We start from the raw sequence: 42,037 nt of genomic DNA, 5'->3' as shown, positions 1-42,037 counted from the left end.
GAGAGGATCAGTTTTGATTGGCGAACAGGGGTCAACGAGGAGAGGATTTTCCACCAAAGAAGATATTGATGAAACATGGGTTGATGGTTATGAAGTTTGTACTTTCCTTAGAATAAGTGAACGCACACTCCAGCGGCTACGTTCCAACGGACAAGTATCCTATTCTATAATATCAGGGAAAAGTTACTATCAGATCAAAGAAATCAAGCGTTTGTTAGAAAACCGTTTGATTAAATCGGGAAGTGATTGTCTTGATGATTTAATAAAGCAACACAAGCAGTATAACGAGGTTCGGCGGAAGAATAAACCTTGAGCTACATTTCCGTCATTTCAATTGCCCTCTTTGTTTTTGCATCTGTTACAGATTAATCTAACCTATTCTCGCAAAGAGTTAAAAATATGTTTTCACCGCAAATTCAAATTGTTCAATGAATACTTTTTTGAAGGCAGAGATATTATTCTGTTCATAGAAAAGCAACATCGCCTTTTTGTAGTCTACCGAATCTACCGAACGAAAAGATATAGGGCAGTAGTTGTTTGCTACAAGAATAGCATTACTGGTGATACGAGCAGTCCGTTTATTTCCATCAGCAAATGCTTGTATATATGAAAGCAAAACCAGTGTCAATAGAGCTTTCTCAAAAATATTCTCTTTACTATTGATTAGATCACAAGTATCAGCGAGTGCTTCTCGTATTTGAAACTCATTATCTAAAGGACGATAGTTGGTTCCAGTTATGCCTACACGACGATGGCGAATGTTTCGTTCAACTCCCAACTCCTTGATAAGAAGACTGTGTATGTCTTCTATTTTTTTTACGGATAAAAGCATTAAATAATCCGGATTGTCCAAGATGAAGTCAAAAGCATCTTTATGATTAAGCAACATTATTGCTTCCTCTTTCGTTTTTCCGCTGGCTGTTTGCTTCTCGTTAAGTAAGCGTTCGGTTTCCAGCAGAGAGTACGTGTTTCCTTCTATTTGAGAAGACTTCCAACTTAAATCAACTCCCAATCGTTCCATTTCCTTGCGATATTCGGTAGAAGTCATATCAGAAATATTTTGCCTAAATGTCTCCTGCAGAGAAAGTAAGAAGTCGTTCTCTTCAGGAGTAAATAGATTGACTTTGGGAAGAATGTCACGGATTAAATCAAAATTATATCCTGTTTGGATTTGACGTTCATCAATCTCTTTTAGGAAGTAAGTATCTAAATCCAGAGGCATTGTTACGTGAGCCTGTGATGATAGCTTATACCGGGTTGATGGACCTCGACCGGAAACTTCGATATCCTTCTTTTCAACTGAATTTGCTAATATGCGCTTTATGGTTGCGGCACTTGCTGTTGTCTGAATTCCAGTCATCAATTCCGTTCTGGATGATAACGGGTTAAAATGCAGATACTGTAATATTTCTACTTCAAGAGTCATGATTTGATATTTTTATCGGCTCAAAGATATACATTTATAATCAAATATCAGCTCGCTCTGAGCCGATATTTATGTGAAATAAATAAAATATGAGCCGATTTTCGCATAAATGCTTTGTAAAAACAAAAAGAATATCTACATTTGTAAATGTAAATTATGTGCGGTCAAGAGAGGCCAAAGCGGTGACAAACAGGACTATATTTGTATTCCTAAAGTGTTCACCTTGCAGCAAAAATAAAGATAAAACGTTGATATTGAGGTATGGATTGTAGTACTTAATGAGTCCCGTCCGTTCCGCAAAAAATAGAAGCCTTGATAACAAATAAGTTATCAAGGCTTTTTATTTTCTAAGCTGCTCTCAGATCGGGTCACAGATCACGAAACAACATAAATGCCGAAAGAGTTAAAAATATTTTTCTTGCAATTGAAGTAAAAGGTAATAGTCTATTCAGATGTTGCTGTTTAGTAACAAACAGCAACAACCGTTTTTTTGAATCTTTTATTTATTGGGTGTTTCCCACTTTTTTGTAGTTCTACAGGCCGCATTTATAATTTGGTTGCCTATTTGAAAGCGGAAATCACCTTCTTCTAAAATCCATTTACCATCGTAACCGACAAAAGCGAGATCGGAGCCTTTCACTTTTAGTGTAATGGTTTTTGTTTCGTTTGGTTTCAATTCCACCTTTTCAAAAGCACGGAGACGACGAACATCGGGGGTTAGAGAAGCAACAAGGTCACTACAGAATAATAAAACACTCTCCTTGCCGATGCGGTTACCGGTGTTTTTTACATCAACCGTAAAGGTCAATTCTTCGTCAGCGGTAAAACTTGTTTTATCTACCTTTAAGTTGCTGTAAGCAAAAGTAGTATAGCTCAAGCCATAACCGAATGCCCATTGCACGTTTACAACCGCGTCATAATTGTAAGCACCTTCCATCTGCCTGCCAATATGCTCACTTGGTTTGTGGTCGTAAGTTACAAGCGAATTGATTTCCTTCGGATAGGTAAAAGGCATTTTACCGCTGAAGTTAGTATCTCCGGCAAGTAGGTTGGCTAAGGCATCCCCGCCATAGTTTCCCGGAAGCATGATGTTGACTACTGCTTTCGCTAAGGGTTCGATCTCATTGATGATACGTGGACGGCCCTGATTGAGAATCAGCACAATAGGCTTTCCGGTAGTGGCCAAGGCTTTGACCAGGTTCAGTTGGTTAGCCGAAAGGATCAGATTATTCAGATTTCCCACCGTTTCGCAATAGGAATTTTCTCCGATACAGGCGATAATATAATCAACTCCTTTTGCCGCCGCGACAGCCTTTTCGATTTGAGGATCGTTTTCTTCCCACCAGCTACCCCCTTGTTTATAGGTAACCCCTGCTTCGTGAACAATGTTGTTTGCTCCAAATTTATTCCGGAAAGCTTCAAGGATCGTATTCTGGTCTGCCGCACATTCGTCTGCTTTGTCGCCCTGCCAGGAGTACGACCATCCTCCGTTGAGCGTACGCATGGAGTTGGCATTTGGTCCCGTAAGCAAGAATTTCTTTCCTTGTGGCAATGGCAGGATATTGTTTGTGTTTTTCAACAATACAATTCCTTCTTCAGCAGCACTCAGAGCAACCTTCGCGTGTTCATCGCTTCCGAATAAAGGGAAGTCGGCATGATTATATGCCGGCGTATCAAATAGTCCTAAGCGGTATTTCAAACGTAATACACGGCGTACGGCATCGTCGATACGGCTCATCTTTACTTCCCCTTCTTCAACTAACTCTTTCAATAACGTGCAGAAAGTCCATTCGTAGGGAACCATTGACATATCAATCCCCGCGTTGATGGCCATCTTGATCGCTTCTTTTTTGCTTGAAGCTACTTTATCACGCGTGTAAAGATTATTGATATCCGCCCAGTCGGTGACAATCAGTCCATCCCAGTTCAGATCTTGTTTTAACCATTCGGTAAGCAATTCGTAGTTCGCATGGAAAGGAAGCCCATTGTTCGTTGCCGAATTAACCATTACGGTAAGTGCCCCTGCCCGGATGGCTTCAAGATGCGGAGCAAAATGTTTCTCCCGCATATCCTGAACGGAAATAGAAGAAGGCGTACGGTCTTTGCCAGATACAGGAACGCCATACCCCATGTAATGCTTCATGCTGACGGCCACGCTATGCGGACCGATATGATTCGGATCTTCTCCCTGAAAGCCTAACACAGCTTCACGTCCCATAACCGTATTCACATAGGTATCTTCGCCATACCCTTCCCACTGACGAGGCCAGCGCGGATCACGGCCAAGGTCGACCACAGGTGCGTATGTCCAGGGGAGACTTCCCGCCTTTGTTTCATAAGCCGAGATACGGGCTCCTTCGCGTACCAGGGAACGGTTGAACGAAGCCGCCATATTGACTCCTTGCGGGAAAAGGGTTCCTCCCATCGTATAGGTGGTCCCATGGATTTGGTCTACCCCATAAATACAAGGTATTCCAATCTCTTTCATCGATTTATCCTGGATGATCTTAATGATACGTTCCCACTCCTGGGGAGTCTGTGCGATACCGGCAGGCACATTGAGAATAGAGCCTACCTTGTATTTGCCAATGACCGAGTCGAGCAATGCCTCATCAATCTGAAAGCCTTTTTTACTTTCTATGCCCTGAATAGCCATATAGATGCCCATAAATGTGTCTTGTCCGGGCATTTCATCCGTAAGTTCAAACTGATCTTCCAAGCCGTATTTGGCAAGGAGAGCTTTCAGGTCGTCCACCTTGAAGTTCTGCATATCGATTCCTGCGAAAGGATTGGTACGCAGAGTGATGGCATCGATAGCCAATTCGGTCATCTGCCCGATCTTCTCATCAAGTGTCATTTTCCTGAGCAGCGATTCGATTTTCTGTTCCATCATTTTATCCTGCGGAATGGCAGGAGGAACATTCGTTTGTTGTGCGCAAATGTTTGTCATCAAGGCGACACTAACAAGGGATAATAGATACTTTTTCATTCTATTCATTTTAGTTTCAATACATCATTTGTTTTCACATCCTTCGCTTCAGCTATTACGGCATCCAGTGTCGCTTTTATGTTTCTGGAAGAAGCGGCAACCAGCAATTTATACGTACCTCTGTCTGTTACCCATGCACTTTTACTTTCATCATAGGAAGCCAGATCGGCAGCGGAAACAGTCAGGGTTATAGTCTGGCTTGAGCCGGGTTCCAATTCCTTTGTTTTGGCAAAAGCCTTCAACTCCTGCATAGGTTTACCTAAAATACTAGTCGGAGCCGAGACATAAAGCTGAACAACTTCTTTTCCGCTGATTTCGCCTGTGTTCTTCACATCTACGGTAACGGTAAATACTCCGTCAGCGTTTTTCACTTGCGCATTGTTGTATTCAAATGTGGTATAAGACAGCCCATAACCGAATGGGTAAGACACCTCTTTCTTATAGGTATCGAAGTAACGATAACCCACATAAATATCTTCTTCGTAGATGGTATAATCAATGTTGCGTACCGGTTCCGCTTTCTTTTCAGTATCACCACCCATGATATGAGCCATCCCTGCATTTGATTTAGGAGGATCAATAGGGAAGTTTGTCGAAGATGCGGCATCCATAAGCTTCACAGGAAAAGTCATTGTTAATTTGCCGGAAGGATTAACCTTTCCATTCAAAATATCGGCTACTGTGTTACCACCTTCCTGACCGCCCTGCCATGCGAGCAAGATGGCATCAGGTCTGTTTTTCCATGAAGCGGTTTCGATTACGCCACCGATGTTAAGAATTACGATCGCTTTCTTTCCTAATGATTGGAACGCTTTCGATACGTTTGCAATCAATTCTTGTTCTTCGTTCGTTAGCTCAAAATCGCCAGCCGGTTTACGATCAATAAACTCGCCCGATGTTCTTCCGATGGTAATCAAAGCTACATCTGCGCTCTTCGCCTGTTTATTTAGTTCGCTGGCTGCCGGAACAAACTCACCGGGGCGGACTTTAGGCATAAATGCTGCGTATTTATTATTCGGATCAGGGGCATTTTTCGCATTCTCTTTTTCTATATACTCTTCATATTGGGTTTTGAGGGCTACATCGAGTGTGTATCCGGCATTTTCGAGTCCTTGGACCAGCGAAACAGTATAAGCCTCGTTGACATCGCCACTGCCTGTACCGCCTGCAATAAAATCATAGGAGGTGATGCCATAAGCCGCCACATTCTTCACGGAAGTCGGAAGCGGAAGTGCTTCTTTTTCGTTTTTCAACAACACCATGCCTTCGCCGGCCGATTGCCGTGTGACTCCTGCATGTGCATTGAGGTCAGGTGTATTGGAATATTTGTACCCTTTGAAACGGGGCGACTTTAAGATGAGTTCAAGAATACGCTTTACGTTTGTGTTGATATCAGCCTCGGCTAGTGTGCCGTTTTGTACGGCTTCAACAATGCTTGAGAATTGTTTGGGGGATCCGGGCATCAATAGGTCATTGCCCGCATGCATCTGTGCCGGAGCGTTTTTCCCACCGAACCAATCGGTCATTACGGTGCCTTTGAACCCCCATTCATTACGTAGTATGGTGGTTTGCAAATCGCGGCTTTCGGAAGCATATACTCCATTGATGAGATTGTAGGAGGACATAATAGTCCATGGATCGGACTCCTTAACGGCAATTTCAAAGCCTTTGAGGTAAATCTCGCGTAAAGCACGTGGAGTGACACGGCTATCGTTATTCATGCGGTTGGTTTCCTGGTTATTCGCAGCGAAATGCTTTAGCGAAACACCCACTCCGTTGCTTTGTACGCCACAAGTCATAGCGGCTGCAACTTTACCGGAAAGGATAGGATCCTCAGAATAATATTCGAAGTTGCGTCCGCAAAGCGGGTGACGATGTATATTCAGAGCAGGGGCTAGTAATACATCGACACCATACTCCAGTACTTCGTTTCCCATGGCCTGACCTACCTGTTCCACCAGTTCGGTGTTCCAGGTCGAGGCAAGCAAGGTGCCTATGGGAAAGGCAGTACAGTAGTAAGTATCCGGGTCATTCTCGCGGATGGGCGAGATTCTTAATCCGGCAGGGCCGTCGGCCAATACGATTGCCGGAATACCCAAGCGGGGTATGGGGTAGGTGGTTCCGGCGGCTCCGGGCACCAGCAATTTAGTTTCGCCTACTACCGCGCTATCGCCCGTTAGTCCGCCCATGCCTGTGCCAATTAATAATTTTACTTTTTCGTCGAGCGTCATGGCTGCAATAACTTTATCGACGGGGGCTTTCCCGAGTTGGGGAACTCTCTTTGCGCATGATGCAAGAAGCATGGCAGCGGTTAGGCTTGTGAGAATGATTATATTCTTCATAAAGTTTCCAAAGTGTTTATATATGAAACGCAGATTTTTATGTAAAATAATAATCTGCGTTTCGGAATAATAATAACTGATTATTTAAACAACATCGGCGCAAACTCTGTCAGATAAATACGCCAGTTATCCCATGTGTGCCCGCCGCCGCTTTCGCGCCAGGTATATTTGAAACCTATTTCATCCATCTTCTTCATACTTTCTGTCACGCCTTTGTACAGGAAGTCTGTGTTGCCACAAGCGATCCAGTATAGTTTGAAGCCGTTCTTCTTCTGAGCTTCCAGCTGTTTGATGAACTCATCTTGTACTTTCTGCATCTCGGTGGCGTTAGCGTTGGGGTTACCCATACCCATCATAGTCGCAATGGGAGGAGCAGAGAAGACACCAACGTAATCGAACGTATTAGGATACTGAGCCGAGATGGTAGCAGAGTGCATACCACCCATAGACAGACCGGCTACAGCACGATTCGCTTTGCCTTTCTTCACACGGTAGTTGTTTTCAATGAACTTCATCACATCGCCGAAGCTATCTTCCATACTGGCAACGGCTTCTCTTGGTCCACCACCCATAGCGGGAGTGTATGCGCGGTTTGTTTCTTCGGGTGAAGCGTTATTCTGTGTATGGCCGTTGGTCATCACTACGATCATCGGTTTGGCTTTTCCCTGAGCAATCAGGTTATCCATGATCTGAGCCGTACGTCCCAAAGCAATCCAAGCTTCTTCGTCGCCCCCTGAACCGTGAAGCAGATAGAACACCGGGTAGCTCTGCTTGTCGTTTTCGTACCCGGGCGGGGTATAGATGGTTATGCGGCGTTCTTCTTTCAATGTAGGGCTGTTGTACCAGCGGCGAGCAACCGTTCCGTGGGGAACTTCGTTGACACTGTACAGGTCGCCCAAACCACCTTTAATAATGAAAAGGTTGGTTATCGAGGCCACGTCGCGTTTCATCATGATGTTGCTGGGGTCGTTCATCTGCAAGCCATCGACTCTGAAGGTGTAACTGTACAGTTCGGATGCCAGTGGTTCGGGAGTAGTGAATTCCCATATACCCTCTTTGTTTTCTTTTAACTCCGCTACTCCGGGAACGTCGAACTTACCATAGGGTGTGTCCATCTTTTGAGTGGGGAGGAAGTCTCCGGTTACTTCAACCTTGACGGCCTTAGGAGCGCGCAGGCGGAAGGTTACCGTGTTGTTCTCGTGGATTTCGGGAGAGATAATTTGTGAACCTCCCCAAAGAGCTTGTTGCGCGAAGGATGCAAAGCACACCATAAGTAGCGCGGATAAGATAAATAACTTTTTCATTGTTTCTTTTTTAATTATAATAGTGATTACCAATTATCATTCTGTTTCATATTCGGATTCAGGTCCAACTCCTTGCGCGGAATAGGCAACAGCTTGTGTTTTGCCTTAAAGCCGTAAGTAGAGTTGTTAAACAGGAATTCGGCTCCATTGAGTGAGAAGGCGGGTATTTGTTTACCCTGCTCTGCCATTGCTATTTCCGCGTCGCCCCAGCGAACGAGGTCCTGATAGCGAACACTTTCCAGGCAAAGTTCGAGGCGCTTTTCGATTTTTACATCGTCTAACGTCACGGATGTCAGAGGAGTGAGACGAGCGCGAGTGCGTGTCTGGTTGATGTAGTTGAGCGCTTTATCTTTGTTTCCCCCCATGACATGAGCTTCAGCGGCCAACAGTAATACTTCGGCGTAGCGCATGACGCGCAGATTGATATACTGGAGCGCCTGGAAATATGAAGCATCGTAAATGCAGTCTTCCCGTAATGCCCGGTTCTTCCACATAAAATACCCTTCGTGACCTATTATGCTGGCGCCCGGCTGTACGGTGATTCCGATGGCCTCCATCTGCGAATAGCTGCGCAGGGTATTGTTGAGGCGGTAACCGTCGGCTCCTTCTGCAGCGACAAAGGCGTCATACAGGCTTTTGCGTGGGTTCATGAACCCATAAGTGCCGGTGGCAATGTACGACATGGCATCCCCGTTAACGTTCAGTTTGTCGGAACGCCAACCCGTCATGATGAAGGTCATTGTCATTTGAGTCCATGCCTGTTCCGAGTCGTTGCGCTTCTGCACTTCGAGCATCGATTCGCTGCTGCCGTTGGCGGTTACGTGAAGCAACATATCGTAATCGCCTTCATATAGTCTGTATTTGCCCGATTCGATAACCTTGTCGAGTATTGAGGCCGCATCAGCATACTTGTTCTGAAACAGGTAGGCCTTTCCGAGCATGGCCTGAGCTACTTCACGGGTGACGCGGATTGTTGTTTCGCTGTCGTTCGCATCAGCTTTAGATGGCAACGCACCCGAATCGATGGCATCGTTTAGGTCGCTTTCGATGATGCTCCATAAGGCTTCGGGTGTACTGTTACCTTGGCGGTACTCGCCAGGTTGCAACAGGTGATCGACTACCGGCGCGGTCCCGAAGAGCGTCACCAGTTCGAAGTTTGCCCAGGCGCGGAAGAACTTAGCCTCAGCTACGGCACGTTTCTTTATATCACTGTCGGGTGTCAACAAGTCGATAATCAGGTTTGCATTATAAATGATACTGTACATGCCCGAGTACATATCTTGAACCATGCTGTGATCGGTGTCATAAGTGTACTCGTTGAGTTGTTCCATACTGGCATTATCGCCACGTGAACCGCCACCGCACCATATATCGTCGGCCAATAGATTCTTTGTCATGTACCAGTTGTAGTAGTTGCCGCCCCAACTCGAGTATAATGAAGCCAGTGCCTGTATGGCATCCGCGTCTGTTTTGTAAAAATCTTCCTGGCCACCCAGGTTACCGTGTTTATCAATGTTGAGACGGTCTTCGCAACCGGTATTCAGTATCGGCAGCAAGCCCAGTAATAGGATATAGATATATTTTGTTTTCATCGTTCGTATCTATTTCGTAGTTAATTAAAATACAATATTAAGTCCAAATACCACTTTCTTGGACGAAGGATAAGATCCTTTGTCTATCCCCATCCCTGAGGTTGAGTTAGCCGCCGCTTCCGGATCGAAGCCGGGGTACTTGGTGAAGGTGAAGAAATCGTCGAGCGAACCATAGAGGCGCAGGTTGTTCACGAAAAATTTTCTCGTCCAGCTTTTGGGTAGGGTGTAGCCAAGCTGTATCTGCTTGATTTTGAAGAATGAGCCATCATACACTAAGGCGTCAGACGTTTGGTACTTGTCCATGTTGGCTGCTCCGGCGCGTGGTACTGTTCCCGATTTATTATCTGTCGTCCAGCGGTTGTCGTAGAATATCTCTTTCAGTTTATTGGATGCTGCAAAGTCCGGGCGGTTGATGCAATTGAAAATGTCGTTTCCCTGTGAACCCGTACCGAATACTGTGAGGTCTAACCCCTTCCAGGCAGCCGACAATGTGATACCGTAAGTGAAATCGGGGATAGCATCACCGATATAATCCAGATCGCCATCGTTCAGCGTGCCACTTTCGTCCAGGTCGTGGAAAGTAGGATCGCCGGTTTCAGGATCTACCCCTTTAAATTTATAGCCGCGGAAGTAGTACACCGGTTGACCTTTTTCGAAATAAGTAATGGTGCTTGTGTGGAAGTTTACTCCCGACAAGCGGGTGATAGACGGGTCTATATAGGTAACCTTGTTCTTGAGTGTGGCCAGATTGGCACGGATACCGTAACTGAAATCACCGATCTGGTCGCGCCAGCCCAGTTCAATCTCAAAACCTTTATTGCTAACGTCACCGGCATTCATGGGCGAGGTAGTTCCACCGATAATCAATGAGGGAGTAGTTCCCGACACCAACAAATCCTTAGTCTTTTTGTCGAAGTAATCCAAACTCAATGTGAAGCGGTCTCTGAGCATACGCAGGTCGATACCCACGTTAATCTGCTCGGATGTTTCCCATTTCAGTTTGTCATTACCCATCGTCGACGGAGCGGCGCTGGTTATATATGTATTGCCCAAAACAAAGGGATAGATACCGCTTAACGCCATATCGGTGCTGTACGGATATCCGCTTAATGCGGCCAGAGAACCGTTTTGACCCCAGCTTGCGCGCAGTTTCATACTGCTTATCTGATTCTTCAACGGAGCGAAGAACTGTTCTTCAGACACTGTCCACCCTGCCGAAACAGCCGGGAAGTATCCCCAACGGTTGGTTGGAGGAAGCAGGGATAGGTCGGCAGCATCGGCACGCAGCGAAGCCTGCAACAGGTAGCGCCCTGCAAATTCGTAACCTATACGCCCGAAGTACGACAGTTTGGCCGAGCGTGTCTTTTCACCGTTCACAGCCTTGGTCGCCGAGGCCGAACCAAAGTTGAGGTAATAGAATAATGGATCGTTCTTCTTTAACGCATCCTCGCCATTGGCCGACAGGCTACCGTATGTATAGTCGTAGGTCGATTCCTGAAACGACATACCTGCCATTCCTGTTACGGTATGTTGTCCGAAGGTTTTCACGTAGTTGGCAAAGTTCTCCCATTGGTAATAGATGGTGGTCGATGAGGTGGCATTATAACCTACATAATCACGGCTCTGTACCGAGTTGCCGTAGAAAGGCAAATCTGTAGATGATTGGCGGGTACCGGAGAGACGATAGCCCAGGCGCGAAGTAAACGTAAAATCTTTGATCGGGTTGAAATCGGCATAGATAGAACCATTCACGTTGAAACCGCTGTTCTTGCCGATGTTGTTGTCGCGCATAATCATCGGGTGATACTGCTCGCCCGAGTAATAATTGGAAACTGCATAATAATTACCGTTTTCATCCGTCAATAGATGCTTGCCATTGTTCAGGGCATTCAGCATATGTGTCGGTAGATTTTCACGGGTGTATGTGTCGGGTGTCAGCGGATCGAGCTGAAGGATCGATGTCAATAAACTACCATATTCGCTGTTTGTGGAAACGCTACGTGTATTGTACTTCTCTACTTGATTGGTAGTACCCACTTTGAGCCAGGGCTTAATCTTGTATTCAGAGTTGATGGTAGCCGTCAGGCGTTTGTACACATCGGCATCACCCTTTACAATACCGTTGTTATCGAGGTAGCTGAGCGACAGATAGTAATTCCCTTGCTCGCCTCCGTTGCTAAAGGATACGTTGTGCTTCTGCATCCGGCTATTTTCGAAAGCTACATCCGTCCACGTGGTATTGGTTACACCGTTCCAGTTGCTCCGCAGGAAATCTTCGGTAAAGGTATTTGACTCTACCATATAATTAATGTACTCTTCAGCGCCCAACATTTTGGGGATACGCGCCAGCGATTGCGACGACCACTGGAAGTCGTATGTGATCTTTCCCTGTCCGGCTTTCCCCTTCCGGGTGGTGATAAGTACAACACCGTTACCGGCTTCTGCTCCATAGATAGCTGCCGAAGCGGCATCTTTTAATACTTCCATCGAAGCGATATCATTCGGATCAATTCCGCTAATGTCCGATAGGCGAATACCGTCTACTACATAAAGAGGATTGGATGATACGTTAGAAGAGTATCCACGTACCCGTACCGTAGGCGAAGCACCAGGAGCAGCCGATGTCTGTATAACCTGTACCCCCGCGGTTTTACCCTGCAACGCCTGCTGCGCATTACTGATGGTACGGTTTTCCATATCTTCCGGTTTTACCTGCGAGATGGCACCCGTGACCGAACTCTTTTTCTGTACGCCGTAACCTACAACCACTACTTCGTCCAATGCTTGGGCATCTTCTTTCAGTATAATGTTGACCACTCCGGCAACCGCGTTTTTTTCCTGTGTTGCATAACCAATGTAGGAATAAACAACTACTGATCCTTGCTTTACGGTCAGCGCATAATTACCATCTATATTGGTAATTGTACCGTTAGAGGTTCCTTTTTCGAGTACGCTTACTCCAATCAGCGGTTCTTTATTCTCATCGAGAACCGTACCCGAAATCTTAATAACTTCCTGAGCAAACAGGAGTGGCATCGTTGTAACAAAGAAAAGAGTTAAAATAAAAAACCTTTTCATTGTTACGTGTTTCAAACTTTTTTTCATTTGCTAAATATTAGATTGTTAAACTTGTGTTTACCACATCAATAATTGATATCGCAATATTAGAGCAAAAGGAAGGAAGCCATTTTTCGGTGCGTACAAATGGTTTATAGGATTGTTCAAAATCGTTTTTCTATTTGTTCAAATGTTTATGGATTTATTCAAAAGATGCTCTGAAACAGTTGTTCAGGGCTATTATGCAGGGGAAAGCTGATTTTAATGTGTACATTTGTGTTATACTTAAACAATACTAATGGGACACTACAAACACCTTCCGTTTATTCTTTTTCTACTTATTTTCGTATCGTGCGAACAGGTAGAAGATAGAGATTATAACATCGAAACCAACTCTACAATAACAAGCGACATTTCCAATCAACAGATTACCGGATTTGCAGAGGATAGCTTCGGTCATATTTGGGTCAGCACGTTTCGTGGGCTTAATAAATATAATGCACAGGAGTATCACCAGTATTTTAATAGCAGCGATTCATTGACTATTCCCGATAATCAGGTGCGATCCATGTTGTGCGATTCCCAAAATAGACTATGGATAGGTACGGTCAATGGCATCTGCCGGTATACCGATCAGGATTATTTTAAAAGAATTCCCAATGAAGGTAACGGGCGGTATATATATCAGATATTGGAAAATCAGGAAGGACGTTTGTTCCTGAATTTAGCCGTAGAAGTGGCAATATATATTCCTGAAGAGGATAAATTCTGCACAGGTATCACGGAACAGGCCGACAGCAATACCTTTATTGTAAAGTGTTTTATAGATGGAGAGAACAATCTTTGGGTGGTTAATCCTTACCTGATACGTTGTTACGATTCAACGACCCTGGAACTGAAAGGTAGTTATGACACAAACGAGCAATATGTTCAATACGCATTCTTGCGGGATAATGGAGAATTGTGGCTTGTATCTTCGAATAAGTTTTTCCTTTTCGACACCCGTTCAGGCGCGTTTATGGAAAAACCGGAAGCTATACGCCGGCATCCTAAATTGTCATCGGATGTAGTTATTGAATACATTCACCCTTACAATTCCTCTTCGCTGCTTATCTATACACAAGATGGATTCTTCCTATACAATTATGCTGAAGACATAGTGATCTATCAAGACGAAGCGGGCTTTCCTTTTGATCCACCCAAATTCAAAGTGACCTCCATATTTACCGATTCGCAGAAGAACCTGTGGATTGGCTCGTTCGATCAGGGCTTTGTGATTTACTATGATTATAAGGAACGTTTCAATAACAATAACTATCTGCGCACTTTTACGGAGAACTTATCCGTTGTTTCATTGAAAATGGATCAGGATAACCAACTATGGATAAACACCTCTGTCGATGGTGTATTTGTGTATGATATGGATCAGAATATTATTCGCCCGGTAGATACCGGGCATTTCTTCCCGGAAAAGAAATACCTGCTCACGCAGGTGAGATCCCTTTTTGTAGATGATGAAAATAAGATCTGGCTTAGTGCAAATACAAAGGTCATCCGTTGTCGGTACGACGATAAGAAACACAAGCTGGTAGAAGAAAAAACATATTGGCTACCCATGGTTAATTCGCAGATGGTACAAGATCGTAATGGGACAATCTGGGTGGCAACTTACAGCAATGGTATTTATGCATTGCGTCGGGGGGCTGAACAGTTTGAAGAGATCAAACTATATCCACCATCGTTTACTTTCATCAATGCATTAATGCCACTTTCTACCGGAGAAATACTGGTCGGTTCTTATCCGTATAATCCGCGGTTGATCAACCCGGATACATGGGAGGTTTCAGAGATTGACGTCTATCCGAACCTCAAACCTTCCACCATGTTTATTCCGGCTTGTTTCCATGAAGATTCGCAAAAGGATATATGGATGGGTACTATTACGAACGGCATTTTGCGCTATTGTCCGGAGACAAAAGAAATTGAAAATATAGAAGGTGCCGCATGCACTGATATTTCGGCCATAATGGAAGATATGCAGGGTAATATATGGATAAGTACCTTATATGGTTTAAGCAAATATGACCGTACGATAAACAAGTTTACCAACTATTTTAAAGCCGACGGCATTGGAGGCAATCAGTTTAATGAACGGACTACATGCCGGCTGGAGGATGGAACGATTATTTTCGGTGGTACACACGGGCTTACCTTCTTCAACCCGATTGATGTTACATTCAAACGGGATATTCCGTTATTATTCGAAGACCTGAAAATACACAATCAACTCATCCGTCCGTTTCAGAGTAATTGTATCGATAAAAGCCTCACTTATAATCCGCTTATCCGGCTGCAACACGATCAGAATAGCTTTACCATCTCGTTTACAGCCCTCGATTATTCGGAATTTGAGCGGGTGCATTATCATTATATGATGGAAGGTTTTGATAAGCTCTGGATAGATGCGCGCAACAACCGGGAGGCCTATTATTCAAACCTTCCGGCAGGGAAATATACGTTCAAGGTACGCATTACAAATAACGATAAATCGATAGTGGAAGCAGAGAATGCCATTCCCATCCAGATAAAACCTGCACCGTGGGCTACCTGGTGGGCTTATACCTTGTATTGCCTGGTGGTGTTGATGATTGCTTTGGTTATTCTCCGGTTGTACAACCGGAACCGATTGCATAAACTTCGTGTCGTGCAAGCCGAACTGGAAAAAGAGCAGGAGAAGCGCCTTAATGCAATGAATATGAATTTCTTTGCCAATGTCTCGCACGAGTTTCGTACCCCACTTACAATGATCAATGGGCCGGTAACCCAATTGTGTAACAACAAGGCCATTACCGGAGAATCCAAACAGTTGTTATATATCGTTCAGCGAAGTGTCAACCGAATGCTGAAACTGGTGAACCAGTTGATGGACTTTAACAAACTGGAAAATGATACATTGAAGCTGAAAGTTAAGCGGACAGACATTATATCCAAATTGAAACGGCTGGTCGAAGTGTTTGTTATTAATGCCAATGATAAAGGGATAAGCTTAAAAACGTACGGGCTGGAAGATTCATTTCTGACTTGGTTAGACACCGACAAGATGGAGAAAATAACAAGTAATCTTATCTCTAACGCACTTAAGTTTACTCCCGCTGACGGGAAAATAGAAATGGCATTTGATGTCATCTCACGTGATGAGGCAGCGGCCTTATTCCCCTTAACAGCCGAAGATGTGAATATGGAGTATGTCAAGGTTAGCGTTTCCGATTCCGGTCCGGGAATCCCGGAGGAGAAACTGGAAAAAATCTTCGAGCGTTATTATCAGCTTAACGATCAATCGCAGGGAACCTATAATTGGGGAACCGGTATCGGATTGTACTATGCGCGTCAGTTAGCCGGGCTTCATCATGGTTACATCAAAGCGACCCATAATCCACGCGAAAAAGGAGCCCGATTCGTTTATATACTACCTATTGGCGATAACGCCTATACTTCTGAAGAGAAAGAGCACGAATTGAAAAACCAGGAAGAAATGTTCCCTCTTCAAACAGAGGAACACTATCATCTGCCCGATAAAATGAACGACGAGAGTCGCCCTTCTCTTTTAGTGGTTGATGATGATACGGAAGTGGTACATTATCTGAAATCATTGCTTTCCCAGCAATATAATGTAACCTGTCGCTTTGATGTTGAAAACGCTTATAAAGCATTAAAAGAGGAAGCTCACGATTTGGTGTTAAGTGATGTTGTGATGCCCGGCGCGAGCGGATTCAACCTCTGCCGGATGATAAAAGAGGATATTCAATTGTGCCATATTCCGGTTATATTGATTACTGCAAAAGTAACCGTGGAAGACCAGGTAGAAGGACTCGACACCGGTGCCGATGCGTATGTTACCAAACCTTTCGACCCTAATTATCTGTTGGCTCTGATCAAGTCGCAGTTATCCAATCGTGAGAAAGCCCGGAAATTGCTTGGTCAGGCAACCAAGACAGAGAAAATTGCGGATAATGTACTATCGGCACAGGATAATAGGTTCATGACGGAGTTGTACGAACTGATGGAAAATGAACTGTCAAATCCCGAACTGAACATTACCCGGATGACAGAGGTATTGAAGATATCGCGCACCAAATTCTATTATAAAGTAAAAGGGCTGACAGGAGAAAATCCGAATATATTCTTTAAAACCTATAAACTGAACCGCGCTGCAGAGTTGCTGACCGAAGGAAAGTATAATATCTCGGAGGTGGCGGATATGACAGGATTCAGTACGTTGTCGCACTTCTCAGTAAGTTTCAAAAAACAGTTTGGGGAAACTCCGAGTGAGTATCATGGATACAAATAACACAACTGTAAGACAGGTGGTCATCCAGCTTCAACATTGTCCTTTTACTGATTTACCGCAACCAACCATTCTTCCGATAGCGTTGTGGCCTGTATGGATATCCATTTGAAACAAGTCAAGAAGGAAGTAATACAAAAAATAGAGATAGTTGAAAATATGAAATAAAATTCACATCTTTGCAGTGCAAATTATGTGCGGCCAAGAGAGGTCAAAGCGGTGACAAACAGGGATATATTTATTCTCCTAAAGTGTTCACCTTTGCAGCAAAAATAAAGATAAAACGTTGATATTGAGGTATGGGTTGCAGTACTTAACGGCTTCCGTCCATACCGCTGGGAGCCTAAGAAAAGAGGCGCCAACAGTAAGACAAGTCCTTCATATTTAGTGAATATGAAGGACTTTTTATTTTTGTACAGTCTTGGTCGAAAGACAAAAAATTTGCCATTGCCCCATGTAAAACTTGACCAGTCCTTAGTCTGATATATATATACAGTTTACAGTTTTATTCTACGCAATTATTGCGACGAATACACTCCTTTTTCTCCGCATTATAAATTTTCTTCGCATACTTTGCAAAGAAAATCAATAGGGGGCTTAACTCTTTATATGTAATTTAATCTTCTTCATCGCCCAGTCATAATGGCTCGAAGTGGCCGAGACACAATAACTTCCCAGATGGGTAGTGCCAGTCCAGGAGAAATATTTCTTGGTGAAGAGCTCTTCGTCTGTAAAAGAATCAATCAGTTCCATCACATCGGCATGACTTTCTTTCAAAAACACAACAGCCTCATCCAAAGGAGTTATTTGATGCTTCTTCCAGAACTCCACATTCATCTGCGGGTAGGTCTTCCAGTTATACGGATCGGGTAGGAAGCTCACCGCATTCCCGCTCCGGTTTGCCCGCGCCCAATGCAATAATAACCGATGCCACTCATAGAGATGCACCAATACATCCCGCAGGTTCCTGTCCCTATCTTCAAAAGAAAATGTATCCAGCCGTTTCTCTTCCGGCATGGAATCAATCAGTTTCCACAGTTTCTCAAACTGGCTATTAGCCGCGAGTATCAAATCTTGCTTATTGGTTGGTCTTGCCATCATTTATTTCTATTGGTATGAATCACAAAAATAACACATTTAATACAGACGTAGAGTATATGTGTTGTAAATACGGAAGAATATGAAAACAGAAAAAATATTAGCGAAGGAGAATATAGAAAATGATAAAGCAAAGGTAAAAACGAAACCGTTGAGTAGAGTCACTCAACGGCTGGTATTATTTTTTCAAAAGGGCAACATACCTTCACCCAAAATACGAGGGCAGTCCTTTTTTATTTCCAAAGAGGAGTCGCTTCAAGCAATACCCCATCTTCCATGGAATACTGTTCCAGAGATCCTTCTTTGGACTGAACAACAATATAGACCATTTGTTCGTCCGAAGTATTCGTCATGCCACGCACTCCAGAGGGAGAGACGCGTACTACGCTTCCTTCTGCAATATCCCAATACTGGTCATCCACTTGAAACTTACCCGATCCACTCAAAATAATATACGTTTCTTCATTTTGTTTATGCGTATGAAAAAAGGGAAGTTCCGTCTTTGCCGGTAGCACACTCAATGAAATCTCCGTACCCGTTGCCTGGGTCATTTCTTTCAGAAAAGCCTTTCCGTTTGCGGTTTCAGACAAAAGAGAAAGTTTGCCCAAATCAACTGCCGTAAAATTCTTGTCTTCGCTTAGTTTTTTAATTTGATCCATACTTGTAAGTTTTTAATAATTAATAATTGTTCCTATTCGTAACAATGTTACTTTTGTATACAAAAATAGATTGATTAGATAAACAAAACAAGAAGGCACATCGCAGTAAGCCACTTACATAGGTGTAACGATTGTTGGTTAATAAGGCATTATGGAAGAAAAAAAAATAATAAAATTTGAGTCTTTGGGATATTGCCCAGTACGAAACGTCATTGGCCGGTTAGGCGATAAGTGGTCTATCCTCATTTTAACCAGTTTACATGTAAATGGCAAATTACGCTTTAGCGAAATACAACGTTCCATAGGCGACATTTCGCAACGCATGTTGACCGTTACTTTACGTTCGATGGAAGCGGATGGAATCATTCGACGCGAGGTCCATGCCGAAGTTCCACCCAGAGTAGAATATGAGCTTACCCTATTAGGCAAAAGCCTTTTCCCTCATATAAAAGCTTTAGTAGATTGGGCACAGGATAATATGGAAGAAATAAAGACAAACAGAGAAAAGCAGTAAAAACGAGGATAAAAAAGAGAAGAAAAAGACTCACCCGCAAGGATTGAGATAATCTGTAGAAGCGTTTTTTGCCTCTAAATAAAAGTGTCGATAATTGTCGACACTTGTGCTGATATATGTCGACACTTGTGCTGATATATATCGACACTTGTGCCGACAATTGTCAGCAATTTTATTTTGTCGCCTGTTTTTTGTGGTTTGAAAAAGGGTAGTCTCTGATTGTGACTATCTGCTTTCATTTCTGCAACAACTCCAAACCCATACATAATCCGATGTTACCTGATAGGCTAATTGAAACCGGGCTGCCTGTGGGGTACGTGTTTCATACACATCTATCGTGCCGGAGCAAGCGTATGCAAATGGAACGACATGTAGGTGTTTCTTAAAATCGACTTCCTCCTGCCCAATCATCTTAAACAATACTTCTTTGGCGCACCAATGGATAAGCAAATGTTCCACCTCATAAGCCGGATCGATACCCGCTTCCTCTTCGGGATGCATGAAACGTTCTCTTATTTTCAGGATACGCTCTCCACGATATTCAATGTCTATACCGGCAAAAGGTTGTTCCTGCAGCAACAGAGCTACATAGCCTTTAGTATGTGAGATACTGATATATAAAGGATGAGAAGGAAGATAAGGAGCTTCATTCGGATGATAGGCGATTGCTGTTTCTTCTCCGAGCAGTTCCTTCAACAGCAGACGCGTTGCCAGCCATTCCTGTTGACGTTTTTCCGTTCGGATATTCTCCGGCAAAGGGATATAGAGAGAATCTGCACCCAATAAATCCAGCATCTCTTCTGCTGTTTCCCGGATTTGCCAGAGGCCTCTTAAGGGAGAATTATGTTTAAGGAATAGAGGCATAGGAGTCGGACCAATGAAAGGATTGGATTAATTCGATTATATCTTCTTGAATATAATGTATGGCAGGAGCCAAAGAATCAGCATTCGGTTTGGCATCGAAGAACAATGAACCACGAAAAAAACGGGAGACACTGTCTGTCAACATAAACTGAATCGGAGAAGGAGAATCTCCCCCCAAAAGAAAAAGAGAGCCATATACCTTGTACTCTGCATTTGTATATTCTTTTTCTCTTATCGGTTCCAAACGGGCATGACGCGCCACCAAGGAGCGGTTTTCCTGTTCTATTTCTTCAAATGATTCCGGAGTTATCGACAAATAGGTACAGTAGACCTTCGCCCCCAAAGACGGATAAGCCAGATGAATCCAGTCGCCCTCTTGCACTCCCGGAGACTCGATTGTCACCCATTGAGAAATATGAAACTGAAAAGGTAAATTTTTATCGGACAGGAGTTGATAATCCGGTGCCTCTGGCTCGATACGCACATATCCTCTTGGTTTGGGTACGTATTCCGTACAAGAGGAGAGTATCGCCAGGAAAAGAATGCCAAGAAGTATACGACTATGATTCTTCATTTGCGCGCTCTGCATCCGGTATATAATTGAACTTTACTTTCTGGATACGCCGGTTATCCATTTCCAATATCTGGAAACGATATCGACCTTGTTCTATGATCTCCCGTCGACAAGGGAAGTCCCCTTTTATCTCCAACAGAAGACCGGCCAGGGTTTCCACTCCTTCCGTCAACTTGCCGAAATCACTTTCTTCGGCAGCAATCACCCGGAAGAAATCCGTCAACAGTATCTTTGCTTCAAAGATATAACTTCCATCAGCCAGGCTGATATATTGTTTCTGATCTTCATCATATTCATCGGATATCTCTCCGACTATTTCTTCGAGAATATCTTCCATTGTCACAATACCGGAGGTGCCGCCAAACTCATCGACAACAATAGCCATATGGATTTTATTCGTACGGAACTCTTCCAACAGATCGTCGATCTTTTTCGTTTCCGGAACAAAATAAGCCGGACGAATCAGGCTTTGCCAACGAAAGGTATCCGGTTTATCGATATAAGGAAGTAGGTCTTTAATATATAATATTCCTTTGATATTATCCTCTGTATCTGCATAAACAGGGATACGAGAATAACCAGATTGCACAATAAAGTCGATCACTCCCCGGAAATTTATTTTGATATCGATATCGTCCATATCCAAGCGGGAAGTCATTATCTCATCAGCTGTCTTATTATAGAATTTAATAATCTCGGCCAGCATCTCCTTTTCTTCCGGTATCTCTGCCGATGTCAGTTCCAGGGCTTTGGATAACTGATCTACGGAAAAATCATATTTCTTTTTCCCTTTCGTTTTGTTGATAAAAAAAGTAGATCCCACTAACAGCTTCGATAAGGGGCGGCAGAAACGTTCAATACCACTTAATACGGATGCGGAAAGATAGACAAAATGTAAGGGATCACGCTGGGCATAGATCTTTGGCATAATCTCGCCGAAAAGCAATAGCAGAAAGGTTAAAATGATAGTCTCCAATACAAAACCCAAAGCGGGTACTGCTGAGAAATCAATCCATGCATTAATCGCATAGGTACATAACATAACAACAGATACATTCACGAAATTATTAGCAATAAGAATAGAAGCCAATAGATATTCCGACCGGCCTAACAAATGTTCTATCGTCTTATCCGAAGATGTTTTACCCTCACGGATGGTGTTTAAATCACCGGGAGAGAGAGAGAAGAAGGCTACTTCAGAGGCAGATACAAAGGCGGATACACATAATAATAATGCTGCCACACCAAAAGCGATAATAGAACCTGCTGACAGTCCAGAGAAAGTTATCTGATCAAATAAATTCGAAAAATAGTCTGAGTCCAAGGAATCTTGTATTAGTTAAACAATATCAGAAGGGGAGGTCATCTGCCTCGTTCGATTCTGTAAATGTATTGGGTTGTTGTATTGATGTTGACGGAGGCTGTTGATTCGCAGCCTGAGGTGCCATCGGTTGCTGTGCGGTCTGTTGCGTTCCCGCTGTTCCTTCTGCCGGACGAGAACCTGTATTATAAAACTCAATACGATCGGCATAAATTTCCGTAATATAACGTTTGGCACCCGTTGCGTCATCATAACTACGTGTACGGATTTTACCTTCTACATAGACGCTGGAACCTTTTTTCACCCATTTTTCCACAAAAGGAACCAGGTCGCGGCGTGTAACAATGTTATGCCACTCGGTCCGTTCCGGAACTACTGTTCCATTTGCCAAGGTATACCCTCTTTCTGATGTTGCCAGAGGGAAATTAGCCACAGCAGCATTGTTGTCAAAATAGCGAATATCCGGATCTTTCCCTACATTACCTATTAAAATGACTTTATTCAACGACATAATCTATTGTTTTTAGTTAAGTATACAAAGAAAAACAAATTCAATCACTCTGCCAAGTTTATCCCCGATTTCTCCAAATAAATATGGATGAGCCGTGGTACGGCATATTTTTCAATTTCCTCAGAAGGTATTTCAAGGTATGTTTGCAGAGCTTCACTCATTTGTTCTATCTCTATCCGGTAAAAAACAGCGTATATAATCTGATGGGATAAGACATGTTTCTCTTTGGGCCGTTCTATAGAAACAACCAACCGCCCCGCAGTAGCAAACAGCTTCTGAAATTCCTCCGTTTGTTGTAAATCGGAAAAATCCATTCTATGCGCAGTCTCTATAAGTGGGAATTCATACAAACCGGTCCATATATCCTTGCCTTTCCGGCGATACAACCAGGTTCGATCTTTATATAGTATATGAAAATAATGGAAATAGCGATTCCTTGTTTTTGTCTTATGCTGTTTCACCGGATAAGACTGCACCTCTGCATTCTGGAAAGCCATACATTGAGTCATAAGCGGACAAATGGAACAATCCGGATTTTGGGGTATACATTGTAACGCGCCAAACTCCATAACAGCTTGATTATGGGACCTTGCTTCAGATGGGTTCATTAACAAACCGGCCAAATGGGTAAACTGTTTTTTCCCTTTCGTCGTATCAATAGGTATATCCAGGGCAAAAAGACGGGACAAAACCCGGAACACATTGCCGTCGACTACCGGATACGGTTGATTCCAGGCAAAAGAGAGAATAGCTGCCACTGTATACTCCCCTACTCCTTTCAAGGATAATACATCTGTATATGTACAGGGGAAAACACCATTGAATCGATTCATTATCTCTTTTGCCGCTGCATGCAGGTTACGCGCCCGACTATAATACCCCAATCCCTGCCAATATTTCAACACTTCATCCTCACTGGCTTGTGCCAGATCAGAGACCTGAGGAAAACGTGTCACAAAACGCAGAAAATAATCCATGCCTTGTGTCACACGGGTTTGTTGTAATATAATTTCAGAAATCCAGATAATATAAGGGTCCTCTGTTTCTCGCCAAGGCAATTCCCTCTTATGTATATGATACCAATCGACAAGTATCCGGCTAATTGCTAAATTATCCTCTCCCAGGGACATAACGTCCAAATCCACCTCCATAAAGTTCCTAACTGTTTGATTAATGCAAACATACGGAGATATATTCAAACGCAAAGAATCTTTTTTCTTAAAAAATGCATGACAAACTTTTTTCCCTTAAAGAAAAAGCTATATATTTGCATTCCAAAAAATTAAAGATATAATTCAATTAATATTTTATAAACATGACTAAAGCAGACATTGTTAGTGAAATCGCGAAGAGCACCGGAATTGACAAATCGACGGTATTGGCGAGCATAGAATCCTTCATGGATATAGTGAAAGACTCTTTAGCACAAGGAGAAAATGTATACCTAAGAGGTTTCGGTAGTTTCATCGTGAAGAAAAGAGCACAAAAAACAGCTCGTAACATATCTAAAAATACAACGATCATCATTCCGGAACACAATATTCCATCATTCAAGCCTGCTAAGACTTTCATCAACGATGTAAAATAAATAAGAACCAAGTTTAATTAAATAAAATAATAAAGCGATGCCAAGCGGAAAAAAAAGAAAGAGACATAAGATGTCCACGCACAAACGCAAGAAGAGACTAAAGAAGAATAGACATAAGAAGAAATAAGTCTATTTTTTCGGAATAAACTCTAAAGAACAAACTTAACAAGCTTACCGTTTAAGTTTGTTCTTTGCGTATTATAAACTATAGTAGTTAAAGTAGTTTAACTATCAAATATATTCAGCAGCATACGGATACAAAAGCATCTTATACACTGCCCAATTAAAGTGATTGAACACTGCTCTTACTACTAAAAAATCCAAATTATAAGTGATTAGTGAATTAGTAGTTGATGTACAGCCCAAAGAGGTATCCATTGCCGTATTGGAAGACAAAAACCTTGTGGAACTTCAAAAAGAAGCCCGCAATGTTTCTTTTGCCGTCGGTGATATATTTCTCGGTAAAGTAAAAAAACTGATGCCCGGGCTTAACGCTGCTTTCATTGATGTAGGTTATAAAAAGGATGCATTTCTTCACTACCAGGATTTAGGTCCTAATTTCAATACCCAACAAAAATTCATCAAACAAGCTTTAAGTGATACGAAGAAGTTTCCTTCTCTTGCCAAAACACAAATTTTGCCGGAGATCGAAAAGAACGGAAGTATCAGTGATATACTTAAAGTGGGACAGGAAGTGTTGGTACAAATTGCAAAAGAACCTATTTCAACCAAAGGACCCAGGTTAACTTCCGAATTATCTTTTGCCGGAAGATACATTGTACTGATACCTTTTGCCGATAAGGTATCCGTATCAACCAAAATCAAATCAAGCGAAGAACGGGCCCGGTTACGTCAATTGATCCAAAGTATAAAGCCAAAGAATGTCAGCGTCATCGTACGCACCTCTTCGGAAGGGAAACGAGTAGCCGAACTCGATCATGAGCTCAAAACATTAGTCAAACGCTGGGAAGAAAATATCGTAAAGATACCCAAGGCTAAAATCCCATCCGTTGTTTACGAAGAGACTGCACGTACAGTAGCCTTATTACGTGATATCTTCAACCCTTCTTTTCAGCATATTCACGTAAACGATCCGGATGTCTACCGGGATGTACGTGATTATGTCAGTCTGATCGCCCCAGGCCGGGAGGATATCGTCCAATTATACAAAGGAGAGCTTCCTATTTTCGACAATTTTGCGATTACCAAACAAATCAAATCGCTGTTTGGACGTACGGTTACTTACAAAAGTGGTGCTTACCTGATTATTGAACATACCGAGGCCATGCATGTGATAGATGTCAACAGTGGCAATCGTTCCAAAGGAAGTGATGCACAAGAAAAGACAGCCATCGATGTAAATACGTCTGCAGCTGATGAAATAGCCCGCCAATTACGCCTGCGTGATTTAGGAGGCATCATTGTTGTCGACTTCATTGACATGGCAGAAGCAGCCAACCGGCAAAAATTAGTGGAGCATATGTCAAAAGCGATGGCTAACGACCGTGCCAAACATAATATTTTGCCTTTAAGCAAATTTGGTCTGATGCAAATCACCCGTCAGCGGGTACGTCCGGCCATGGACGTAGACACGACAGAATCCTGTCCTACCTGTTTTGGAAGCGGCACTTCCAAACCATCTATTCTATTTACCGATAACCTGGAAGGTAAAATAGATTGTTTAGTAAATAAACATCATGTGAAGAAATTCACCTTACACTTGCATCCATATGTTGCAGCGTATGTGAATAAGGGATTCGTCCCTTTAAGTTTGAAGTGGAAATTTAGATATTCCCACAGTATGAAAGTGATCCCTGATCAAAGTCTCGCCTTTCTGGAATACAGGTTTTATGATCCTGAAAAGAATGAGTTAGATATGAAAGAGGAAAAAGAAATTAAATAAAAAAAGCCCCGGGAAAGAAATTCTTTCCCGGGGCTTTTTATTGGTTTGAATCTATAGATTCGACCTTACTTCATTTGCGTTTTGGCTTTTGCCATCTCTAAAGCATTGGTGGTAATCGCATATTTCGTCAACATATTAGGCACCTCCCATTCCGGTAAGCCCTTCTGCAAATAGTGCAAAAAGTTTTCTGTCACCTGCCCAAAATGCGCTTCATGCCCCACTCGATAACTTTGAGGTATAATTACATGCCAGTTCCCTTCACTGGTCTTTTCCAAAGAGACCCCCGGATACTTATCGCTTACTGCCTCAAAAGAGAGTAAAAGCTCATTTTCCAACGCTTTCACATCGACACCGGCAACTGCTTCCACATAGAGTTCGGGCCTATACCCCTGCTCTTCTCCCTGGCGAATCACCAAATTGGTCTTACTCCCTTTCATCACCGAATAATGCGTATCTCCTCCACCTTCAGGGAAGGTGTAATTCCAGATAACAGATACTTTGGCACATACCCCTTTTATCTTATAAACGATATCTCCATTTGCATATACCTGTAAAACATCATCCTTTATATCTTTTTTCAAATAATCCGGATAGGCATTCAAACCTGTTACCTCTTTAAATTGTGCAAGATCAACAGGAGTAGTCCAGTGATTGGCATCCAGTAATTCTATATCCTTCTGATAATCGATGATCTGCTCCGGGAAAGCCTCCCATTGTATCAAATCAACCAGATGAGTAGTCACATCCACCACTCCTTCTCCCTGTTGTTCCACATCAAAGAACCATGCCGGACGAATCAACGGATTCCCGGATACTGTTTTAAAGAAATGATGCACACTTTCTTTTACAATAGCAGGATCTTCCGGCGTCCCTTGTGTCTGTTCGCCATAGATAGCCGGGATCAAAGAAAGTTCCCGTTGCAGAATCGTAGAGATCTCATACCGTTCGGTCATGATATCATATAACAAAACACCTTTTTCGGCAGCCACCTCAAAACACTGCTGCAGGATTTCAAAGTTCGCCTTATTTATAGCCATCGGTTTATCTGCCAACACATGTATGCCGGCCGCAAGCGTTTTCTGAATATAGGTTGTCTTTTTTCCATTATTACCGGCTGTCACCATTACATTGCCTTTTTTTTCTGCAAGCATCTTCTCCAGAAAATCCGGTCCTGTATAAACAATCTCCTGCCAGGAGGTAGGAGAATCCTCCCGTTTGTTATAGGCCTCTACTTTCTTTAGATGTTCTTTCAGATCATCTCCTTCGGGGGCATACACATATACATCTTTAGCGACTTGCGGATAGGAACTTTTCTGCACCAATGCGGCGTGGAAATGCCCGGGATCAAGCGTTATCAGCCTCACCTCTCCCGCTTTTCCTGTAAAGGGCTCTTCTTTCGTCTTTTTCTCTGCACAGGAAGCCAATAGTCCAACAACTACCATAGTAATAATGAGATTTCCTTTCATTTCAATTCTTTCGTTATCTATTTATATTAAACTCCACTAAACGAGCTAAAACCTCCATCTACTGGAATAATCGTTCCGGTTATAAAGCTGGCATGATCCGAGCACAAAAAATGAACCAAACCATTTAACTCTGAAATGTCACCGAAACGTTTCATGGGGGTGCGGGCTAAAACCTTACGGCTGCGCTCCGTGTAAGAGCCATCCGGGTTTATTAATACAGCACGGTTCTGATCGCCAATAAAGAACCCCGGAGCCAGGGCATTCACCCGTATTTTTTCATTAAACTTCAATGCCATCTCCATAGCCAGCCATTGCGTAAAAATACTCACTCCACTTTTAGCCACCGAATAACCCGGCACACGGGTAATCGCCGAATAAGTAGCCATGGAAGAAATATTAATGATACTACCACTTCCTTTTTCTGCCATAGCCTTTCCAAAGACCAGACAAGGATAAACTGTACCATTCATATTCAGATCGGTCACCCGATTGAAATCCTCTACTTTCATATCAAAAACAGTCTGTTCTTCCGTCAGGGTTGCTCCGGGAAGATTCCCTCCAGCCGCATTCACCAGGATATCCACAGTTCCCCACCGGTTCTGAAGCGTTTCACATGCCGCCTCCAGGCTTTGCATATCCAATACATTGCATTGGATACCGATCACCTCCCCTAGAGGCTCCAATTCCTTCACCCGCTTGTCTAATTGCTCCTGGCGAATATCCATAACAGCGACTTTCACACCATTCTCTACCAAGCTCTTCGCTATACTACCTCCCAATACGCCACCGCCTCCTGTAATAACGGCGACTTTACCTGTTAAATCTATATTCATTTGTTTTTTTCTTTAGAACGTATTATTCTCCTTTATATTTTTCAAAAAGGCCGGAAATATTGGCCTGTTCACTATCGCCCCCGTGTATTAACACCCGATAGCGAAGAGAAACGATTTCCCCTTTCTTCAATACTGTCATCTTATCATCTGCCGGCCAATACATCGGGGTAGGAGAAATAAAACCATAATCACGCGTAAACCAGGGTGACGGATACCATTTATTGGATGAATGCTGCAGAATGGCAAGTCCTTCTATTCCCGTTTTCCGTTCCCCATAACAGTCGATCCAGGGAGACGGCACGCCAAAAGTTCCTTTTTCGGTTTGTTTGTCTTCCGAGTTGATCATTACACCGCCTTGTTTGGTGGAAAGATCCGGATCAATACGGGCACTAAACAAAGAGTGATTGCTTTTCAAGATCGTTACATCCGTCAACATCTCCATCTCTATATCAAAATCCATTTGATACAATTCTTTGGACGGAGCAGTAATTGTTATCCTGCGCCGATCCTTTATCGGTGCTTCGGCATCCGGACGTTTCCATATACATTCATCTTCAATCACCACACGTTCACCTTTGGCCTCCAAAATACGGGCTCCTATAGAAAGGATCCGTCCCCTGTTCAGACCTTCCTGCCAATAATTGCCTCCATTCACCCGGTCGCAAGCAAAAAACAAAGAGCTATGGTGCGGATACTCCCCATTACGCATAGAAGTAACACTGCCACCCGACAAAGGCCCGTTAACAGGATAAAAGAAGGGATACTTTTCATCCGGTTGAAAACGATAACTGGTAAAAAACTGATTGCCTATGGTCACATCGATCCGGTTACCTACCTGCGTAGCAGAAACCATCTGTCCCTGCGCATACAGTAAAGGTACTGCCAAAAAGGATAAAAGAAAGATCACTGTTTTTTTCATACGTCATTATTTTATTTCTACTTCGGGAGGATAAGCAAAGCTATTCCAAAGCCGGTCTGCCCGTTCAGGTGTCATTTCCCCATCATAGGTCAACACACGATAACGAAGGGCATACGTTTTATCCGGTTTCAATTCCCAATCCTTATTTTTTGTCGGAGAGAAATTCATAAAAGCATCTCCTCGCCCGCCGTTGGCATTTTCATCCCAGATACGTAAAGGTTCGGGACTATTATAATTATCAGGATGTGCCAGAAACATAATGCCAGCACGATCCGTCCCACATTGTCCGGTAGTATATATCCAGCGGGCAATCGATCCATCTATCTGTTGACGGCTTTTTCCTTCGGAAGTCATCATTTCACAGTTTTCTTTTGTCCACTCTTCAGTTCCTCTCCAGCTAAAGCCTGCATACCGATAAGCCTTTATGACAACAGGCAACGCTGTTGATGGAGACAAAAACGAATCAAAGTCCCACATAAAAGCTTCCGGGGTATTCCAAGCTCTAACAACCATTTCTTCACCCATAATCACCTTCTCGCCGGAAGCAGAAAAAATAACATGATCCAGTCCGGCCGAATATCCGGAAAACACATTTCCTTCAACAGTAGCATGAATGCCCGTAGCCCGAACCGTCCCTTGTTTATCCCCCAGGTTCCAAAGATCATAAACCTTCTTATCATACTCTACTCGCGTCCAGGGGTTCCATATACCATAATGATGATAATGATCCCGGGGTTGTATATTCGTCAACACATGCCCTGCCGGGGAATATGCAGGATGAATAAAACCACTTCTGCCAAAGACCTTATCTACCCCTTTCGGAGGTGAAGTGAATGTATAATTATATTGCAGAATACCCTTTCCTTCCCTCTTCAGGATCAAAGCGCTCTGTGTATCCTCCACTTCCATAAATTCTTTTTGCCGCGCCTTCTTCTTTACCACCTCCGCTATAAAAGTACGGCTACTTCCCGCAGGCATATCTCCGGAAAGAATAAAATAAAGCACAACAGAACCATCCGTTTTTTTCTGTAATTGACAGGGTAAAAATTGTTTCTTTTTCCCTATCACCTCATACAATCGCAGCGAAGAAGAAACCTCTTTTAGCCTGCCAGACAAATCAGCAGCAACAACACAGTCCGTACGATCATAACGACCGGCGCGCACAACAAGGGTCACTTTCTCTCCGGCAACGACATCCCATGTAAACAAACTGAGAAAAAAGAATACAAAAACAATATGTCTCATTCGAATAAATTATTAAAAATTATAAGGAGGTCTGTGTGGACGGGCAATCATCGCATTTGCTTCATCATCATTTTTAAACCGTTCCAATACGGGATCCCAATACAATTTACGATTTAACTTCATCGCTATATGCTGTAACAAACAAGCCGAACAAGAACGATGAGCCACCTCAGCCGGCGTTATATTCTGTTTGCGTGTACGTATGCTCTCCAACCAGTTTCCATGATGGTCTGAACTCCGGTACAAATGTACCTCACCCTCCCCTATCACTGACTTCAGTATCTTAGGATCGGAAGCCTGCAAAGCCTGCGATGTAGCATTGGATGCCGGATCATTGGCCGAAGCGCTATAAGCTCCTCTACTGACGAATATCCAACCTTCCGTTCCGGTGAATAAAACGCCATTGGGCTTCTCCTTGCTATCGGTAGTACCTGTAACAATCACTCCGTTATCATACAACATCTCCGTTTCATAATACCCATGCACATTCCATAAACCGGAAGTCGGAAATTCGGCTTTCCCCGAGATCTCTACCGGTCCGGAATATTCCTTATCCATCGCCCAATGCGCAATATCAAAATGATGGGCTCCCCAACCGGTAATCATCCCGGCACCAAACTGTTCACAACGCAACCAGCCTGGACGTCCGTATCCCTTCTGCGGATGTACCCTGTCCACAGTATAAGGGACATAAGGTGTTTGTCCCAACCAGGCATCATAATTAAATCCTTGAGGTATAGGCATCTCTTGTGGGTTTCCTCCCGACGGGTCTCCCGGCAGACGGATTTCAATCCGCTGCAGTTGCCCGATGCGACCGTTTCTAACCAGTTCGCAGGCCACACGAAATTGCTCCATTGAACGCTGTTGACTTCCGATCTGCAAGATACGCCCGCTCGCATTCACGGCGTCGCTCATCTTGCGCCCCTCTTCAATGGTCAGGGAGGTAGGTTTTTGCAAATAGACATCTTTTCCTGCACGAACGGCATCGATAGCCATCTTAGCATGCCAGTGGTCAGGCGTACTGATTAATACCCCGTCAATCTCTTTATTGGCCAATAAATCCTGGTAATTTTCATACGTAGTTACTCCGGTATACGGTTTACCCATTTTTTTAGAGTAATAGCCTTCAACCAATGTTTTTGATTCGGCAAGCCGATTACGATCCAGATCGGATGTGGCAACAATCCGCACATCATCATATTTCCATACACCCGGCATGTCATGATCGCGAGATATGCGCCCGGTTCCTATTGCTCCTATAAGAATGCGGTTAGAAGGTGCATGCGGTCCAAAGACGGAAGCCGGTACAATTGTTGGAGCAACAATTAACCCCAAACCTGTTGATAATGATCTTTTAATAAAATCTCTTCGTGTTGTAGTCATATTTGTAGCGATTATAAGTACTTTCAAATGATCTCATTCTTTCTTACAAAATTAATCGTAGACATCTCCCTTTAAACATATTTTTTTTGCAAAAAACTATATTATTTTTGCATCCGGCCAAAGCTATTAGTGTTTTACAACAGTTTCTTTAAATCAGTATTGAATGTGGATTCAACACTACCTGTCACCTCAACAAACTATTCAAACGAAAGACTGACATAACTCCCTCTGATTACCGAAAACAATTTTAAAAAGAAAACTAAAAAAAGAAGATGGACATAGATCCATCTTCTTTTAATTAATTTGATTTATTGAGGTCCTAAAACAGTTCCTTCTTTCGGTACGATCAGAGGCGTTATATTCTTTTCAGCTCCCGGATAACCGATATTCTGATTAATTACCCCTTTCATGTTTGTATTGATTGCATTTGCCGGAACCGGCCACAAAACATGATGCACACTGATTTTATATTCGGCATAAGCAGTAACAATTCCTTTGTTATAGAAATTATTGTTTTTAACCACCCAGTCATAATAGAAGTTGATACCTTCTTGCTTTACGTTCGATCCTGTACCACCCGGACCAGAGAAATTGTCTAATTTATACGTACGACCGCCAAATACTTCACAAGCTTTACCCGTTTTAGCAAATGTATAAGCCATACGTGTAATCTCTACGTGACGGTTTTCTTCGTAATACAACTCACGGGCACGTTCATCCAGGATAGCACCGATTGTAATATCTGCAGCCGTCAGAGGATCTGCTCCGGCACGCGTACGAACCACATTGATTGCCGTAGCTGCTTCTGTCGTTTGGCCTTTCCAATAGTAACATTCTGCCAGCATCAAATACACTTCTGCCGAACGATAAATATACCAGGGAGTCTCTCCTCCTTTTTTCTCTGCATTTAATGGATCCGGCACAAACAATTTGTAATGAGGCCAGGAGAACCAGGCACGAACAGAGTCCGAAACAGACATATTCGCTGGTTTCACCAAATTCTTTCCATACCACTCGTTGCCGGATTTCTTCAAGCTTGGCTCGTTATAATACAAGTCTTCCATACGTCTCCAGCTATCTTTATTATAACATCCACGCAGGTCATTCTTTTCTTTCTCTGTCCAGATCTGATATTGGAAATAGTTGGTCGGACGTAAACGACCAATACCGCGACCATATAACACATTATTATCCAATTTTGTATCCGTTTCATCGGCTGCCAAATAAATGGCTGTTCCTTTTTTACTGTCCGGAGTAGTGATATACCCTGCAGCCCAATAAGGAACCCCATTACGCATAAGCTCTATACGGGCAGATCCCTCCGCTTCCGGATAAGCAACTACATACATCAGTCCTTCGGTGTTTGCCATATCCATTTTAGCTTCCACACTATGCAAATCATGCATCAGATTCGTGTTGGGCTTGCTTTTATTGGCTGTAAAACGAGCAGTCATCAAAGGATGCTTGGCGACAATTTCTTTACCCAGTTCAATGGCACGGTCAAAATCTCCCAAAGCCATACAAATCTTTGCTAACAACACCCCACAAGCGGCTTTGGTAGTTCTTCCTCTATCCACTTTTTCTGGTACCCATTTATAGGCAAATTCCATATCCTCTTTCATCTTTTCCAGGATCGACCAACGGTCGTATGAATAGAAATCATACTTAGGGCTGTTGATTTCCCAATCCAGATAAGGAACGTCCCCAAACTGATGGGTCAATTTGTAGTAACGATAGGCTCTGTGGAAATAGGCACTGCCTAATACCTGATTGCGCTCATCTTCACTCTTATAGGTAGCATCGTCAATACGGGCAATAACCACATTGGCATATTTAATCCCTTTGTAACCTTCATACCAGTACCAGCCGACTTTGTTATAGTTACCGTCATTCAATTTAGCATCCGGCAATAAACTAACGTCTATATTCATCGCAGGTCCAGCCTTATCGGTAGTTCCTTCAACTGCCACATCCGACAAAATCATTTCCGTAATCAACGGAGCAGCGTCCCCAAAATACTCGTGCCGCATATTTCGCTCACAAGTGGTAAGGGCCGAATAAAAACCCGCGGCATCTACATAAGAATTCTCCGGAGTATAGAAAGACAGCGGTTTAGGATCGAGCCAGCTTTCGCTACAACTGTTCAAGAAAGGCACCAACATCATAGAAGTCAGTACGACACAGTTTTTTACTATATTGTATTTCATATTTACTCAGATTTTAATTTATTATAAGGTAAAGTTCACACTCAGGTTATATGTTCTGGGGGTAATATCGCCACCTTCTACATCGCCAAATTCCCAATTCGGAGCAAAGACAGCCGCATTACGCACACTGAGAGACAAACGCATGTTTTGAACAGATACTTTTTTCAGCAAACTCTTAGGAATATTATAAGACAGAGTCACATTCTCCAAACGAACAAACGACTTTTTGATATAGTTATCTCCAATGTTCTTAGAGCCGATACGTGCATAATCATTTGTCGGGTTTTCCGGTGTCCAACGAGGTTGGTCATACCATGTTTTACGGTCTGCCAATGACAATGCGTTAGCCGCTCTGTTATAGGTACCATACTGACCGAGGTAAGAATACATCATAAAAGATAAACTAAAGTTTTTATAAAATGTAAACTCATTTCTCCAAGACCAACGGAAACGCGGTGTGGTATATCCCTGGAATACTTTATCGTCATCCGTCATGACACCGTCTTCATTCTGATCTATATACTTGAAATCACCCGGTTGAAGTCCATATTTCTTTGCTTCTGCTTCTTCGCCCAACTGCCATACACCATTACGTTCGTATCCCCAGATACGATCCGGATCTTGTCCGATGAACCATTTGTTCTTCACGTCATCCGCTTCTTTTTGTCCGATCACATTGCCTTTTTCATCCAATACATCGACCATATCTCCGTAGAGTTTCTTGATCTTACGACGGTTGAAAGAAAAAGTACCGGAAGAAGACCAGCCGAAATTCGGATTATTGATAATGTCGGCATTCAATGTCAACTCAAAACCTTTGTTTTCCAATTTACCTAAGTTAGCCATTACATCATTGAAACCGATAATCTCAGGCAAGGATCTGTTCACCAACAAATCATTGGTTTCAGACACATAAGCTTCCATTGATCCGGAAAGGAAATTAAACAAAGTGAAATCCAAACCAAAGTTATAAGCGGCAGTACTTTCCCACTTCAACCCTTTATTAGACATTGTGTTTACATACAACTGAGAAGTAATATACACATTTCCGTTCTGATCGATATAAGGATGTGAACCAGAGACCATATCCGACAAAGCTGCATATTGTCCAATATCGCGGTTACCATTCTTTCCCCAAGAAAAACGCAACTTACCATAATTCAACCAATCAGCCGTCTTTGCCATAAAGTTTTCAGAGCTAAACACCCACCCCAAAGCAACAGAAGGGAAAGTGGCTCTCGGATTTTCCTGTCCGAAGGCAGAATAACCATCCCGGCGCACAGAAGCGGTAAGCATATATTTATCCTGGAAAGAATAGAACAAACGAGCCATCATAGCATCTCCTGTACTGTACTTATCTTCACTACTAACCGTTGGCACCGTACCTGCCTGCAAACGATGATATCCCAACACGTCACTTGGAGAATATCCCTGATTGTTCGCAACAGTCTGCCAACTTTGTTTCTTTTCTGCATTCTGCAATAAAGTAACCTCTACTTTATGATCTCTGTTGAATGTTTTTTTCCAACGGATAATATTATCAATCTGCCAGCTGAATTCTTTCAAGGCTTTTCGCTGCGATTGTCCACCCTTGGCCTTCCATTCTGTATGCAGAGAGGATTCATGGAAATAATATTCATGGAATCGATAATACGGAGCAAAATTCATTTGGTATTCAATCCCAAACGGCAAGAACAATTGACCGTATATATTCGCATTGAAATAATGGTTCAAGTTCTTTTTATCTCTAAACAAAGGATCATAAAAGGGATTCTTTCCATTATTATCCCCTGTTGGATACATACGGTAAGGACTATCCGGATTATTTATTTCATTGGCTGCAAAAGGTGATAAATTCTCTCTTTGACCCACATCGGCAATCATACGTTGATCATCGGTAGGCATATACAGATTATCCCGTGTGTTGAATGAGGCATTTACCCCTACGGTCAGGAAGTTAGTCACCTTGGATTCCATATTCAAACGCGTACGGAAGTTCGTATACTTTTCATCAGCACGTACCCCTTCACGATCTGTATATCCAAGCGACCAATAATAAGAAAAATTATCCGTACGATTAGAAATAGAAGCCGTATAGTCTTGTTGGAAACCTGTCTGGAAAACAATATCATCCCAATTCGTGATCCGGTTAGCCAGATAATTATCGATTTCCGGAGTTTTCAATTCCAGACGAGTCAACCACGCCGTTATCATATCTTTTTCCGAAGGCAAAGAGCTTACCGGATTCTTTTGTGTATAGTTATACCAAGCAAGAGGGTCAACACCTAAGTCTCCCAGCTTCCGGGGATCTGTAAATTTACCCGGATATTTAGCTAGATCCGCTGCCGTTGTCTTTCCTACTTCATAATCATAACGGAACTGTAAAAAGCCATCCGCATCCAATGTTTTCGGCAAATTAGCCGTCTCCACCAATCCGATATTGGTATTGAACGTAATGACCGGTTTACCTGTCCGCCCCTTTTTCGTTGTGATAGCCACTACTCCACTGGCTGCTTTCGCTCCATATACAGCAGCCGAACTGGCATCTTTCAAAATGTCAATATTTTGTATGTCATTCGGGTTAATATCCTGCAAGTCGCCGGGATAAATCACACCATCCAATACTATAAGCGGACTGGATCCTGCTTTCAACGTGTTCTTACCACGAATCTGCAAATCACCTGTTCCGGCTGCATTGGTAGACATACTCACATTCAAACCGGCACTATTCGCACGCAAAATATCTTGTACGGAACGAGGCGCTTCATTTTCCAGCTTTTCCGCCCGTACGGTTGAAATGGCCCCAGTCAAATCTTTCTTTCTGGCCGTACCATAACCAATAACAACAACTTCTTCCAACGCCTGAGAGTCTTCCTGCAACACGACATTTAATACATTGGCGTTTACTGTAACATCCTGTGGCAAGTACCCAATATAAGAAAAGGTCAATGTGCCACTCTGACTGGCTAAGCGGATGGAATACTTACCGTCAATATCGGTAATAGCCCCATTGGAGGTTCCCTTTTGCATAATATTTACGCCGAGAAGAGGCTCACCTGTGACATCTGTGACTGTTCCGGTTACCGTATACCCCCCCTGGGAACTTGCATTTTGTGCCTGAACATCAAAAAACAATCCCAGCAAGAATACCGCTATGAGCATCCTACAGGTAAAAGATTGTAAGAGAAATTTAATTTTCATACTGATTTTAATTTAGTATTAAACATTAAGATTGATTTATTAGCCTACGTGTGGTTATGCATGTGCATAGAATCAAAGCCAGGCTCTAACTTCGATCGTTTTCAATATGTGCACGCACACATAAAACAAGAATAAAAAAAATTGAACTCGATTTTCATTTACTATTATTTATAAATTACACAAACAGATAGCGTTATTATTCCTATAAAAAAACAAGAAGAAGATGGAACTCTTTTTGTTTAAGTAAAATATATTCTTTTAAAGAAAATTTTACACAAAGCAAAAGTAAGCGACTTCGTTCTCTCATGATTACATTATATTAGCAGATTCAGTACACATATTTGCACAAAGGCATTCTATCGTTAAATAGATATAAAAAGAGACGCATATCCTAAGGCTTCGCTTATATCTTTGTCTTTATCACAATCACTCCATTGGAGCCTTTCACACCATAGCCAAATCCATCTTTAATCACTTCAATGCTTTCAATGGCTCCCGCCTCTACACTATGATTCGCTTCATGAATTGTCGTTTCTGTTCCATCCAGGATCACAAGCGATTCATTCGACATATTCAAAGACTTCTTCCCACGCATCGTAGCCGAGATTTGCCCCGTATCTTCATCTGTTTGAATGATTACACCCGGTAACATCTCTTTGATAACATCTACCAAAGTGATTGCCGAACTGCGTTTTATCATGCGGCTATTGACAAATGAAACGGATCTGTTTTCATGGACATGCATAGCATATAATAAAGAAGCGGGTATACTCTGCCCTTTCTCTTGTTCTACTGTCAATAAATCATCTGATAAAACCAACTTTACTCTTTCATTTTCACCCAATAGAAACCGGGCATACAAATCCTTGTTTATCTGCACAAGAATACTGTCATCAGACCGCAGTTTACGTAATCTGAACTCCCCGTTTTTATTCGTCTTTGTAGAGATACGTGTATCCAATACGGAGACCTTGACTCCTTTTGCAGGTTTTCCTTCCCGGGTGACAATAAGCCCGGACACATTTCTGTCTTGTCCATAAATGGGATACAAAAACAGGAGAGAGACTAGGATTAACAACAGTTTTTTCATGATTTTCCTTTTTATACCGGCCAAACACATACACAGAAATTAACAAACACATGCCGGATTATTAAAATAATTTCACAAATATAAATTAGATGCACGCACACAATAGGCACTATATCAACCGATACTGATACGATATTTGCATAAAGAAAAAGGAGATGGTAAATGTGCTAATTTTGTTTGTGCACAAAAAAGAATGTATATGGGTATAAAGTTAATGCATGAACATATAAATATCCATTCCGGTAGCCCAATAATAGCCAGGGAATTTGATTATGAGCATTTTACTTACCCAATGCACTTCCACAGTGAATTTGAAATCATTTATGTAAAAGAAGGCTCAGGCACACAATACGTGGCAGATAGCGTAGAAAAGTTTCACCCCCACACGCTTATTATGACCGGACCGGATACCCGCCATTATATGGATAGCGATCCGAGTTATAAAACCGGAAACGAAGTCTTACGGGTAAAAGGCATTATTATTCAATTCGAAAAAAACTTTATCTCTTATGCGATCCAACATTATGAAGATATGTCGCATATCAAAAAACTATTCGAAGAATCCAAACAAGGAATAAAGTTCTCCCTCTTGCCTGATAACCCCATTATCAGGCAAATAGAAAGCCTTCCCGAAACAACAGGCATCGCAAGAATCACAAGCCTTATCACTTTATTAGATCTGATGGGAAAATGGGAAGCAAAAAGATTACTCGGCAGCCTGCAATTCTCCGAGTCATACACCGCGTTTACCGACTACCGTATGAAAAAAGTCATTTCCTATGTCTCTGCAAATTACAAAAAAGAGATCAGCCTGGAAGAAATAGCCTCCCTCATCGCCATGAATAAGTCGGCTTTCTGCCGTTATTTTAAAGAAAAAACCGGAAATACCTTTATGGATTATCTCTTAAATTTACGCATTGGAAACGCTCGCCAACTATTATTGACCGGCTCCATGGATGTAAACCAAATCAGCCTGGAATGTGGTTTTAACAGCATCACCCATTTCAACCGCATATTTAAACGCTTTACCGGAATAGAAGATAAAAAGCGAAGAAAAGCAAAAGAGGGTAACAGGTTAATAATCAAGATAAATGTCCGTTTCTGTCTTTGAGTGCCGGGTAGCTAAAATGCCTATTTCGGCATAAAAAAGCAAACATTCCGTCTCTATAACGTTACCCATTTTTGACGGAGCAAAACACGGCAATCCAATGACCTATAGTGTCCGACTATAACACTGTCTGTCTGTGGTTTACATTGTTCGAATAACTCACATAAGAAGTAATTTTATCAACTTAAAAATGTGAGTGTTATGAGTAATGAATTGAAAGTGTCTTTTTATCTCAAACGAGAAAGCAGACTTGAAAAAAGGAGTGACGGAGAAAGTGTAACTTATCCGATAATCGGTAAAATCATTATCGGAAACAGTATCGCCCAGTTTAGTTCCAAACTAAGCGTTTCCGAACGGCTTTGGAATGTCAAATCAGGGCGGGCAATCGGCAAAAGCCGTATTGCCGTTGAACTCAATAGGGAGATTAATAAAATTAATCTCCTGATACATTCCCACTACAAAGAAATTCTACACCGAACGGGAACGGTTACTGCTACGGAAGTCAAAATTACTTTTCAGGGAATAGCCACCGCACAGAAAACCCTGCTCGTCCATTTCAAGGATATGGCAGAGGAATTTCGCCAACGGATAGGCATTGACCGTTCGGCAAACACCTATCCGAAATATAATGTCGCCTACAAAAACCTTAAACGCTTCCTGAATGAAAAGTACCATATTCAGGACATTCCGCTGAATCAGTTAGACCTGCCATTCATTGAAGCCTACGACTTCTATTTGCGGGTGGAACGCAAACTGAAAGCGGAGTCTATTGTTTCTATTGTCGCTTTGCTACTAAAAGCAGTAAGAATAGCCCTGCACCGAAATATTATAACCTATCCTCCATTTTTAGGCTATAAGTTGGGAAAACCAGAATTTCAACAACGCTCTTTATCCGCCGAAGAATTTGAACGGCTTATATCAACCCCTTTAAAATCTACGAGCCAAAGTTTTATCCGTGATTTATTTGTTTTTGCAGCGTTCACAGGTTTGTCATTCATAGATTTGAAGCAACTTACATGGAAAGATATAGTAACCGAAGAAGACGGTAGCCGGTGGATTTCCATGTCAAGACAGAAAACGGATATTCCTTTCAACGTCAAATTACTGGATATACCTACCCGTATTATGGAGAAATATCGGGGAATAAGCGGAACGGGAAAAGATGATACGGTTTTTAATGTTTTATCACATAGACGAATTTCGGATGCATTGAAAGTTATTGCAAAGCATTGTAATATAACGACCAACGTCAGCTTTCACGTTGCCCGACATTGCTTTGCCAGTCAATTATGCCTGTCACAGGGAGTTCCGATTGAAAGTGTCAGTCGAATGATGGGACACCGCAATATTCAGACTACCCAACGTTACGCCCGTGTCAATAACGAGAAAATCGGTAACGATATGAAACGGCTATCCCAACGCCTTGCAGGGAAATTCAATCTTCCAGTCAATAACCAGTAATAATATTCAGTTATAATAATCATGGAACATAACAGAAGTACATTCAGCATATTATTTTATCTCAATACCAGCAAGAAAAAGAAGTCAGGTAAATGTCCGATAATGGGGCGCATCAGCGTGGACGGGGAAAGTAAAGCATTTAGCACGGGAATGGATATCCTACCCGATGAATGGAACGCACAGGACGGTTTGGCTATCGGCAAATCCAATGCTTCTATAAACAAGCAGATAGAAAGCTATAAATCCGAACTGAACGCCCATTACAAGGCAATGGTCGAAAGCAAAGGTTACATTACTGCCGAATCCCTGAAAAATGCATTGCGTGGTATCGGAACAAATCGGAATACCTTAATGCAGGAGTTTGCGGAACTGGTGGAGGAAAAACGGAAAAGCGTTGGAGTTAAGATAAAAGAATCGACTTATCCAGTATATCCCAATGCTTACAGGCATTTGAAAGATTTTCTTTCCAAGAAATATAATGTAACCGATATACCTTTCGGGCAAGTAGATATTGCTTTTATTGAAGCCTATTCCTTTTACTTGAAAATAGACCTGCAAATGGCCCCAAGAACGGTTAAATGTAATATGATTCCGCTCCGTACCTGCATAACAAAGGCAAAGCACAAGGGCTTGATACGGCAAGACCCGTTTTTTGATTTCGTTCCCGAAAAGATAATACCTAAACGTCCGTGGCTCACGAATGACGAAATAGAACGCTTAATGCAGGTGCAAACGAAACATGCTACATGGAATTTCACCCGTGATATGTTTATTTTCTGTGTATTTACGGGTATCACTGCCATTGATTTGAGGAATCTGAAACATTCCAATATCCAACGGCAGGAAGACGGTAGTTTGTGGGTTGTTCTGAACCGACAAAAGACGGGAACGGCTTCTTATATCCCATTACTGGATATTCCGATTCAGATTCTTGACAGGTGGAAATTCCATCGAAAGTGACCCCCTTCGGCCAATTTAAAGTGACCCCCTAAAGTTGCGTTTCAAAACGAGGTCATTTTTGTAGTTGTTTTTGAGGT

Annotated in this window: 29 protein-coding genes; 8 read left to right on the top strand and 21 right to left on the bottom strand. The window is 42.6% G+C overall.

The genetic code is table 11. The features are described from left to right. The first annotated feature begins 13 nt into the window (after positions 1–13). Positions 14–313: a helix-turn-helix domain-containing protein gene (locus D0T51_RS09895; protein WP_239056785.1), complete on the top strand. Its 300-nt coding sequence runs from the start codon at positions 14–16 to the stop codon at positions 311–313. A gap of 78 nt (positions 314–391) precedes the next feature. On the opposite strand, the gene D0T51_RS09890 is transcribed toward D0T51_RS09895, so the two are convergent. From D0T51_RS09890 to D0T51_RS09865, 6 genes are all read right to left on the bottom strand, one after another. After that, a complete protein-coding gene (locus tag D0T51_RS09890) occupies positions 392–1,426 on the bottom strand; it encodes a Fic family protein (RefSeq protein ID WP_163728725.1) in 1,035 nt (344 codons plus the stop codon). 499 nt (positions 1,427–1,925) lie between these two features. Further along, on the bottom strand, positions 1,926–4,424 hold the full coding sequence (locus D0T51_RS09885; RefSeq protein ID WP_163728721.1) for a glycoside hydrolase family 3 N-terminal domain-containing protein: 2,499 nt from the start codon (positions 4,422–4,424) through the stop codon (positions 1,926–1,928). Continuing rightward, positions 4,421–6,757 carry a beta-glucosidase gene (locus D0T51_RS09880; RefSeq protein ID WP_163728719.1) on the bottom strand — a complete coding sequence of 779 codons (2,337 nt, stop codon included), beginning with the start codon at positions 6,755–6,757 and terminating at the stop codon, positions 4,421–4,423. Before D0T51_RS09880 ends, D0T51_RS09885 begins: the two co-directional genes overlap by 4 nt. A gap of 80 nt (positions 6,758–6,837) precedes the next feature. Continuing rightward, positions 6,838–8,061 (bottom strand): esterase, encoded by a 1,224-nt coding sequence (locus D0T51_RS09875; protein WP_163728716.1) that lies wholly within the window; start codon positions 8,059–8,061, stop codon positions 6,838–6,840. Between the two features lie 26 nt (positions 8,062–8,087). Then, complete coding sequence (locus tag D0T51_RS09870) at positions 8,088–9,653, bottom strand: RagB/SusD family nutrient uptake outer membrane protein (RefSeq protein ID WP_163728712.1); 1,566 nt, start codon at positions 9,651–9,653, stop codon at positions 8,088–8,090. A gap of 24 nt (positions 9,654–9,677) precedes the next feature. Then, positions 9,678–12,731: a TonB-dependent receptor gene (locus D0T51_RS09865; RefSeq protein ID WP_239056783.1), complete on the bottom strand. Its 3,054-nt coding sequence runs from the start codon at positions 12,729–12,731 to the stop codon at positions 9,678–9,680. A gap of 277 nt (positions 12,732–13,008) precedes the next feature. On the opposite strand from D0T51_RS09865, the gene D0T51_RS09860 reads away from it, so the two are divergent. Beyond that, a complete protein-coding gene (locus tag D0T51_RS09860) occupies positions 13,009–17,058 on the top strand; it encodes a hybrid sensor histidine kinase/response regulator transcription factor (RefSeq protein WP_163728707.1) in 4,050 nt (1,349 codons plus the stop codon). A 594-nt stretch (positions 17,059–17,652) separates the two neighbouring features. Here D0T51_RS09860 and D0T51_RS09855 read toward each other — a convergent pair. Together D0T51_RS09855 and D0T51_RS09850 are read right to left on the bottom strand one after the other, a co-directional pair. Further along, on the bottom strand, positions 17,653–18,153 hold the full coding sequence (locus D0T51_RS09855) for a ClbS/DfsB family four-helix bundle protein (RefSeq protein WP_163728740.1): 501 nt from the start codon (positions 18,151–18,153) through the stop codon (positions 17,653–17,655). Between the two features lie 233 nt (positions 18,154–18,386). Then, on the bottom strand, positions 18,387–18,812 hold the full coding sequence (locus tag D0T51_RS09850; RefSeq protein ID WP_163728704.1) for a cupin domain-containing protein: 426 nt from the start codon (positions 18,810–18,812) through the stop codon (positions 18,387–18,389). A 166-nt stretch (positions 18,813–18,978) separates the two neighbouring features. Between D0T51_RS09850 and D0T51_RS09845 the strand changes: the two genes are divergently transcribed. Further along, positions 18,979–19,326 carry a winged helix-turn-helix transcriptional regulator gene (locus D0T51_RS09845; protein ID WP_373457017.1) on the top strand — a complete coding sequence of 116 codons (348 nt, stop codon included), beginning with the start codon at positions 18,979–18,981 and terminating at the stop codon, positions 19,324–19,326. A 225-nt stretch (positions 19,327–19,551) separates the two neighbouring features. Here the strand turns inward: D0T51_RS09845 and D0T51_RS09840 are convergent, their stop codons facing one another. The 5 genes from D0T51_RS09840 to mutY are packed head-to-tail and all read right to left on the bottom strand — an operon-like array spanning position 19,552 to position 23,747. Further along, the gene (locus D0T51_RS09840; RefSeq protein ID WP_163728698.1) at positions 19,552–20,190 is read right to left on the bottom strand and encodes a 4'-phosphopantetheinyl transferase superfamily protein; all 639 of its coding nucleotides are present in this window, start codon (positions 20,188–20,190) and stop codon (positions 19,552–19,554) included. Further along, positions 20,174–20,764: a gliding motility protein GldD gene (locus tag D0T51_RS09835; protein ID WP_163728695.1), complete on the bottom strand. Its 591-nt coding sequence runs from the start codon at positions 20,762–20,764 to the stop codon at positions 20,174–20,176. The genes D0T51_RS09840 and D0T51_RS09835 overlap by 17 nt, the downstream gene beginning before the upstream one ends. Beyond that, positions 20,751–22,088: a gliding motility-associated protein GldE gene (gene gldE / locus D0T51_RS09830; RefSeq protein ID WP_163728692.1), complete on the bottom strand. Its 1,338-nt coding sequence runs from the start codon at positions 22,086–22,088 to the stop codon at positions 20,751–20,753. Before gldE ends, D0T51_RS09835 begins: the two co-directional genes overlap by 14 nt. A 25-nt stretch (positions 22,089–22,113) precedes the next feature. Further along, positions 22,114–22,596, bottom strand: a complete 483-nt coding sequence (locus tag D0T51_RS09825; protein ID WP_163728690.1) for a single-stranded DNA-binding protein — start codon at positions 22,594–22,596, stop codon at positions 22,114–22,116. 44 nt (positions 22,597–22,640) lie between these two features. Beyond that, positions 22,641–23,747, bottom strand: a complete 1,107-nt coding sequence (gene mutY / locus D0T51_RS09820; RefSeq protein WP_239056779.1) for an A/G-specific adenine glycosylase — start codon at positions 23,745–23,747, stop codon at positions 22,641–22,643. Between the two features lie 164 nt (positions 23,748–23,911). On the opposite strand from mutY, the gene D0T51_RS09815 reads away from it, so the two are divergent. Together D0T51_RS09815 and D0T51_RS09810 are read left to right on the top strand one after the other, a co-directional pair. After that, positions 23,912–24,184: an HU family DNA-binding protein gene (locus D0T51_RS09815; protein ID WP_163728687.1), complete on the top strand. Its 273-nt coding sequence runs from the start codon at positions 23,912–23,914 to the stop codon at positions 24,182–24,184. A 331-nt stretch (positions 24,185–24,515) separates the two neighbouring features. Continuing rightward, the gene (locus D0T51_RS09810; protein WP_163728684.1) at positions 24,516–26,087 is read left to right on the top strand and encodes an Rne/Rng family ribonuclease; all 1,572 of its coding nucleotides are present in this window, start codon (positions 24,516–24,518) and stop codon (positions 26,085–26,087) included. Positions 26,088–26,152: 65 nt separating this feature from the next. Here the strand turns inward: D0T51_RS09810 and D0T51_RS09805 are convergent, their stop codons facing one another. From D0T51_RS09805 to D0T51_RS09765, 8 genes are all read right to left on the bottom strand, one after another. Continuing rightward, positions 26,153–27,553, bottom strand: coding sequence for a putative oxidoreductase C-terminal domain-containing protein (locus D0T51_RS09805; protein ID WP_163728682.1), 1,401 nt, complete (start codon positions 27,551–27,553; stop codon positions 26,153–26,155). 26 nt (positions 27,554–27,579) lie between these two features. After that, positions 27,580–28,386 carry an SDR family oxidoreductase gene (locus tag D0T51_RS09800; protein WP_163728679.1) on the bottom strand — a complete coding sequence of 269 codons (807 nt, stop codon included), beginning with the start codon at positions 28,384–28,386 and terminating at the stop codon, positions 27,580–27,582. A 22-nt stretch (positions 28,387–28,408) separates the two neighbouring features. Next, positions 28,409–29,305, bottom strand: coding sequence for a PmoA family protein (locus D0T51_RS09795; protein WP_163728676.1), 897 nt, complete (start codon positions 29,303–29,305; stop codon positions 28,409–28,411). Between the two features lie 6 nt (positions 29,306–29,311). Continuing rightward, the gene (locus D0T51_RS09790) at positions 29,312–30,550 is read right to left on the bottom strand and encodes a PmoA family protein (RefSeq protein ID WP_163728674.1); all 1,239 of its coding nucleotides are present in this window, start codon (positions 30,548–30,550) and stop codon (positions 29,312–29,314) included. 12 nt (positions 30,551–30,562) lie between these two features. Continuing rightward, positions 30,563–31,933 carry a Gfo/Idh/MocA family protein gene (locus D0T51_RS09785; RefSeq protein ID WP_163728671.1) on the bottom strand — a complete coding sequence of 457 codons (1,371 nt, stop codon included), beginning with the start codon at positions 31,931–31,933 and terminating at the stop codon, positions 30,563–30,565. 308 nt (positions 31,934–32,241) lie between these two features. Beyond that, positions 32,242–34,140 (bottom strand): RagB/SusD family nutrient uptake outer membrane protein, encoded by a 1,899-nt coding sequence (locus tag D0T51_RS09775; protein ID WP_163728668.1) that lies wholly within the window; start codon positions 34,138–34,140, stop codon positions 32,242–32,244. 21 nt (positions 34,141–34,161) lie between these two features. Next, positions 34,162–37,341, bottom strand: a complete 3,180-nt coding sequence (locus D0T51_RS09770; protein ID WP_239056777.1) for a SusC/RagA family TonB-linked outer membrane protein — start codon at positions 37,339–37,341, stop codon at positions 34,162–34,164. Positions 37,342–37,744: 403 nt separating this feature from the next. Continuing rightward, positions 37,745–38,431, bottom strand: a complete 687-nt coding sequence (locus D0T51_RS09765; protein ID WP_163728665.1) for a TonB-dependent receptor plug domain-containing protein — start codon at positions 38,429–38,431, stop codon at positions 37,745–37,747. 199 nt (positions 38,432–38,630) lie between these two features. Here D0T51_RS09765 and D0T51_RS09760 point away from each other — a divergent pair, with 199 nt between their 5' ends. The 3 genes from D0T51_RS09760 (at position 38,631) to D0T51_RS09750 (ending at position 41,960) form a co-directional block, all read left to right on the top strand. Then, the gene (locus tag D0T51_RS09760) at positions 38,631–39,542 is read left to right on the top strand and encodes an AraC family transcriptional regulator (protein ID WP_163728662.1); all 912 of its coding nucleotides are present in this window, start codon (positions 38,631–38,633) and stop codon (positions 39,540–39,542) included. A gap of 198 nt (positions 39,543–39,740) precedes the next feature. Beyond that, positions 39,741–41,000, top strand: a complete 1,260-nt coding sequence (locus D0T51_RS09755) for a site-specific integrase (RefSeq protein WP_163728658.1) — start codon at positions 39,741–39,743, stop codon at positions 40,998–41,000. Positions 41,001–41,021: 21 nt separating this feature from the next. Then, a complete protein-coding gene (locus D0T51_RS09750) occupies positions 41,022–41,960 on the top strand; it encodes a site-specific integrase (protein ID WP_163728654.1) in 939 nt (312 codons plus the stop codon). The last annotated feature ends 77 nt before the right edge of the window (positions 41,961–42,037 follow it).

Origin of the sequence: Parabacteroides sp. 52, assembly GCF_010500925.1 — a bacterium.
Lineage (GTDB): Bacteria > Bacteroidota > Bacteroidia > Bacteroidales > Tannerellaceae > QVMG01.
This window is presented reverse-complemented; position numbering and strand designations above follow the sequence as displayed.

Coding starts and splice junctions, on each gene's coding strand:
- D0T51_RS09890 (WP_163728725.1), bottom strand. CDS start 1,426: ATGACTCTTGAAGTAGAAATATTACAGTATCTGCATTTTAACCCGTTA.
- D0T51_RS09885 (WP_163728721.1), bottom strand. CDS start 4,424: ATGAATAGAATGAAAAAGTATCTATTATCCCTTGTTAGTGTCGCCTTG.
- D0T51_RS09880 (WP_163728719.1), bottom strand. CDS start 6,757: ATGAAGAATATAATCATTCTCACAAGCCTAACCGCTGCCATGCTTCTT.
- D0T51_RS09875 (WP_163728716.1), bottom strand. CDS start 8,061: ATGAAAAAGTTATTTATCTTATCCGCGCTACTTATGGTGTGCTTTGCA.
- D0T51_RS09870 (WP_163728712.1), bottom strand. CDS start 9,653: ATGAAAACAAAATATATCTATATCCTATTACTGGGCTTGCTGCCGATA.
- D0T51_RS09865 (WP_239056783.1), bottom strand. CDS start 12,731: ATGAAAAGGTTTTTTATTTTAACTCTTTTCTTTGTTACAACGATGCCA.
- D0T51_RS09860 (WP_163728707.1), top strand. CDS start 13,009: ATGGGACACTACAAACACCTTCCGTTTATTCTTTTTCTACTTATTTTC.
- D0T51_RS09855 (WP_163728740.1), bottom strand. CDS start 18,153: ATGGCAAGACCAACCAATAAGCAAGATTTGATACTCGCGGCTAATAGC.
- D0T51_RS09850 (WP_163728704.1), bottom strand. CDS start 18,812: ATGGATCAAATTAAAAAACTAAGCGAAGACAAGAATTTTACGGCAGTT.
- D0T51_RS09840 (WP_163728698.1), bottom strand. CDS start 20,190: ATGCCTCTATTCCTTAAACATAATTCTCCCTTAAGAGGCCTCTGGCAA.
- D0T51_RS09835 (WP_163728695.1), bottom strand. CDS start 20,764: ATGAAGAATCATAGTCGTATACTTCTTGGCATTCTTTTCCTGGCGATA.
- D0T51_RS09825 (WP_163728690.1), bottom strand. CDS start 22,596: ATGTCGTTGAATAAAGTCATTTTAATAGGTAATGTAGGGAAAGATCCG.
- mutY (WP_239056779.1), bottom strand. CDS start 23,747: ATGGAGGTGGATTTGGACGTTATGTCCCTGGGAGAGGATAATTTAGCA.
- D0T51_RS09815 (WP_163728687.1), top strand. CDS start 23,912: ATGACTAAAGCAGACATTGTTAGTGAAATCGCGAAGAGCACCGGAATT.
- D0T51_RS09805 (WP_163728682.1), bottom strand. CDS start 27,553: ATGAAAGGAAATCTCATTATTACTATGGTAGTTGTTGGACTATTGGCT.
- D0T51_RS09800 (WP_163728679.1), bottom strand. CDS start 28,386: ATGAATATAGATTTAACAGGTAAAGTCGCCGTTATTACAGGAGGCGGT.
- D0T51_RS09795 (WP_163728676.1), bottom strand. CDS start 29,305: ATGAAAAAAACAGTGATCTTTCTTTTATCCTTTTTGGCAGTACCTTTA.
- D0T51_RS09790 (WP_163728674.1), bottom strand. CDS start 30,550: ATGAGACATATTGTTTTTGTATTCTTTTTTCTCAGTTTGTTTACATGG.
- D0T51_RS09785 (WP_163728671.1), bottom strand. CDS start 31,933: ATGACTACAACACGAAGAGATTTTATTAAAAGATCATTATCAACAGGT.
- D0T51_RS09775 (WP_163728668.1), bottom strand. CDS start 34,140: ATGAAATACAATATAGTAAAAAACTGTGTCGTACTGACTTCTATGATG.
- D0T51_RS09770 (WP_239056777.1), bottom strand. CDS start 37,341: ATGAAAATTAAATTTCTCTTACAATCTTTTACCTGTAGGATGCTCATA.
- D0T51_RS09765 (WP_163728665.1), bottom strand. CDS start 38,431: ATGAAAAAACTGTTGTTAATCCTAGTCTCTCTCCTGTTTTTGTATCCC.
- D0T51_RS09760 (WP_163728662.1), top strand. CDS start 38,631: ATGGGTATAAAGTTAATGCATGAACATATAAATATCCATTCCGGTAGC.
- D0T51_RS09755 (WP_163728658.1), top strand. CDS start 39,741: ATGAGTAATGAATTGAAAGTGTCTTTTTATCTCAAACGAGAAAGCAGA.
- D0T51_RS09750 (WP_163728654.1), top strand. CDS start 41,022: ATGGAACATAACAGAAGTACATTCAGCATATTATTTTATCTCAATACC.